A 57,276-nucleotide genomic window follows, 5' to 3' on the forward strand; every position below is an offset into this window, starting at 1 on the left:
AGGCCATGAGGGTGTCGCCCGGCTTGAGCTGCGGGATGAAGTGGGTTTCCTGGGGCGGGTCGCTCTCGGTGCCCAGGCAGCCCATGAGAATGTTGGACTGCGGGTGCACGGCGGCCTCCTCTTCGGTCAGTTCCCCGCGGTTGACCAGGGTCTGCACATAGGAATGGTCCAGGGTGCGGCGCACGATCTGGTTGGCGTGGAAGTGGTAGATGCGCGAATCGCCGGCATGGATCCAGTGGCAGTCGCCGGACGGGTTGATCAGGAAGGCCGCCAGGGTGCTGTGTGGTTCCTGTTCAGCGGAGATGGCGGTCAGCTTGATGACGATGTGCGCCTCTTGCACCATCTGGGACAATATGGCGGCGGCATCATCGGTCTCGGGGGCGTAGCGCTCGAACAGCTGCTTGGCGGTCAGCATGACCTGGTCGGAGGCCTTGCGCCCGCCGCTGCGCCCGCCCATGCCGTCGGCCACCACGGCCAGCATGCAGCCGATGTGACGCGGGTGGGTGAAAACCGCCACCTGGTCCTGCTGGTATTCGCGATCGCCCTTGTGGATGCCGGTCGCTGCAGTGAGTCGGTAGCCTTTGCTCATGGTTTTGTTTCCGCTGGGTCCCCTGGATCCGGCCCGCGAGGGCTGGATGAAAGTCGTATTATCAAAGCATAAGCCATGGACGGGTTGACAAGTATTCCCGCTTTGGCCGTTTTCCTACCGGGGCCTGATTTTTTGGATTCCAATCTGCATTCGCCGCAGCGCCGCCTGATCGAGCTGCGCATGGAGCACGCCGACCTCGACGCCCTGCTGGACCGCATGAGCCATGCCCCCGAGATCGACGAGCTGATGATGCGGCGTCTCAAGAAGCGGCGCCTTGCCCTGCGCGACGAGATCGCCCGCCTCGAACATCAGCTCACGCCCGATGAACCTGCTTGACGCCGTGCGCGCGGCCTTCGCGCCCGAGGGCGTGCTGGCGCGCACCGTGGACGAATTCCACCCCCGCAGCGGCCAGACCGACATGGCCCTGGCCGTGGCCGAGGCCATCGCCGAGCGCAGCGTGCTGGTGGCCGAGGCCGGCACCGGCGTGGGCAAGACCTACGCCTACCTGGTGCCGGCCCTGCTCAGCGGCGAACGTGTGCTGCTGTCCACCGCCACCAAGACCCTGCAAGACCAGCTCTACAGCCGCGATCTGCCGCGCCTGACCGAGGCCCTGGGCCTGCCCCTGCGCACGGCCCTGCTCAAGGGGCGTGGCAGCTACCTCTGCCTGCACCGCATGGAAGGGGCCCGGCAGGAAGGCGCCGTGGCCGCGCCGCAGGCCGCCTATGCCCTGGCCCGCGTGGAGCGCTGGGCCCAGCAGACGCGCAGCGGCGACCTGTCCGAGCTGCCGGGCCTGGACGAGCGCTCGCCGGTGATCCCGCTGGTGACTTCCACCCGCGACAACTGCCTGGGCAGCAACTGCCCGCGCTACCGCGACTGCCATGTGAACCTGGCGCGGCGCGAGGCCCTGGCGGCCGACGTGGTGGTGATCAACCACCACCTGTTCTTCGCCGACCTCGCGGTACGCGAATCGGGCATGGCCGAGCTGTTGCCCAGCGCGAGCACGGTGATCTTCGACGAGGCGCACACCCTCAACGAGACCGGCGTGCAGTTCCTGGGCCGCCAGCTCTCCACCGCCCAGGTGCTGGACTTCTGCCGCGACCTGCTGGCCTGCGGCCTGCAGCAGGCGCGGGGCCTGGCCGACTGGCAGCAGCTGACCGGGGCGGTGGAGCGTGCCGCGCGTGACCTGCGCCTGTGCGCCGGCCGGGCGCCGGCCGGCGGCAGCCGCCATGCCTGGGACGGCACCGCGCCCGAGCGCATCGACACGGATGCCTGGGGCCTGGCCCTCGCGGCGCTGCAGCGCGCTTGCGGCGAGGCGCGCGCAGCGCTGGAGCACATGGACGAACTGGGGCCGGACTTCATGCGCCTGGCCGAGCGGGCCCGGGCCCTGGCGGCCTTGGCTGAATTCTTCCAGGCCGAGCGCGCGCCCGAGGCGGTGCGCTGGCTGGAGGTGTCGCAACAACTGCGTCTGGTGGAGTCGCCGCTGGACATTGCCGAAGCAGTGCAGACGCGGCTGCTGGCGCCGCGCGAAGGCGAGACGGCCAACCGCAGCTGGATCTTCACCTCGGCCACGCTGGGCGACGACGATCGCCTGAGCTGGTTCACCGAACCCTGTGGCCTGGGCGAGGCCCGCGTGCTGCGCGTGGACAGCCCCTTCGACTACGCGCGCCAGGCCGCCGTCTATGTGCCGCGCCAGCTGTCCAAGCCCAACGATGCGCGCCACAGCGAGGAGGTGGCGGCCCTGGTGGCGCGCCTGGCCCCGGTGCTGGGCGGGCGCACCCTGGTGCTGACCACCACGCTGCGCGCGCTGCGCAGCATCAGCGAACGCCTGCCGCAGCTGCTGCCGACCGAGAGCAATCTGCAGGTGCTGAGCCAGGGGCAAAGACCGAAGCGCGAGTTGCTGGACCGTTTTCGCGAGGGGGTGCTGCCCGGCCAGCCCGGTTGTGTGCTGGTGGCCTCGGCCTCCTTCTGGGAGGGCGTGGACATCCCCGGTGAGGCGCTGCAACTGGTGGTGATCGACAAGCTGCCTTTTCCGCCGCCGGGCGACCCGCTGGTGCAGGCACGCAGCCGTCGCCTGGAAGCGGCCGGACGCAGCCCCTTCAACGACTACCACGTGCCGGAGGCCGCGGTGGCGCTCAAGCAGGGGGCGGGGCGGCTGATCCGGCGCATTTCTGACCAGGGCCTGCTGCTGATCTGCGACACGCGCCTGGCCAGCATGGGGTATGGCCGCCGGCTGATGGCGGCGCTGCCGCCGATGCGGCGGCTGGCCAGTGAGGCCGAACTCGATCAGCGCTTGCTGGAGCTCACCACAGCTTCCACCACGGACCCTGTCTGACCGTGGTGGTGGTGTCCTCGATGCCGCTGCCACCGACATAGCGGCTCTGCGGGAAGTTGGTCTGCAGCACACGGCGTGCGTCGTCGCGCAGCTGGGGCAGTTGCAAGGCGTCGTAGGACTGCACGAGGATGTAGAGGGCCTCTTCCAGCGCCGGTGCATCGCGGTAGTCGCTGATGGCCTGCTGGGCGCGGTTGATGGCCGCCAGGTAGGCGCCGCGGCTGTGGTAGTAACGCGCCACGTGAACTTCGTACTTGGCCAGCGAGTTGACGATGTGGGTCATGCGCGCGCGCGCGTCGGGCGCGTAGCGCGAGTCGGGGAAACGGGTGACGAGTTCCTTGAAGGAGGCGAAGGACTCCTTGGCGGCCTGCTGGTCGCGTTCGGCCAGGTCCTGGCGCGTCAGCGACGAGAACAGGCCCAGGTTCTCGTTGAAGTTCACCACGCCCTTGAAGTAGAGCGCATAGTCCAGTGCAGGGCTGGCCGGGTGCAGGCGCATGAAACGGTCCAGCGTCGCGATGGCCTGGGCCGGTTCCTCGTTCTTGAAGTGGGCGTAGGCCTTTTCGAGCTGGGCCTGTTGCGCCAGCGGCGTGCCGGCGGCGCGGCCTTCGAGTTTTTCGAAGAGCCCGATGGCCTTGCTGTACTGGAGGTTGAAGGCTTCCTCGCGTGCTTCCACGAGGATCTCTTCGGGCGTCATCTTGGCGGTCGGATCGACCGGCTTGGTGGAGCAGCCGGCCAGCAGCGCAGCGGCGGCCAGGAGCAGGACGGAGACGACCGATAATTTGGCGCTGGGCATCAGAGGCTTACTCGTTGAAACATCAAGAATCAATTATATCGACCGACCCCGTGAGCGAGGACTTTGACGAGGCGGCCGAAGGGGCTTCCGAGGTCGAGCTGCGGCCCTGGGCCATCGGGGTGGACCAGCATGGTTTGCGCCTGGACCGTGCCCTGAGCGAGCTGGTGCCCGAGTTCTCGCGCAGTTATCTGCAGCAGCTGATCGAGGCCGGCGCCGTGACCCAGGGCGGGCTGATCCTGCGCAAGCCGGCGCACAAGGTGCGCGCGGGGGAGCAGGGCCAGATCGAATTGCGCCCCACGCCCCAGAGCCAGGCCTTCCTGCCCGAGGCCATGGCGCTGGACATCGTGCACGAGGACGAGCACCTGCTGGTGCTCAACAAACCGGCCGGCCTGGTGGTGCACCCGGCGCCGGGGAACTGGCGCGGCACCCTGCTCAACGGTCTGCTGGCGCACGACGCCCGGGCCGCGCAGCTGCCGCGCGCGGGCATCGTGCACCGCCTGGACAAGGACACCAGCGGCCTGATGGTGGTGGCGCGCACGCGCGCCGCCATGGACGCGCTGGTCAAGCTGATCGCGGAGCGCTCGGTCAGACGCCAGTACCTGGCCCTGGCCCACCAGCCCTGGAGCGGCCCGGCGCGGCGCGAGGTGGAAGCCGCCATCGGGCGCGACCCGCGCAACCGCCTGCGCATGGCCGTGGTGGACCTGCTGCGCCAGTCGGGCAAGCCGGCCAAGACCACCTTCGAGCTCCTGCACAACACCGAGCAGGGCTGCTGGCTGCGCTGCACCCTGCACACCGGGCGCACGCACCAGATCCGCGTGCATGCCGCGTCGATCGGCCATCCCCTGCTGGCCGACACCCTGTACGGCGGGGCGCCGGCGGCCGGCCTGTCGCGCCAGGCCCTGCACGCCTGGCGCCTGGCTTTTACCCACCCCGTCAGCGGGCGTGAACTGGTCTTCCAGGCCCTGCCGCCCGAGGATTTCCGCCAGGGTCTGGTGGCCTGGGGCGTGGGCTACAATGCCCGGCAGGACGTTCTGTGAAGAACGTGCCCCGGCCCCGCCCGTTGGCGGGTGCCCATGGTCCGGGATCGTGATGATCCGCAGGCCGATTCTCCTAAAGACCCCTCTCATCCTGCCTCGGACCGAGGCACAGCCCGGATTCGAAGAGACATGAATACGACGGAAGCCAAGCGTATCCTGGAAACAGCGCTGATCTGCGCGCAGCAGCCGCTGCAGGTGCGCGACATGCGTGTGCTGTTCGACGACAGCCTGGGTGTGGACACGATCAAGCAATTGCTTGAAGAATTGCAGCAGGAATGGACCGGACGCGGCGTCGAGCTGGTCTGTGTGGCCACCGGCTGGCGTTTCCAGAGCCGCCCCGAGATGCGCGAGTACCTGGACCGCCTGCACCCCGAGAAACCGCCGCGGTATTCGCGCGCCACGCTCGAAACCCTGGCCATCATTGCCTACCGCCAGCCGGTCACGCGCGGCGACATGGAAGACATCCGCGGCGTCACCATCAGCTCGCTGATCATCAAGCAGCTGGAAGACCGCGGCTGGATCGAGGTCATCGGCCACCGCGAGGCCCCGGGCCGCCCGGGCCTCTACGCCACCACAAAGCATTTCCTGGACGACCTGGGCCTGGCCTCGCTGGATCAGCTGCCGCTCATGGACGGCCCGGCCCAGCAGGCGGGTCTGCTGGAGGTTCTCAACGAATTGCCCCTGTCCCCCGAGGGCGATACGCCCGAGCTGCCCTTGGCCGAGCCCCTTGCCGAGTCGGGCAGCGACACCCCCTTTGCCCTGACCGGAAGTCAACCATGACCGAACCGACGCCTGGCGTGACGCCGCCCAAGCCCGACAGCGACGCACAAGCGCCTGTGCCGGTCCAACTGGTCGAGGCTATCGATCCAGACGAGGACGACGAAGGCGATGAGTTCGCCAAGCCGGCAGCGCGCAAACCCCATCAGCCGCCCCAGGCGGTCGATTTTGCGGCCGTGGTCTCCGGTGAATTCGATGCCGAGGAAGAGGCGCCCGAGGCCGATGTGTCCGCCAAGCGCGTGCTGGCGCCACAGGCCGAAACCCCCAAGCTGCACAAGGTGCTGGCCCAGGCCGGCATGGGTTCGCGCCTGGAGATGGAGCAGCTCATCATGGAGGGGCGCATCTCGGTCAACAACGAGCCGGCCCACATCGGCCAGCGCATCCAGTTCGGTGACCAGATCAAGGTCAATGGCAAAGCCATCCGGGTGCGCATCGACCCGCCGCCGCCGCGTGTCATCGCCTATCACAAGCCGGTGGGCGAGGTCGTCACGCACGACGACCCGCAGAATCGGCCCACGGTCTTCCGCAAGCTGCCCAAGCTGCACCAGGGCAAGTGGCAGTCGGTCGGCCGCCTGGACCTCAACACCGAGGGCCTGCTGCTGTTCACCAGCTCCGGCGACCTGGCCAACAAGCTCATGCACCCGCGTTTCGGCCTGGAGCGCGAGTACGCGGTGCGTGTGCTGGGCGCGCTGAGCAGCGAGGAAAAGAAGCGCCTGCTCGAGGGCGTGCAGCTCGAGGACGGCACGGCCCAGTTCGGCAGCATCGAAGAGGGCGGTGGCGAAGGCAGCAACTGCTGGTACCGCGTGACGATTTCCGAAGGCCGCAACCGCGAGGTGCGCCGCATGCTCGAAGCCGTGGGTCACGCCGTGAGCCGCCTGATCCGCATCCGTTACGGCGCCATGGTGCTGCCGCGCGGCTTGAAGCGTGGCGCCTGGATGGAGCTGGACGAGGGCGATATCCGAGGCCTCATGCGTGCGGCCGAGCGCCGCCCGGGCGGCGGCGCCGAAAGCGCCACGGGGGAGGGCGGCGAACGCCCTCCGGCCCAGGGCAAACCCGCGGGCGGGCGCAACCGGCGCCGTGGCGGCGGTGCGCAGGGGCCGGGACCGCGTGGCTCCGGCGGCCCGATGGGCGACAAGTCCGGCGGCCCGCGCAAGAGCGGCGGCCAGGGCCAGCAACAGGGGCGCAACAAGGACCGCAATCCGCGCCAGGGCGGCGGTGACGGTCAGCCCGATCCGATGAAAACCTCCTTCGGTTACATCGGCGCCGACAGTTTCACGCGCCAGCGTCAGGAGCCGCGCCGCGGCAATGGGGGCGGTGGTGGCAACGGTGGACCGCGTCGCGGCGGCCGTGGCGGCGGGCGCTGAAAGCGTTCGACCGGCGTGCCCAGGCCGGGGCGGATCGCCTCGGTACCCAGAGTGTCACTGACACCGGTTAAAATACCGGGCTTTGCCCATGGTGGGGCAGAAACCCATTTCATAAACAGACCCAGGAACTCACATGGCCATCCAGCGCACCTTCTCCATCATCAAGCCCGACGCCGTTGCCAAGAACGTCATCGGCCAGATCTACGCCCGTTTCGAAGGCGCCGGCCTGAAGGTCATCGCCGCCCGCATGGCCCATCTGTCGCGCGCCGAAGCCGAGGCCTTCTACGCCGTGCACAAGGCCCGCCCCTTCTTCAAGGACCTGGTCGAGTTCATGATCTCCGGCCCCGTGATGCTCCAGGTGCTCGAAGGCGAAAACGCCATCCTGAAGAACCGTGACCTGATGGGCGCCACCGATCCCAAGAAGGCCGACAAGGGCACCATCCGCGCGGACTTCGCCGACAGCATCGACGCCAATGCCGTGCACGGCTCCGACGCCCCCGAAACCGCCGCCGTGGAGATTGCCTTCTTCTTCGCCGGCATGAACATCCACAGCCGCTGAAAGGCGGATGTCACGATGTTATGACGGCCAACCTGCTCGACTTCGACCTCGACGGTTTGGCCGCCTTTTGCGAGCGGCTGGGTGAAAAACGCTTTCGCGCCACCCAGCTGTTCCGCTGGATCCACCAGAAGGGCGCCTCCAGCTTCGACCAGATGAGCGATCTGGCCAAGTCCCTGCGCGAGAAGCTCGCCACCACGGCGCGCATCCAGGGCCTGGAGGTCATCTCCCAGCAGATCTCCGCCGACGGCACCATCAAGTGGCTGTTCAACGTCGGTGACGGCAACGCCGTCGAATCCGTTTTTATCCCCGAGGACGATCGCGGCACTTTGTGCGTGTCCTCCCAGGCCGGCTGCGCCGTGGGCTGCCGTTTCTGCTCCACGGGCCACCAGGGCTTCAGCCGCAACCTGAGCGCCGGCGAGATCGTCGCCCAGCTCTGGTTCGCCGAGCACTTCCTGCGCCAGCACCTGAATCGCGGTGACCGCGTCATCACCAATGTGGTCATGATGGGCATGGGCGAGCCGCTGCAGAACTACAACGAGCTGATCCCCGCGCTGCGCGTGATGCTGGACGACCACGGCTACGGCCTGTCGCGCCGCCGCCTCACGGTCTCCACCTCGGGCGTCGTGCCCATGATGGACCGCCTGGCGCAGGACTGTCCGGTGGCGCTGGCCGTCTCGCTGCACGCGCCCAACGACGAGTTGCGCGACAACCTGGTGCCGCTGAACCGCAAGTACCCCATCGCCGAGCTGCTGGAGACCTGCGACCGCTACCTGGCCCATGCCCCGCGCGACTTCATCACCTTCGAGTACTGCATGCTCGACGGCGTGAACGACCAGCCCGAACACGCGCGTCAGCTGGTCGAGCTGGTGCGCCGGCACGCCACGGGCGGGGTCTGGTGCAAGTTCAACCTCATTCCCTTCAATCCCTTCCCGGCCTCCGGGCTCAAGCGCTCGCCGGCTGAACGCGTCCAGGCCTTCGCCAAGATCCTGCTGGATGCTGGTATCGTCACGACTGTGCGCAAGACGCGCGGCGACGACATTGACGCCGCCTGCGGCCAGCTGGCCGGCGACGTCAAGGACCGCACCGGGGTGGAGGAGCGCATGGCGCGCCAGCGCAAGCTGCTGCAACCCATGCAGTCCCTGCAAAGCCAATCCAAGGAGGTTTGAGGCATGAAAGTGACCGATGCGATGTGCGGCCCTGGCCGTCGGTGGCTGCTCGCAGCCTGCCTGGCGCTGGTCGCGCTGACCGGCCTGCCCGGCTGTGCAGGGGGGCCGGTGGCCAACCAGGACATCGTCACCGATTCCGACGAACCGGTGATCCGCAAACGCGCCCGCACCCGTCTGCAACTGGCCAGCGGTTATTTCGAGCAGGGCCAGACCACGGTGGCGCTGGACGAGGTCAAGCAGTCGCTCCTCATCGACCCCGACTTCCCCGATGCCTACAACCTGCGCGGCCTGATCTATCTGCGCCTCAATGACATGCGCCTGGCCGAAGAGAGTTTCCGCCGGGCCCTGGCCATCAGCCCGAACGATGCCAATGTGCTGCACAACTACGGCTGGATGCAGTGCCAGCAGGGCAAGTACACCGAGGCGGTGCAGACCTACACGCAGGCCCTGGCCAATCCGACCTATGGCGGCCGGGCCAAGACCTGGCTGACCAAGGGCCTGTGCCAGATGCAGGCCCGCCAGTTCAACGATGCCGAGTTCAGCCTGAACAAGTCCTACGAGCTCGATGCCGGCAACCCGGTGACGGGCTACAACCTGGCCCTGCTGCTGTACCAGCGCGGCGACGCGGCGCGTGCCCAGTTCTACATCCGGCGCATCAACAACAGCGAACTGGCCAATGCCGAGACGCTCTGGCTGGGCATCAAGGTCGAGCAGCGCATCGGCAACCGCGTGGCGCGCGATCAGCTGGTGACCCAACTGCGCGGTCGTTATCCGAGATCACGTGAACTGAGTTCTTTTGAGCGGGGAGCATTCAATGAGTGACGAGCCAGCCGGCAGCAGCGCGCCTGTGCCAGATACGCCCGTGGCCGAACCGGCCGTTGCGCCGCCGCAGACCACCGCCGGCCAGCTGCTGCGCCAGGCGCGCGAGGCTGCCAACGTGGAGCTGCCGGCGCTGGCCCTGGCCCTCAAGGTGTCGGTCAAGAAGCTGGAGACTCTGGAGGCCGACCGCCTCGATCTCCTGCCCGATGCGGTTTTCGTGCGGGCCCTGGCTTCCAGCGTCTGCCGCGCACTCAAGATCGACGCGGCGCCCGTGCTGGCCCAGTTGCCGCAGTCCAAGGTGCCGCGCCTGGATTACGACGAGCCCGGCCTGAACACGCCTTTCCATACGCCGGGTGACGTGGCCAGGACACCTTTCCTGGACCGCCTCTCGCGCCCCATGGTGCTGGCCGCGCTGGCCGTGCTGCTGGGTGCCCTGGTCCTGATCTTCTTTCCCTCCACCGAGCAGCGCGCCGAGATCGGCGCCATCGTGACCCGTGCCCCGGCGGCGGCCGAGACGGCGGAGCCGGTCCCGGCACCGGTGGTGGCAACGCCGGCCCCGGGCAAGGCCCCGGTGGCTCCAGCCGCGGTCCAGCCTGCTGCCGCAGCAGCCAAAACCAGCAAGGACCCGGAACCTGTTGCGCGTCCTGAAACGCCGCCTGCGGCCACCCCTGCGCCAGCTGTCGCCGTTTCGCCCGAGGTGCTGGCCGTGCGCAAACGGCTGGCGAGCTCGGGTGTCGTGATCTTCAAGACCAGCGGGCCTTCCTGGATCGAGGTGACCGACGGCAAGGGCGCCATCCAGCTCAGCCGCCTGGTGGAGCCCGGTGAGCCTGTGGGTGCTTCCGGTCCGCTGCCGCTGACCGTGACCATCGGCCGCGCCGACGTGACCGAGGTGCTGGTGCGCGGCAAGCCTTTCCCGCTGGACGAGGTGACCCGCGGCGGCGTGGCCCGATTCGAGGTGAAATAGTGCAGCAAGCAGCGGGTGCCATCGATCAAGCTGCGCCGCGTGCGCGGCGTACACGCCAGGCCCGGGTGGTCTGGGGCGACAACGTCGTGACCGTGGGCGGCGACGCGCCCGTGCGTGTGCAGTCCATGACCAACACCGACACGGTGGACGTCATCGGCACCGCCATCCAGGTCAAGGAACTGGCCCAGGCCGGCTCCGAACTGGTGCGCATCACGGTCAACACGCCCGAGGCGGCCCAGGCCGTGCCGCACATCCGCGAGCAGCTCGACCGCATGGGCATCGCCGTGCCCCTGGTCGGCGACTTCCATTACAACGGTCACACCCTGCTGAGCCAGTACCCGGCCTGCGCCGAGACCCTGTCCAAGTACCGCATCAACCCCGGCAACGTGGGCAAGGGTGACAAACGCGACCGCCAGTTCGGCCAGATGATAGCGGCCGCGCTCAAGTGGAGCAAGCCCGTGCGCATCGGTGTGAACTGGGGCAGCCTGGACCAGGAACTGCTGGCCGGCCTCATGGACGAGAACAGCCGCCGCGCCCGACCCTGGGACGCCAAGGCCGTGATGTACGAGGCGCTCATCACCTCCGCCATCGATTCCGCGCGTTTCGCGCAGGAGCTGGGCATGCCGGCCGAGCAGATCCTGCTGTCCTGCAAGGTCTCTGGCGTGCAGGACCTGATCTCCGTCTACCGCGAGCTTGCCCGGCGTTGCGACTACCCCCTGCACCTGGGCCTGACCGAGGCCGGCATGGCCACCAAGGGCACGGTGGCCTCGGCCACGGCCCTGTCCATCCTGCTGCAGGAAGGCATAGGTGACACCATCCGTGTCTCGCTGACGCCGCAGCCGGGCGAGTCGCGCACGCAGGAGGTGGTGATCGCCAACGAGATCCTGCAGGCCCTGGGCCTGCGCATCTTCGTGCCCAGCGTCACGGCCTGCCCGGGTTGCGGGCGCACCACCAGCACCACCTTCCAGGAACTGGCCAAGCAGATCGACGACTTCCTGCGGATGCAGATGCCCGTCTGGCGCAAGCAGTACCCGGGGGTCGAGGCACTCAAGGTGGCCGTCATGGGCTGCATCGTCAACGGCCCGGGCGAGAGCAAACACGCCGACATCGGCATCAGCCTGCCGGGCACCGGCGAAGCGCCGGCCGCGCCGGTCTTCATCGACGGTGAGAAGCGCCTGACGCTGCGCGGCGAGGGCATCGCCCAGGAATTCCAGAAGATCGTCGAAGACTACATCGCCCGGCGCTTCGGCGGTCATGGCGAAATGACGGCGGCTGCGCCGGCCATGACGGAATGACCGCGCATTTTCTCCAACCTTCATTTCGTCATTGAAGCGCGTCAGCGCGAAATCATTTCGTCATCCATGGCTGAAAAACTGAACGCCGTCAAAGGCATGAACGACATCCTGCCACCGGATTCGGCGCGCTGGGAGTGGTTCGAGGAACAGGTGCGCGCGCTGATGGCGCGTTTTGCCTACCGCAACATCCGCACCCCCATCGTCGAGCCCACGCCGCTGTTCGTGCGCGGCCTGGGCGAGGTGACCGACATCGTCGAGAAAGAGATGTACTCCTTCGAGGACCGGCTCAACGGCGAGCAGCTCACCCTGCGCCCCGAGTGCACGGCCGGTGTGGTGCGCGCCGTGGTCGAGCACAACCTGCTCTACGAAGGTGGCAAGCGCCTGTACTACATGGGCCCCATGTTCCGCCACGAGCGCCCGCAGCGCGGCCGTTACCGCCAGTTCCACCAGATCGGCGCCGAGGCCCTGGGTTTTGCCGGCGCCGAAGTCGATGCCGAGATGATCCTGCTGGCCGATGCGCTGTGGAAGGTGCTGGGCCTGAGCGATGTGCGCCTGGAGCTCAACAGCCTGGGCCAGCCCGAGGAGCGCAAGCAACACCGCGCGGCGCTGATCCAGTATTTCGAACAGCACGCCGAGCAGCTCGACGAGGACGCGAAGCGCCGCCTGCACAGCAACCCGCTGCGCATCCTGGACACCAAGAACCCGGCCATGCAGGCCATGGCTGAAGCGGCGCCCAAGCTGATCGACTTCCTGGGGGAGGCCTCGCTGGCCCACTTCCAGCAGGTGCGTGCCATCCTGGACGCCAGTGGCGTGGCCTACACCATCAACCCGCGCCTGGTGCGCGGCATGGACTACTACAACCTCACGGTCTTCGAGTTCATCACCACGCGCCTGGGCTCGCAGGGCACCATCTGCGGCGGTGGCCGTTACGACTACCTGATCGAGCAGATCGGCGGCAAGCCCTCACCCGCCGTGGGCTGGGCCCTGGGGGTGGAGCGCGTGCTGGAGCTGCTGAAAGAGCAGGGCGCCGAGTCGCCCTTGCCCGTGCCAGATGCCTACGCCATCCTTCCGGATGCCGCGGGATTGCCCCAGGTCATGCCCGTGCTGCAGGCCCTGCGTGCCGCCGGCCTCAAGGTGCAGATGCATGCGGGTTCGGGCGAAGGCATGGGCAGCATGAAGTCGCAATTCAAGAGGGCCGACGCCAGCGGCGCGTCCTACGCGCTGATCTTCGGCGCCGACGAGCTCGCACGTGGCGAAGTCACCGTCAAGGCCTTGCGCGACGGTGCGGGCGTGCAGACCAGCCATCCCCTGGCGCAGGCGGCCGACTGGGCCCCCCGCCTACAATCCCGCACTTGATCTCCGCACCTGATCTGAAGAAAGCACATGGCACACCTCGACCTCGAAGAACAAGAGCAGCTTGACCAGCTCAAGCAATTCTGGAAACAGTACGGCGGCCTCATCAGCTGGGGCCTGATCATGCTGCTGGCGGTCTACGCCGGCTGGAACGGCTGGCAGTACTGGCAGCGCAAGCAGGCCGTGCAGGCCACGGCCCTCTACGAAGAGGTGGAGCGCATCGCCGCCAGCGGCGACGCCACGCGCCTGGACCGCGCCCTGGCCGACATGAAAGACAAGTTCGCCGGCACCGCGCAGGCGCAACAGGCTGCGCTGCTGACCGCCGCCGTGCATGCTTCGGCCGGCCGCAACGACGCGGCCCGTGCCGCCCTCTCCTGGGTGGCCGAAGCTTCGGGGGACGAAGGCTACAAGGCCGTGGCGCGCCTGCGCCTGGCCGGCCTGCTGCTCGACGCCAAGTCCTACGACGAGGCCCTCAAGCAACTCTCCGGCAGTTTCCCGGCCGAGTTCGCCGCGCTGGCGGCCGACCGCCGTGGCGACGTCTACCTGGCCCAGGGCAAAAAGACCGAGGCCGCTGCCGAATACCAGAAGGCCTGGGCCGGCCTGGAGGCCGGCAGCAGCTACCGCAATGTGGTCGACGTCAAGCTGGCGTCCCTGGGCCTGGCGCCTGCTGCGTCCGGGGAGAAGAAGTGATCCTGTCCCGTCCGCTCCTGCTGCGCGCCTGGCGTGGCGCAGGGGCCCTGGCCCTGACGGCCTTGCTGCTGGCCTGTTCCAGCGCACCGAACCGCCCCGAGCCGGCGCCGTTGCCGCCCGATCCCAAGCTGCTGGGCATGCGCCAGGTCTGGAGCCTCGAGATCGACAAGGTCGAGTTTCCGCTGGTGCTGCAGGTGGCGGGCAACACGGTGGGCGTGGCGTCCAGCGCAGGCCAGGTCAGCCTGCTCGATGGCCGTACCGGTGAAGTGCAGTGGCGGGCCGAGGTGGGCACGCCGCTGAACGCCGGTGTCGGGCATGACGGCCGCATGGCGGCGGTGGTGACGACGGAAAACGAACTGGTGGCCCTGCAGGAGGGGCGCGAACTCTGGCGCCAACGCCTCAATGCGCCGTCCTACACCGCGCCGCTGGTGGCCGGCGCCCGTGTTTTTGTGCTGGGCGCGGACCGCAGCGTCTCCGCCTATGACGGCCAGAGCGGCCGGCGCCTGTGGCACCAGACGCGCAGCGGCGAAGCCCTGGTGCTGCGCCAGCCTGGCGTGCTGATCCCCGTGGACGACACCCTGGTGGTGGGCCTCGCGGGCCGCCTCGCGGGCCTGAACCCGCTCAACGGCACTCCGCGCTGGGAAGTGCCCATCGCCACGCCGCGCGGCACCAATGACGTGGAACGTCTGGTCGATCTGGTGGCCGGTGTGGCGCGCCAGGGTTCGGTGGTCTGCACGCGCGCCTTCCAGGCGGCGCTGGGCTGCGTCGATGCGGCGCGTGGCGCGCTGGTCTGGAGCAAACCGGCGGCCGGCGCTTCCGGCCTGAGCGGGGACGCCTCCCTCTTGCTGGGCGTGGAATTCGACGGCACCGTGGTGGCCTGGCGGCCCAAGGACGGTGAACGCGCCTGGAGCACGAACCAGCTGCGTTACCGCAAGCTGAGCTCGCCACTGCTGCTGGGGCCGGCCCTGGTGGTCGGTGACGACGCCGGCCGTCTGCACTTCCTCGCGCGCCAGGATGGCGCCCTGCAGACCCGTATCGAGACCGACGGCACCCCCATCGCCGCCACGCCGGTGCTGGTGGGCAGCACCGTGGTCGTGGTCACGCGCGCCGGCCGTGTGCTGGGCCTGCGCCCTGAATAATCCAGAAAGCCCGCCATGAAACCCGTCCTGGCCCTGGTGGGCCGCCCCAATGTCGGCAAATCCACGCTGTTCAACCGGCTGACCAAAACACGCGACGCCATCGTGGCCGACTTCGCCGGCCTCACGCGCGACCGCCACTACGGCAACGGCAAGCAGGGCAAGCACGAGTACATCGTCATCGACACCGGCGGTTTCGAGCCCACGGCCGAGGACGGCATCTACAAGGAGATGGCCAAGCAGACACGCCAGGCCGTGGCCGAGGCCGACGTGGTGATCTTCGTGGTCGATGCGCGCGGCGGCCTGTCGGCGCAGGACCATGACATTGCGAACTACCTGCGTCGGCAGGGCTTGCCCTGCGTGCTGGTCGCCAACAAGGCCGAGGGCATGACCGATGGCACCCGGCTGGCCGAGTTCTACGAACTGGGCCTGGGCGAGGTGTACCCGGTGTCGGCCGCGCACGGGCAGGGCATACGCTCGCTGGTCGATCTGGCGCTGGCGCCGCTGAACCTGTCCGACGAGGAAGAGGCCGAAGAGGAAGAGACGCCCGGCGTCATCAAGCTGGCCGTGGCCGGCCGCCCCAACGTGGGCAAATCGACGCTGATCAACACCTGGCTGGGCGAGGAGCGCCTGGTGGCCTTCGACCTGCCGGGCACCACGCGCGACGCGATCAGCGTGCCTTTCGAGCGCAATGGCCAGAAGTTCGAGCTGATCGACACCGCCGGCCTGCGCCGCAAGGGCAAGGTCTTCGAGGCGATCGAGAAGTTCTCCGTGGTCAAGACCCTGCAGGCCATCGAGTCGGCCAACGTCGTGCTGCTGCTGCTTGACGCCACCCAGGGCGTGACCGACCAGGACGCCCACATCGCCGGCTACATCCTGGAGAGCGGGCGCGCCGTGGTGCTGGCCGTCAACAAGTGGGATGCGACGGACGACTACCAGCGCCAGACCCTGCAGCGTTCCATCGAGACAAGGCTGGCCTTCCTGAAGTTCGCCAATATGCACTTCATCTCGGCCAAGAAGCGCCAGGGCCTGGGTCCGCTGTGGACCTCCGTCGCCCAGGCCTACAAGGCCGCCGCCTGCAAGATGTCCACCCCGGTGCTCACGCGCCTGCTGCAGCAGGCCGTGCAATTCCAGAGCCCCCAGCGCGCCGGCATGTTCCGCCCCAAGATGCGTTATGCGCACCAGGGCGGCATGAACCCGCCGGTGATCGTGATCCACGGCAACTCGCTGGAACACGTGCCGGATTCCTACAAGCGTTTCCTCGAAGGCTGGTTCCGCAAGGAGTTCGACCTGGTGGGCACGCCCATGCGCATCGAGTTCAAGACCTCGAGCAATCCCTACGCCGACAAGGAAGACAGCTAATCAGAGCTGAGAGTCCGGACGCTTTACCGGGGGTTAACCCCGCTTGTCAAGCGGGCACCAGGCTGCTGTGGTATGGTGACGACTTCCTTACTACTCTTTTGAACACGGAGAATATCGTGAGCAATAACAAAGGTCAGCTTCTGCAAGACCCCTTCCTCAACGCCCTGCGCCGCGAGCATGTGCCGGTCTCCATCTACCTGGTCAACGGCATCAAGCTGCAGGGCCAGATCGAATCCTTCGATCAGTACGTGGTCCTGCTGCGCAACACCGTGACCCAGATGGTCTACAAGCACGCCATCTCGACCATCGTCCCCGGCCGCGCGGTGAATTTCGCAGTCGGCGCCGAAGGCGACGCCCCCAGCGCCACCTGAGGCCGGAGGCGGCTGCGAGGCCGGTGCCCCCACATTGTTTCCTTTCCGGCAGCTTCCTCTTTGACCGCATTGTCAGATCAGACCCGAGCGGCGACCATCCTGGTCGGGGTCGACTTCGGTCTGCCGCATTTCGACGGCGAACTCGAGGAACTCGGCCTGCTGGCCGAGACCGCCGGCCTGCAGCCGGTGGGCCGTGTCACCTGCAAGCGCAAGGCGCCCGACGCGGCGCTGTTCGTTGGCAGTGGCAAGGCCGAGGAGATCAAGCTGCTGGCCCAGCAGCTCGGCGCCAGCGAAATCCTCTTCGACCAGAGCCTGAGCCCGGCCCAGCAGCGCAATCTGGAGCGCACGCTGGAGCTGCCGGTCAACGACCGCACCCTGCTGATCCTGGAAATCTTCGCCCAGCGCGCGCGCAGCCATGAGGGCAAGCTGCAGGTCGAACTGGCCCGCCTGCAGTACCTGAGCACCCGTCTGGTGCGGCGCTGGTCCCACCTGGAGCGCCAGACCGGCGGCGCCGGCGTGCGCGGCGGCCCGGGTGAAAAGCAGATCGAGTTGGACCGCCGCATGATCGCCGAGTCCATCAAGCGCACCAAGGAGCGCCTGCACAAGGTCAAGCGCCAGCGCCAGACCCAGCGCCGCCAGCGCGAGCGGCGCGATGCGTTCAATATTTCCCTGGTCGGTTACACCAACGCCGGCAAGTCCACGCTCTTCAATGCCCTGGTCAAGGCGCGCGCCTATGCGGCCGACCAGCTGTTTGCCACGCTGGACACCACCACCCGCCAGCTTTATCTGGGCGAGGCGGGACGTTCCGTATCCCTGTCCGACACCGTGGGTTTCATCCGCGACCTGCCGCACGGCCTGATCGACGCCTTCCAGGCCACGCTGCAGGAGGCGGTGGATGCCGATCTGCTGCTGCACGTGGTCGATGCCGCCAACCCGAATTTCCCCGAGCAGATCGCCGAGGTGCAGCGCGTGCTGGCCGAGATCGGGGCCGAGCACATCCCGCAGGTGCTGGTCTTCAACAAGCTCGACGCCCTGGGGCCGGAGCGCCGGCCCGCAAGGGTGCAGGACAGTTACGAGCTCGACGGCCAGGCCGTTGCACGCATCTTCGTCAGTGCCCATGACGGGGAGGGCCTGCCCGCGCTGCGGCAACTGTTGGCCCGGCGCGTCATGGCCAGCCTTCCCGAGGCCCCTGAAACGGCCGAAATCGCGGCCGATTTCCCGGACAATCACGCAAGCCCATTCTGATTGGGCACAATGCCGGAAAAGCAGAGACCCACAAGAGACCATCGAATGAAACTTCACGCAAGAGCCTTCCGCTGGGCCAGTCCGCTGAGCTGGCCAGGCCGCCTGCGCGGCATGTTCAACCTGAACGACCCGCGCTGGGGCCGGGGTGAGGACAAGCCCTCCGAGGCCAAGCCCGAACCGGGGCGTCCCGAGTCCGAGGCGCCTCCTCCGCAGGGCAACGGCCGTGGCGCGCGTCCCGGCAACACCCAGGGCCCGCCCGATCTGGACGAACTCTGGCGCGATTTCAACCGCAAGCTTTCCGGCCTGTTCGGCGGCGGGCGTGGCGGTGGTGGCAACAGTGGCGGCAAACAGCCCGACATGAAGGGCGCGAGCTTCGGCATCGGCCTGATCCTGGCCATCGTGGCCCTGATCTGGCTGGGCACGGGTTTTTTCATCGTGCAGGAAGGCCAGCAGGCCGTCATCACCCAGTTCGGCAAGTACAAGTCCACCGTGGGTGCCGGTTTCAACTGGCGCCTGCCGTACCCGATCCAGCGCCATGAACTGATTTTCGTGACGCAGATCCGCTCGGTCGATGTCGGGCGCGACGTGGTCATCAAGGCCACCGGCCTGCGCGAGTCGGCCATGCTGACCGCGGACGAGAACATCGTCGAGATCAAGTTCGCCGTGCAGTACCGCCTGAACGACGCACGCGCCTACCTGTTCGAGAGTCGCGACCCGGCCAGCGCCGTGGTGCAGGCCGCCGAGACCGCGGTGCGCGAGGTGGTGGGCAAGATGAAGATGGACTCGGCCCTGTCCGAGGAGCGTGACCAGATTGCCCCGCGCGTGCGCAAGCTCATGCAGGACATCCTGGACCGCTACAAGGTCGGCATCGAGGTGGTGGGCATCAACCTGCAGCAGGGTGGTGTGCGTCCGCCCGAGCAGGTGCAGGCCGCCTTCGACGACGTGCTCAAGGCCGGCCAGGAGCGCGAGCGCCTCAAGAACGAGGCCCAGGCCTATGCCAACGACGTGGTGCCGCGCGCCATCGGTACCGCCTCGCGCCTGAAGGAGGAGGCCGAAGGTTACAAGTCGCGCATCGTGGCCCAGGCCCAGGGTGACGGGCAGCGCTTCCGCTCGGTGCTGGCCGAGTACCAGAAGGCGCCGCAGGTCACACGCGACCGCCTTTACCTCGAATCCATGCAGCAGATCTACAGCAATGTGACCAAGGTGCTGGTGGATTCCAAGCAGGGCTCCAACCTGCTGTACCTGCCGCTGGACAAGATCATGCAGCTGGGCGGTGATGAGGCTGCCGCACCCCTCATGCAGGGCCCGGCGCCCACGGCCGTGCCGCCGCAGACGACGCCGTCTTCGGCCGCCGACGCGCGCTCGCGCCAGAACCTGCGTTCGCGTGAACGTGAAGTCCGATAGGAGACCCAGAACATGAACCGTATCGGCCTCATCCTTTCCTCCCTGCTGGTGGTGCTGGCACTGGCCAGCTCCATGCTCTTCGTGGTCGACCAGCGCCAGTTCGGCGTGGTCTACGCCCTGGGCCAGATCAAGGAGGTCATCACCGAGCCCGGCCTCAACGTCAAGCTGCCGCCGCCTTTCCAGAACGTCACCTACATCGACAAGCGCCTGCTCACGCTGGACAGCCCCGACAACGAGCCCATGCTGACGGCGGAGAAGCAGCGCGTGGTGATCGATTGGTACGTGCGCTGGCGCATCAGCGATCCCACCGAGTACATCCGCAACGTGGGCCTGAACGAGGCCGCCGGCACCAGCCAGCTCAACCGTGTGGTGCGCAACGCCTTCCAGGAAGAGATCAACAAGCGCACTGTCAAGGAGCTGCTCTCGCTCAAGCGCGAGGCGCTGATGAACGACGTCAAGGACGAGGTTCTGGCGGCGGTTCGAGGGGAGAAGCCCTGGGGCATCGACGTGGTGGACGTGCGCATCACGCGCGTGGATTACGTGGAGTCCATCACCGAGTCGGTCTACGGCCGCATGACGGCCGAGCGCAAGCGCGTGGCCAACGAGCTGCGTTCCACCGGCGCGGCCGAGGGCGAGAAGATCCGCGCCGACGCCGACCGCCAGCGCGAGGTGACGGTGGCCAACGCCTACCGCGACGCGCAGAAGATCAAGGGCCAGGGCGACGCCGAGGCCGCGCGCGTCTACGCCGAGGCCTTCGGCCGCGACCCCGGCTTTGCCCAGTTCTACCGCAGCCTGGAGGCCTACAAGGCCAGCTTCGCCAGCAAGAACGACGTGATGGTGCTCGATCCCAGCGGCTCGGAGTTCTTCAAGGTCTTCCGCGGCCAGGGCGCGGCGCCCAAGAAATAAAGCGTGAGCAGTGACGCCTTCTGGCTGGCGATGGCCCTCGTTCTGGTGATCGAGGGCCTTTTTCCTTTCGTCTCCCCCGGCGGCTGGCGCCGCATGTTCAGCCAGATCCTGAGCCTGAGCGACGGCCAGATCCGATTTTTCGGTCTCTGCAGCATCCTGGCCGGCGTGCTGGGGCTGCTCTGGCTGCAATTCTGAAAACGCGTCTGATTTTTACCGGTCGTAACACCGGTAAAATCACGTTTTTAACAGCCCCCCTTTCCCATGTCCGCCTGGCTCCTGCCGGATCACATTGCCGATGTCCTGCCTTCCGAGGCCCGTCACATCGAGGAACTGCGCCGCGACCTGCTCGACATGGCGCGCTGCTACGGCTATGAACTCGTCATGCCGCCGCTGCTGGAGCACCTCGAGTCGCTGCTGACCGGCACCGGCCAGGCGCTCAAGCTGCAGACCTTCACCCTGGTGGACCAGCTCTCGGGCCGTGCCATGGGCCTGCGCCCCGACACCACGCCCCAGGTCGCCCGTATCGACGCCCACCTGCTCAACCGCCGCGGCGTGGCCCGCCTGTGCTACTGCGGCCCGGTGGTGCACACGCGCCCGGCCAGCCCGCACGCCACGCGCGAGCCCCTGCAGTTCGGCGCCGAGATCTACGGCCACGCCGGCCTGGAGGCCGACCTGGAAGCCCTGCTACTGGCGCTGGACTGTCTGAAGGCGAGCAAGCTCAAGTCCTACACCCTGGATATGGCCGATGTACGCATCGTCAGCGCCCTGCTGCAGGGCGTGTCGATCGATGCCGACACCCTGGCCCAGCTGCAGGCCGCGCTGGCCGCCAAGGACGTTCCCAGCCTGACCCAGCTCACACGCGACTTTCCCGCCGCCTCGCGCCAGGGCCTGCTGGCCCTGCCGCGCCTTTACGGTGACGTGGCCGTGCTGGCCGAGGCCGAGAAGGTGCTGCCGGCCCTGCCCGCAGTGCGCGAAGCCCTGGCCAGCCTCCAGTGGCTGGCCAGTCACCTCGAAGGCACGACCCTGGGTTTCGACCTGGCCGATCTGCGTGGTTATGCCTACTACAGCGGCGTGCGTTTTGCCGTCTACGCCGAAGGCGCGAGCGACGCCCTGCTGCGCGGCGGCCGTTACGACGAGGTGGGCGCCGTGTTCGGGCGCAAGCGTCCGGCCGTGGGTTTCAGCCTGGACCTCAAGACCCTGGTGGGCGCCGTGCCGGCCCGCTCCCTGCGCGCGGCCATCCGCGCGCCCTGGGGCGAAGCGGCCTCCCTGCGTGCGGCCATCGCCCGCCTGCGCCAGCAGGGCGAGACCGTGGTCTGCGTGCTGCCCGGGCACGGGAGCGAGATCGACGAATTCCATTGCGACCGCGAGCTGACCGAAGTGTCGGGTCAGTGGGTCGTCAGCGCCGTCTGAGCGCTTTCCTTCCATTCAAGCGCTTCTTCGAGTACATCTGAAATGAACACAACCAAAGGTCGTAACGTCGTCGTCGTGGGCACCCAGTGGGGCGACGAAGGCAAGGGCAAGCTGGTCGACTGGCTCACCGAGTTCTCCCAGGGCGTGGTGCGTTTCCAGGGCGGCCACAACGCCGGCCATACGCTGGTCATCAATGGCGTCAAGACCGCGCTGCACCTGATCCCCAGCGGCATCATGCGCCCCGGCGTCAAGTGCTACATCGGCAACGGCGTGGTGCTGTCGGCAGCCAAGCTCTTCGAGGAAATCGAAGGCCTGGAGAAGGCCGGCGTCGAGGTGCGTTCGCGCCTGCGCATCAGCGAAGCCTGCCCGCTGATCCTCCCTTTCCACGTGGCGCTGGACGTGGCGCGTGAAGCCGCACGCGAGCAGGGCGGCTCCGAGAAGATCGGCACCACCGGCCGCGGCATCGGCCCGGCCTACGAGGACAAGATCGCCCGCCGCGCCCTGCGCGTGCAGGACCTCAAGTACCCCGAGCGCTTCGCCGCCAAGCTGCGCGAGCTGCTGGCCCTGCACAACCATGTGCTGGGCACCTTCCTGGGCTCGAAGAAGTTCACCTTCGGCGATGCGCTCAAGCCCTATATGAAGGACGGCGAAGTCCAGTTCGATCCGGTGTATGCCGAAGCGATGCGCCATGCCGAGCTGCTCAGGCCCATGATGGCCGACGTCTCGCGCGAGCTCAACGACGCCAACTGCAGCGGCGCCAACCTGCTGTTCGAAGGCGCGCAGGGCACCCTGCTCGACGTGGACCACGGCACCTACCCCTATGTCACCTCCAGCAACTGCGTGGCCGGCAATGCCGCCGCCGGCGCCGGCGTGGGTCCGGGCCTGCTGCACTACATCCTGGGCATCACCAAGGCCTACTGCACGCGTGTGGGTGGCGGACCCTTCCCCACCGAGCTGGACTGGGAAACCCCCGGTACGCCGGGTTACCACATGAGCACCGTGGGCGCCGAGAAGGGCGTGACCACCGGCCGCTCGCGCCGCTGCGGCTGGTTCGACGCCGCGCTGCTCAAGCGTTCGGCCCAGGTCAACGGCCTGACCGGCATGTGCCTGACCAAGCTGGACGTGCTCGACGGCTTGAAGGAGTTGCAGCTGTGCACCGGCTACGAGCTCGATGGCGAGACCATCGACATCCTGCCCATGGGCGCCGACGAGATCGCGCGCTGCAAGCCCATCTACGAGACCCTGCCCGGCTGGACCGAGAGCACCGTGGGTGTCACGAAGTACGACAAGCTGCCGATCAATGCGCGCCTGTACCTGCAGCGCATCGAGCAGGTCACCGGTGTGCCGATCCACATCATCTCGACCAGCCCGGACCGCGATCACACGATCATGATGCGCCACCCCTACGTCGCATAAAACTTGTGAATAAATCTACTGCGCTTGCCCGTCGCCGCGTTGGGCGGTGCTCGTCATCCTCACGGACGTCAAGTACGTTCCGGTGGCTGCGCTCCGTCCGCCTTGCGCTCGGGCCGCTCGCTACGATTTCTTCACAAGTTTCACACCCCTGACAAATCAAGAGGAACAATCGGATGTTGACGGAAGATGGCAAGCACCTGTACGTGAGCTACGGCGAGTACCACAACCTGGTCGAGAAGCTGGCCATCAAGATCCACCAGTCGAACTGGGCGTTCGACACCATCCTGTGTCTGGCGCGTGGCGGCATGCGCCCCGGCGACATCCTCTCGCGCATCTTCGAGAAGCCCCTGGCCATCATGTCCACCAGTTCCTACCGGGCCAATGCCGGCACCGAGCAGGGCCACCTGGACATCGCCAAGTACATCACCACGCCCCAGGGCGAGATCGCCGGCCGTGTGCTGCTGGTGGACGACCTGGCCGATTCCGGCCACACCCTGCAGGCCGTGGTGCGCATGCTGCGCGACAACTACCCACCCATCACCGATCTGCGCACGGCCGTGATCTGGACCAAGGGCGTGTCGACCTTCCAGCCGGATTATTCGGTGGATTACCTGCCCACCAACCCCTGGATCCACCAGCCTTTTGAGGTCTACGACCGCATGCACATCGCCGATGTGCTGGCGAAGTGGCAGGTGTGACCCCCAGGCTCCGTTCCCTTTGGTCACTAACCGCCGAGGGGCCTAGTCCAGAGGCCTAGGCTCTTCGACCTGTCCATGTCTGCGCAGGCAGGCCTGGAGCCGCAGGTCTCAGCCCCTTGAAAGGGGGCGCACCCAGCGGCCCGGCAAAGCCGGTTCCGCGGGTGCCCGCGAATAAGTCATCTCGGTCCTACATCGCGCTATGCTCTGCGGACCATGAGCGACAAACGCACCGGTCTCATCCATCACCCCTACGTTCCCCCTGAGGGCTTTGCCGCACCGCAGCCCGGCGTGTTCAAAGCCTCGACCGTCTTTTTCCCCAATGTGGCCGCCATGCGCAGCCGCGAGTGGAAGGACAAGACCGGCTACACCTATGGCCTGCATGGCACACCCACCAGCTACCTGCTGGAGGAGCGCCTGTGTGCGCTTGAAGGCGGCGCCCAGTGCCTGCTGGCGCCCAGCGGCCTGGCCGCCATCGCCACCGTGGCCCTCTCGCTGCTGCAAAGCGGCGACGAGGTGCTGATCCCCGACAACGCCTACGGCCCCAACAAGACCCTGGCCCAGGGTGAGCTGAAAGACTGGGGCATCACGCACCAGTACTACGACCCGCTGGACCCGCAGGATCTGGCGCGGCGCATCGGCCCGAAAACAAAACTGGTCTGGCTCGAAGCCGCCGGCTCGGTCACGCTGGAGTTTCCGGACCTGCGCGAGCAGTTGCGTGTCTGCCGCCAGGCCGGCGTGCTCAGCGCGCTGGACAACACCTGGGGCGCCGGTCTGGCCTTCAACGCCTTTGACCTGGGTCGGGGGCTGGGCGTGGACCTCACGATCCAGGCCCTCACCAAATACCCCAGTGGCGGCGGCGACGTGCTCATGGGCTCCATCGTCACGCGCGACCCCGGCCTGCACATCCGCCTCAAGCTCACCCATATGCGCCTGGGCCTGGGCGTGGGCATGAACGACGTGGAGGCCGTCTTGCGCTCGCTGCCCAGCCTGGCCCTGCGCTACCGGGAACACGACCGTACGGCGCGGGCCTTGGCGGCCTGGTGCCAGGGCTGTGCTGAGTTCGCCCAGGTCCTGCATCCGGCGCTGCCGGATTCGCCGGGCCATGCCGCCTGGAAGACCTTGTGTGGCGCGGAGGAGGGCCGGGCGGCCGGCCTGTTCAGCGTGGTCTTCGACGCGCGTTACCGCCCCGCGCAGGTGGACGCCTTCTGCGACGCGCTGCGCCTCTTCAAGCTGGGTTACAGCTGGGGCGGGCCCATCAGCCTGGCCGTACCCTACGATCTGGACAGCATGCGCCAGCCCCGGCCGGCCCATCTGGCGCCGGGCACGCTGGTGCGCTTCTCCACGGGGCTCGAAGCGGCCGCCGATCTGCAGGCCGACCTGGCGCAGGCCCTGCTCGCGCTGCGCTGAGATGCCTGCGGTCCCGGGTTTTCCTGACTAGCCGGGCCGCGCCACCCTGGCTAGCCTTGTCTTCCATGAGCCAGACCCCCATGCCCGGCGCGGGCAAGGAGCTTCCCGTCAACCCGAATCCCTATGTGCCGCCGCCCCCGGTGGGGCCCCGGCGCGAGATCGTGGCCCTGGGCTTTGCCGACCCCTTTCGCTGGCTGGCCCGCGGCTGGCAGGACATGCGGGCCGAGCTGGGCATCGCGCTGTTCTACGGCCTGTGCTTCTGGGGCATGGCCCTGACCCTGGGCGCGGTGTTCCGCCATCTGCCCGAATACACCATGTCCCTGCTCTCGGGCTGCCTGCTGGTCGGTCCCTTCCTGGCCCTGGGCCTGTACGAGGTGAGCCGGCGGCGCGAGCGGGGCCTGGCACCCGACCTCGGCAGCTCCCTGACCTGCTGGGACGCGCGCATCGGCTGCATGGGCCTGCTGGTGCTGGTCCTCGTCGTGCTGGAGCTGCTCTGGGGGCGCGCCTCGCTGGTGGTGTTCGCGGTCTTCTTCAACACCGGCATGCCGTCCACGGCGGGTGTGCTGCAGGCCATCTTCAACCCCGAGAACTGGGAGTTCGTTGCGGCCTACCTGGTGGTGGGTGGCGCCTTTGCCGGCCTGGTCTTCGCCAGCTCGGTGGTTTCCATCCCCATGATCCTGGACCGCGACACCGATGCCATCTCGGCCGCGCTGACCAGCCTGCAGGTCTTCTTCGGCAACCTGCCGGTGCTGCTGCTCTGGGGCGCGCTCATCACGTCCCTGGTGGCGCTGGCCTTCATCCCCTGGGGCCTGGGGCTGCTGCTCGTCGGCCCCTGGCTGGGGCACGCCAGCTGGCACGCCTATCGGGGCTCGGTGCGCTGGCTCGATGGATGACGCGCTGTGCGCATGACTTCGTCGCTACGCGACATCAATGACAGCGCCGCAGGCGCCATGATTCAAGTCATGCGGGCGTAGCCCGCGTCATCGATGCACCTTCGCGAGGTCATGCGTGCCAGAATGGCGGCCATGTCCGACGCCTTTCTCGAATGCCATCAACTGGTCAAACGCTACGGCGAGGCCACGGTCGTCGATGACCTGAGTTTCGCCATCCACCCCGGCGAATGCCTGGGCGTCATCGGGCCCAACGGCGCCGGCAAGACCACCACCCTGCGCATGTGCCTGGGCCTGAGCAGGCCTGACAGCGGCCATGTGCAAGCCTTCGGCCTGCGCATGCCGCAGGATGCCCATGCCATCAAGGCCCAGGTGGGCGTGGTGACCCAGTTCGATTCCCTCGACCCCGATTTCAGCTGCGCCGAGAACCTGCTGGTCTTCGGCCGTTATTTCGGCCTGAAGTCCGAGCACATCCGCTCGCGCATCCCCGGTCTGCTGGAGTTCGCCGCGCTTTCGCACAAGGCCGACGCCAAACCCGGCCAGCTCTCGGGTGGCATGCGTCGCCGGCTCAGCCTGGCCCGTGCGCTGGTGAACGACCCGCGCCTGCTGCTGCTGGACGAGCCCACCACCGGCCTGGACCCGCAGGCCCGCCACCTGATGTGGGAGCGCCTGCAACAGCTGCTGCAGCAGGGCAAGTCCATCCTGCTCACCACCCACTTCATGGACGAGGCCGAGCGCCTGTGCGACCGTCTGCTGGTCATCGACCACGGCCGCAAGATCGCCGATGGCACGCCGCGGGACTTGATCGCCCGGCACCTGGAGCCCGACGTGGTCGAGGTCTATGGCGCCAATCTCAACGATCAGGCCCAGGCCCTGAGCACAGGCCCTCTGCGCGCCCTGGCCAGCCGGGTCGAGGTCAGCGGCGAGACGGTGTTTTTCTATACAAAAGATGCCGCGCCCCTGATGCAGGCCCTGGCGCACGAGCACACGCTGCGCAGCCTTCATCGGCCCGCGAACCTGGAGGACCTGTTCCTTAAAATGACCGGTCGCCAGATCCGGGAGGAAGCCTAGAGATGTTGCACACCCCCAGGCTGCGCGCACTGCGTGTCGCTCCATGCCCGGCACCTTCGCCAGAGGCTCAGGCTCTTTGGCCTGTCCGAGCCTGTGCAGGCAGGCTCGGAGCCGCAGGCCTCAGCCCCTTGCAGGGGGCAACGCCTGTGGCCCGGCAAAGCCGGTTCCACGGCGTTCCACGGTTGGGCCGCTTCGTGCATGCACGTGTCGTTCAAGAGTGGAGTGGCTGGCATGAATAACATGATGCGATGGTGGCCCGTCTTCCTGCGCAACCTGCTGGTCTGGCGCAAGCTCGCCATTCCCAGCCTGGTGGGCAATATCGCCGAGCCGCTGATGTGGCTGGTGGCCTTCGGCTACGGCCTGGGCGCGCTGGTGGGCAGCGTGCCCCTGGGCGAGGCCCAGGTGCCCTACATCCTCTTCCTGGCCAGCGGCTCGATCTGCATGAGCGCCATGAACTCGGCCACCTTCGAAGCCCTGTACTCGGCCTTCTCGCGCATGCACGTGCAGAAGACCTGGGACAGCATCATGAATGCGCCCATCGCCCTGCGTGACGTGCTGCTGGCCGAGATGCTGTGGGCGGCCTTCAAGTCCTCGTTCACGGTCACCGCCATCCTGGGCGTGATGCTGGCGCTGGACATCAGCCGCAGCCCCATGCTGATCCTGGCCTGGCCCATCCTGCTGCTGGTGGGCATCGTCTTCAGCTGCCTGGCGCTGATCTTCAACGCCCTGGCCAAGGGCTACGACTTCTTCACCTACTACTTCACGCTTTTCCTCACGCCCATGATGTTCCTCGGCGGCGTGTTTTTCCCGCGCGACAACCTGCCGCCCCTGCTCCAGCACGTCTCGGCCTGGCTGCCGCTGACCCAGGCCGTGGAGCTGGTGCGCCCGCTTTTCATGGGGCAGTGGCCTGCCGATGTGCTGCTGCATCTGGGCGTGCTGGCGCTCTACGCGCTGGTGGCCTGGTCCATCGCCCTGGCGCTCACGAAACGACGTTTCCGCGGTTGAACGCCAAATTTGCCGCCCGGGCCATGGAGCAAAGGGCCGTGAACTGCTAGAGTGGCCCCATACGACTGGAAGGAAGAAGAACGTGGTCACACCCAATTACGGATATGAAAAGCGCCAGAAAGAGCTGGCCAAGAAGCGCAAGAAGGAAGAAAAGCTCAAGGAAAAGGCGCAGCGCAAGCTGGGCGGCCCGGTGGGCGAGGACGGCGTGCCTGAAGAGGGGGGCGACACGCCCACGACGGATGCCTCCGCGACCGGGGACACCCCGCAGCCATGAAGCGGCTGGCCGTCATGGCAGGGCTGCTGATCCTGCTCTGCGGCTGTGCAGCGCCGGTCAGCCCGCCTGTGGCCGGACAGCCAAATGAGACCGTAGCGGGTACCGCGGCCGATGTGACCGGCAAGGTGGGCAGCCTGGCCAAGGACTCCGGCGCCAGCCTGGTGCAGAAAGCCAGCCAGCCGCTGAGCGACCTCAATCTGCTGGAGAACCGCATTCCCCCCGTGCTGACGGCCGCCGCCCAAAAGGGCGCTTATGCCGTGCCCGCCGATGTTTCCTGTGCGGCCTTGCGGACCGAGCTGGAGGAACTGGACACCGCCCTGGGGCCCGACATCGATGCCCCCGCGGTCCCCGGGACCGATCCGAACCTGGTGGTGCAGGCCGTAGGTTATGTGGGCCAGAAGGCCGTGGACACGGTGTCGACGACAGTGAACACGATGCTCGATGGCGTGCTGCCTTTGCGCAGCTGGGTGCGCAAGCTCAGCGGGGCCGAGCGCTATTCCAGCGAGGTGGCCGCGGCGATTTCAGCGGGCCGGATCCGGCGGCCCTTTCTCAAGGGCTGGGTCCGTGCCACCGCTTGTGAGCTGCCGTCGGTCCCGAGCCCGGCGAAAACGCCGCCCTGAATCCGGGCGGGCCCTGAGGTTTCAGGCCCCGCCGGCCACCAGTTCCTGCGCCAGGGCCTGCATGGCCCGCATGGAGCGGTCCTGCGGCTGGATGTCCCGCGCCTGCTCGAACTGCCTGAAGTTGCGCGCCATGGACTGCCGGTAGACCGGGTCATAGTGGCTCAGCAGCAGGTCACGCACCACGTTCTGGGTCTGGCCGCTGCGCACCTGGGCTTTCCATTCCTCGACGACCTTCTTGCTCTTGAGTTCGATCAGCGCGTCCAGGCGTTCGCAGAAGGCCTCGCCGTCCCGGACGAAGAAATCGTAGTCTTCCAGCAGCAGGGCCACACGCTCCTCGTCGGGCAGCACCAGGTTCAGGCAGGGGGCGGCGCGCATGGCCTCGATCAGCGCGCCGGGCACGGCCACGTTGCCGACCTTCTTGCTTTCGCTCTCCACGTAGACCGGCCGCGCCGGGTCGAAACGGCGCAGCGCGTCCCAGATGCGGGTGTCGAATGCCTTCTGTGTGGGCTGGGCCACGCCGGGTATCGCGCCCAGCACCGAGCTGCGGTGGTTGGCCAGGGCTTCCAGGTCCAGCACCTGGGCGCCGGTGGCGGCCAGGGCCTGCAGCAGGCGTGTCTTGCCCGAGCCCGTGGTGCCGCAGACCACGCGCCAGTCGTACAGGGGGGCCAGGCGCGGGATGTCGGCCAGCAGGGCCGCGCGGAAGGCCTTGTAGCCGCCTTCGATGAGGGTCACGCGAAAGCCGATCTCGCTGAGGATCAGGCTCAGCGAGCCGCTGCGCTTGCCGCCGCGCCAGCAGTAGGTCAGGGGTTTCCAGTTCCTGGGCTTGTCGATCACTTCCCGTTCGATATGGGCCGCGATATTGCGCGCGGCCCGGGCCGCGCCGCGCTTCTTGGCTTCGAAGGCGTTGACCTGCTTGTAGAGCGTGCCGATGTCGTGCCGTTCCTGGTTGTCCAGCGTGGGCCAGTTCATGGCGCCGGGCAGATGGTCTTCGGCGTATTCGTTTTCGCTGCGCGCATCGATCACGGTGTCGAAGCTGTCGAGTTGGCGCAGGGCTTCTTCTGCCGCAATGGGAAAGAGGGGCATCAGAGGAGTTTCTTGAGTTCGGGCCAGACGTTGTCCAGCATCATGGGCTGGGCCTCGGCCGTGGGGTGGATGCGGTCGGGCTGGAATAGGCGCAAGGCCTGTGGGCCGTCGGCCACGCCTTTGAGGAAAAAGGGCAGCAGCGCGACCTTCTCGCTGCGCGCCACCTGCTGGTAGAGGCCGGCGAAGCGGCGGCCGTAGTCCGCGCCGTAGTTGGGCGGCATCTGCATGCCCAGCAGCAGCACGCGGGCCCCGGCTTTTTTGGATTGCTGTGCCATCCATTCCAGGTTGGCGCGCGTGGCGTCCAGGGCCAGGCCGCGCAGCGCATCGTTGCCGCCGAGTTCGATGATCACGTGCGTGGGCTGGTGCTGGGCCAGCAGGGCGGCCAGGCGCGCGCGGCCGCCGAAGGTGGTCTCGCCGCTGATGCTGGCGTTGACCACGCGCACGGCCTGTTTTTCACCGGCCAGGCGCTGCTCGAGCAGGGCCACCCAGCCGCTGCCACGCGGCAGGCCGTATTCGGCGCTCAGCGAATCACCGAGCACCAGCACCGTGCGCGGTGTGGCGGCCTGGGATAACCCCAGAAAACCGCCTAGCAGGGCGGCCGCGATACAGTAGCGCCGCAAGAAAGAAAAACCCATGTCCGAACCCATCATTTCCGTGGAGCATGTGCTCAAGTCGGTCACCGACTCGACCGGCACGCTCGACATTTTGCGCGATATCCACTTCAGCGTCCCGCCGCACCAGACCCTGGCCATCGTGGGGGCCTCGGGTTCGGGCAAGAGCACCCTGCTGTCCATCATGGCCGGCCTGGACACGCCCAGCAGCGGCACCGTGCGCCTGGACGGTCAGGACCTGTTCGCGCTGGACGAAGACCGGCGCGCCGCCCTGCGCGCTCAGAAGCTGGGTTTTGTGTTCCAGAGCTTCCAGCTGCTGGGCCACCTGACCGCGCTGGAAAACGTCATGCTCCCGCTGGAGCTGGCCGGCCGCAAGGACGCGCGCAAGGCCGCCACCGAGATGCTGGGCCGCGTAGGGCTGGGCCAGCGCCTGGGCCATTACCCCAAGGTGCTCAGCGGCGGCGAACAGCAGCGTGTGGCCTTGGCGCGGGCCTTCGTGGTGCAGCCGGCCGTGCTGCTGGCCGACGAGCCTACAGGCAGCCTGGACTACGCGACGGGCGAGACCGTGATGGAACTCATGTTCACACTGAACCGCGAGCAGGGCACGACCCTGGTGCTGGTGACGCATGACACGGGGATAGCGCAGCGCTGCGAGCGGAGGATCACGATCGAGGCGGGTAGGGCGAGCGGGTGATCTCGGCTGACGTGCCAGATCGGGAAAGCCCGGTTTGCCGGGCTCTTTCATGCATCAGCCGTTCGAAGCTGGTGTGAACAGGCCCTGGTACTGCTGTGACCCGGAAATAACTTGCACTCGATGAGGCTGCGCTGAACGGGTTCGTTCGCGCTGAGCCCTTCGACTGGGCTCGGGACCGGCCTGTCGAAACGCTCTCTTTGCAGATCAGCAACTTGCGCAGGACGTCGACAAGCTCAGTCCGAACGTTGGGACTTGCGCTGTATGACGGAAAGCCCTGCGCCTGCCCGTCTACGCAAGGGCAGTTCGGATTCGTGCCAATACACGGTTTCTGTGACTGTCGCAATCGCTGCGGCAGATTGTTGTTGACGAATAACTTAATAATAAGTATGCTTATTATTAAGTCGCTGAATGGGGCGTGAACGGTAGCCGCCCAGGCAGGTGAACAACGAGGAGAAGATCAATGCAGTTTTATCTCGATGGCGTCCGCGGACGCGATCCCTATACCGCCGAGCCTTCCGCATACGCCCAGGCGCATCCGCACGGAGAGGCGGCGCCCACGGAGGTCGACGTGCTCATCGTGGGTTGCGGGCCGGCGGGCTTGACGCTGGCCGCGCAGCTGTCAGCCTTTGCGGGCATCCGCACGGCCATCGTGGAGCAGAAGGAGGGGCCCCTGCACCTGGGTCAGGCCGACGGCATTGCCTGCCGCACCATGGAGATGTTCCAGGCCTTTGACTTTGTGGAGCGTGTGCTCCAAGAGGCCTGCTGGATCAACGAGGTGACCTTCTGGAAGCCGGACGAGCAGCAGCCTGCGAACATCGTGCGCCATGGCCGGGTCCAGGACACGGAGGACGGCTTGTCGGAGTTTCCGCACGTGGTGTTGAACCAGGCGCGCGTGCACGACTTTTACCTGGACTTCATGCGCAAGTCGCCCAGCCGGCTGGAGCCGCATTACGCGCGCAAGCTGCTGGACGTGAAGGTGAGTGAAAAGCAGGATGGGCGGGGCGGGGACTACCCGGTGACGGTGACGCTGGAGCGCACGGACGCCGCCCACGCGGGCCAGGTGGAGACGGTGCGGGCGCGTTATGTGGTGGGTTGCGACGGCGCGCGCAGTGCGGTGCGCAAGTCCATCGGCCGCGAGCTGGTGGGCGACGCCGCCAACCAGGCCTGGGGGGTGATGGACATCCTGCCGCTGACGGATTTCCCGGACATCCGCCACAAGGTGGCCATCCAGTCGTCCCATGGCGGCAACATCATCATCATCCCACGCGAGGGCGGCCACCTGGTGCGCCTCTATGTGGAGATGGACAAGCTGGGCGAGGACGAGCGCGTGGCCCAGCGCAGGATCACGGCGGATCAGCTCATCGCCGCGGCGCAGCGTATCTTCCATCCCTACAAGCTGGACGTGAAAGAGGTGGCCTGGTGGTCGGTGTACGAGATCGGCCACCGCATCTGCGACAAGTACGACGATGTGCCCACCGAGCAGATGGGCAGCCGCCTGCCGCACGTTTTCATCGCGGGCGACGCCTGCCACACCCACAGCCCCAAGGCGGGCCAGGGCATGAACTTCTCCATGCAGGACAGCTTCAACCTGGGCTGGAAGCTGGCGGCCGTGCTGCGGGGCTTGAGCCCGCCTTCGCTGCTGCACAGCTACAGCGCGGAGCGGCAGGAGATGGGGCAGATGCTGATCGATTTCGACCGCGAGTGGGCCAAGATCATCAGCGACAAACCGGCGACCGATGGTGGGAAGGGCGGCCGGGGCGGCGTGGACCCCAAGGCCATGCAGAAGTATTTCGAGCGGCACCTGCGCTTCACGGCCGGCATGGGCGTGCAGTACAAGCCTTCGCTGATCTGCGGCGGCGCCAGGCACCAGGCCCTGGCCACCGGCTTCGAGGTGGGCACGCGGTTCCACTCGGCGCCGGTGCTGCGCGTGAGCGACGCCCGGCCCTTTCACCTGGGCCACGCGCACAAGGCCGACGGCCGCTGGCGCCTCTATGCCTTTGCCGGCGGGCAGGATCTGTCCAAGCCGAAGGGCGGTCTGCTGGGCCTGTGCAGGTTCCTGCAGGAGTCGCCTGATTCGCCGGTGCGCCAGTTCACCCGCCCGGGCCAGGACCCGGACGCCGTGTTCGACCTGCGCGCGGTCTTCCAGCAGCGCCACACCGAGATCGCCATCGAGCAGCTGCCGGCCATCCTGCTGCCGCAAAAAGGCCGCTACGGCCTGCGCGACTACGAAAAGGTCTTCAGCCCCGACCCCAGGGGCGAGGACATCTACGACCTGCGCGGCGTGAACCGCGAGCAGGGTGCGCTGGTCGTGGTGCGGCCGGACCAGTACATCGCCCTGGTGCTGCCGCTGGACGCGCACCAGGCGCTGGCGGACTTTTTTGCGGGGTTCATGTTGGCGAACTGAGGGGGCGGGCGCTGCTGCGCGCCGTGCCATGCGAATCAGCCCGGGCAGCTGCACGGCGATCTGGCCGATGGCCCTGAAGGTGTCAGGGCATTCAGCCGCGCGGCCGCACCATGTCTTCGGCCCGCACCCAGCGGTCGAAGTCCGCCGCGCTCACATGGCCCAGGGCCAGCGCCGCCTCGCGCAGGGTGCCGCCGTCCTGGTGCGCGCGCTTGGCGATCTGCGCGGCGCGGTCGTAGCCTATGTGCGGGGCCAGCGCCGTCACCAGCATCAATGAACGGTCCAGCAGCTCCTGGATGCGTTCGCGCCGGGCCTCGATGCCGCGCACGCAAAACGCGTCGAAGCTGGCCATGCCGTCGGCCAGCAGGCGGATGCTCTGCTGCAGGTTGTGCGCGATCAGCGGCTTGTAGACGTTGAGCTCGAAATTCCCCGAAGCACCGCCCAGGGTGACGGCCACGTCATTGCCCATGACCTGGCAGCACAGCATGGTGAGCGCCTCGCACTGGGTGGGGTTCACCTTGCCCGGCATGATGGAACTGCCCGGCTCGTTCTCGGGGATGCTGATCTCGCCCAGGCCCGAGCGCGGGCCCGAAGCCAGCCAGCGCACGTCGTTGGCGATCTTCATCAGCGCCACCGCCAGTGTCTTGAGCGCGCCGTGCGCCGCCACCAGCGCATCGTGTGCGGCCAGGGCCGCGAACTTGTTGGGGGCGCTCACAAAGGGCAGCCGGGACGTGCGCGCCAGCTCGGCCGCCACGCGCTCGCCGAACTCGGGGTGCGTGTTCAGGCCCGTGCCCACGGCGGTGCCGCCGATGGCCAGGGGGTAGAGCGAGGCCAGGCTGGCGTGGATCACCCTGTCGGCATGGTCCAGCTGTGCCGCATAGCCCGAGAACTCGTCGCCCAGGGTCAGCGGTGTGGCGTCCTGCAGGTGGGTGCGGCCGATCTTCACGATGCCGGCAAAGGCCGCGCGCTTGGCGTCCAGCGTGGCGCGCAGGCGCGCCAGCGCCGGCAGCAGCGCCTGCGCCATACCCTGGACCGCCGCCAGGTGCATGGCCGTGGGAAACACGTCGTTGGAGGACTGGCCCAGGTTCACGTCGTCATTGGGGTGCACCAGACGGCCGCTGCCGCGCGCACCGCCCATGAGCTCCGAGGCGCGGTTGGCCAGCACCTCGTTCATGTTCATATTGCTCTGCGTGCCCGAGCCCGTCTGCCAGACCGAGAGCGGGAACTCGGCCTCGTGCCGGCCGTCCAGCACCTCTTCGGCCGCGGTGCCGATGGCGAGGGCCTTGTCCGCGGGCAGCAGCCCCAGCGCCAGGTTCACGCGCGCGCAGGCCAGCTTGACCATGGCCAGCGCCTGCATGATCTCCTGCGGCATGTACTCGCTGGAGATGGCGAAGAAGGCCAGCGAGCGCTGGGTCTGCGCGCCCCAGAGCCGCTCGGCGGGCACCTCGATGGGGCCGAAGCTGTCGTGTTCGGTGCGCGTGGCGGGCGTGGGGGCGGAGGTGGGGGCGGAGGTGGGCACGGTGAGGCTCCCTTGGGGCGGTGGGTCATTACACACCCGCCATTGTGTGAAGCGCAATATGCGGGTTCAATACAGCCAGTGCCGCCGTCCCGGACGGGCGCGGCCGGAAAGGAAGCCCACCATGTCACCCCATTACCACCAGTTCTGCGAGCTGTTCGAGCAGCTGGGTCTGCCCAGCGATGTGAAAGGCATCGCCGCCTTCATCCAGAGCCATACGCCCCTGAACCCCGCCACCCGGCTGGAAGACGCCGGCTTCTGGACGCCCGCGCAGGCCGCGCTGCTGCGCGAGCATCTTCAGGCCGACGCGGACTGGTCCGCCGTGGTGGACCAGCTCAACCTGGCCCTGCGCGAACCTCCGCGCTGACATCACCCCCGGTTTTCCTGGCGGCTCCGCTCCCCAGTTTGTGGGATGGACAAGGGCCGCCGCTTCACTACCATCCACTCCATGGCCTGTTGACCGTCGGAAGCAGAGGGGCTCCGGCGGGTTTCCGCGGACAGGCTGCCAAGTGGGCAGGAGCCGCCAGCAGCAACAGCCTGCTGGCGCTCTGCAAGGTGGCATCGCTGCGCAGCGGTGCCACCCTGATGCAAACCCTCATGACTCTGGTTCTCGTTGGGTGGCCTTGCACTCGTGGGCTGGGCTGCCTGCTCTGTTCCTGCCACGAGCATCAAGGGAGATCACCATGCCTGATATCGATATTTCCATCACGGGAAACCGTTTTGCCGACATCATCTTCAGATACCCCTGTACGCAGAAGATACTGATGGTCACCGACGGCAGCCTGAGCTTCGGCGCCGACGGCTTCGGCCTGTCGGAGTTCGTCGGCATCGTCCGAGCGGCGGGGCACAACGTCACCGCCGCGCACCGCAGCGGCAGCGGCCCGAACCTGACCATTGCCGGCGCCTACAACTTCGCCACCGCCACACCCGCCGTCACCACGGCCAACTACGACCAGATCTGGCTCTTCGGTTTCAGCACATCGCCGCTGACCGCCGCGGAGCAGACCAGGATCGCCCAGTTCATGGCGGCTGGCGGCGGCGTGTTCGCCACCGGTGACCACGAAACCATAGGCGCGGGCATGGGCAGCAACCTGCCGCGCGTGCGCAGCATGCGCAACTGGGCCACCATCCCCATGGTCAATCCCAGCCGGCACGACACCGTGATCGACCCCGGGGCCGACGGCGTCAAACAGTTCAACGACCAGGCCGACGCCACACCGCAGCGCATCTACCCGGTGTTCTTCTCCAACGGCGGCCCCGACAACGTGGCCGGTAGCTGGAGCGTGCACCCCGTGCTGCGCCACAGCTCCGGCGCGGTGGACAACCTGCCCGATCATCCGCACGAGAGCGAATGCCTGGCGCCTGCGCCGGTGGCTGGCAGTTTTGCCGGCATCGAGGAATGGCCGGCACCCGTGAGCGGCGGTGCGCGCGTCGGGGCACAGATCGCTGCCGTGTCGGTCTCGGCCGGGCGTTTCATCGTGGACACCCTCAAGCCGCCGGTGCGGCCGCGCTGCTTCGGCGCCATCTCGGCCTATGACGGCGACCCTGCCCGGGTCGGCCGTGTGGTGTGCGACGCCACCTGGCACCACTTCGTCAACATCAACCTCAACGGCGCGGGCGCCGGCAACGACCCCACCACGGGCCTGCCGCGCACCGGCCTGTACGCGGCGGGCACGCCCACGCCCGAGTACATGAAGATCCGGGCCTATTACCTCAACACCGTGCGCTGGCTCGCGCCCATCGGCCGGCGAACCTGCTGGCCCTTCGTCATCGCCACGCTGGCGCGCTTCGACTTCGAGATGCAGGAGTTCCGCCTGCCGTTGCCGCACCCCTGCCCCTGGGACCCGCTCATGCGCATCGGCCTGCTGGCCGAGGAGATCGTCAACCGCCAGTGGGGGCCGGGCACCCTGGCCGACGTGGTGGACGACATGCTCACCACCAGCGAGGCCGCGCCCGCGCTGGCGCAGTTGCTCAAAGGTCAGCAGGCGCCACAAGGCGCCGGGCAGGACAAGCGCTCCGATCCCTCCCTGCTGCCCTTGCAGGATTTGCGCCGTGTCATCCTGGGCGCCGTGGTCAATGCCATCGCGCACAAGCTGCCCGAAGACGACGAAAAACTCGCGGCCGTCCTCAAGCGCAGCAACGACAAGCTGGTGCGTGAACTGGTGCTCGAAGGCGTGGGTGCTGCCCGGCAGGCGATGGACGAGCACCTGCAGCAGGCGCTCAAGCAGACAGCGGCCCTGGTCAAGGCCATCCAGCAGAAAAAATAGGCCCTCAGGCCGGGGCTGCTGAACGCAGTGGCCCCTGAAGGTTGACACAGCGGGGCCATGGCGCCCCGCTGTGTTCTGACGGCCCGGCACGTGCCGGAATGCCCCTACGCCGCGTGCGCCTCGGGTCCGCCTCTAAGATGCCCGCTGCCTCACGGTCCATCCGGGCCACCCCTTTCTTCCGGAGTTTTTCATGACCATTTCCATGTACCAGGCCAGCGTGCCGCGTTTCGTCAACATCCTGGGCAACCTCAGCGCCATCCTGGACAAGACCCAGGCCCATGCGGAAGCGAAAAAGCTCGACGAGCTGGTGCTGACCGGTTTTCGCCTCTACCCCGACATGCTGCCCATGGCCCGCCAGATCATGATCGCCACCGACACCGCCAAGGGCCTGGCCGCGCGCCTGGCCGGCGTGGACATCCCCGTGTACGAAGACACGGAGAAGACGATTCCCGAACTCAAGGCCCGCATCGCCAAGACCATCGCCTACCTGCAGAGCTTCAAGCCCGCGCAGATCGACGGTACCGAAGACAAGGAAATCGTCATCAAGCGCGGCGACAAGGAAACCCGCTACACCGGCATGCAGTTCATGCTGGGCCACGCCGTGCCCAACTTCTACTTCCACGTCACCACCACCTACGCCATCCTGCGCCACAACGGGGTGGAGATCGGCAAACGCGACTATCTGGGCAATCCCTGAAACGTCTGAGTGATCCAAAACAGAACGGGGCCATGAGGCCCCGTTCTGTTTGATGTCTGCTGCGTCTTTTCACTGTGCCGGCTGCAGCATGCCCTTGACGCGGATGGTCTGCGCCGCCTCCGCGCTGGTGAGGGTGGCCAGGAAAAACTGCGCGCTTCAGAACATCACATGCCGCTGTAATTCGGCCCCCCGCCGCCCTCAGGCGTGACCCAGACGATGTTCTGCGTCGGATCCTTGATGTCGCAGGTCTTGCAGTGCACGCAGTTCTGCGCGTTGATCTGCAGGCGGTCGCTGTTGTCGGCGTTCTTCACGAATTCGTAGACGCCGGCCGGGCAGTAGCGGCTCTCGGGGCCCGCGTATTGGGCCAGGTTGATGCTCACGGGCACGCTGGCGTCCTTGAGCGTCAGGTGGGCGGGCTGGTCTTCGGCGTGGTTGGTGTTGCTGATGAAGACGCTGCTCAGGCGGTCGAAGGTGAGTTTGCCGTCCGGCTTGGGGTAGCTGATGGGTCGGCAATCGGCGGCGGGTTTGAGCTTGGCGTGATCGGGAATCGCATTGTGGAGGGTCCACGGCGGGCTCTTGATGCCGATCCTGGGCAGCAGCCAGTTTTCGATGCCGGCCATCAGCGCGCCAATGAGGTTGCCCTTCTTGAACCACTGCTTGAAGTTGCGCGAGCGCTTGAGCTCGGTGTGCAGCCAGCTCTGTTCGAACGCGGCGGGGTAGGCGGCGAGTTCATCGTGCCGGCGGCCGGCGCCGATGGCCTCGTCAATCGCTTCGGCGGCCAGCATGCCGGTCTTGATGGCGGCGTGGCTGCCTTTGATGCGGCTGGCGTTCAGGTAACCCGCGTCACAGCCCACGAGGGCGCCGCCCGGGAACACGGTCTTGGGCAGGCTCAGCAGGCCGCCGGCCGTGATGGCGCGCGCGCCGTAGCCGATGCGCTTGCCGCCTTCGATGTGCTTGCGGATGGCGGGGTGGGTCTTCCAGCGCTGCATTTCCTCGAAGGGGCTGAGCCAGGGGTTCTGGTAGTCCAGGCCGGTGACAAAACCCAGGGTGACCCTGTTGCCTTCGGCGTGGTAGAGGAAGCCGCCGCCGTAGGTGCTGTTGTCCATGGGCCAGCCGGCGGTGTGGACCACACGGCCGGGCTGGGCCTGGGCGGCGGGCACTTCCCACAGTTCCTTGACGCCGATGGCGTAGCTCTGCGGATCCCGTCCCGCGTCGAGCTTGTACCTGGCGATGAGCTGCTTGCCCAGGTGACCGCGCGCGCCTTCGGCGAAGACGGTGTACCTGGCGTGCAGTTCCATGCCGAGCTGGAAGCTGTCGGTGGGCTCGCCGTCCTTGCCGATGCCCATATTGCCCGTGGCCACGCCCTTGACGGAGCCGTCCTCGTTGTAGAGCACTTCGGCGGCCGTGAAGCCGGGGAAGATCTCCACGCCCAGGGCCTCGGCCTGTTCGCCCAGCCATTTGGTGACCAGGCCCAGGCTGATGACGTAATTGCCTTCGTTGTGGAAGCAGTCGGGCACGAAGACGTTGGGGGTGCGGCGGGCAGAGGTCTCGGACAGGAAGAGCACATCGTCGCCGGTGACGGGCTGGTTCAGCGGGGCGCCCAGTTCCTTCCAGTTGGGGAAGAGTTCGGTGAGGGCGATGGGGTCCATGACGGCGCCCGAGAGGATGTGGGCGCCGGGTTCTCCGCCTTTTTCCAGCACGACGACGGAGACGTCTTTGCCTTTTTCCGCAGCGAGCTGCTTCAAGCGGATGGCGGTGGACAGGCCGCCGGGACCGCCGCCGACGACGACCACGTCGTATTCCATGGCTTCGCGGGGGCCGAACTGGGCGAGGATTTCTTCGTGGGTCATGGCGGCTGCTTTCTGCTGGGGAAGTCGCTTGATAATGCAGGCGGGATGGTTGGCGTAATCGATTGCCCGGCCTGTCGGATGTGCGACTGATTTTAGTCCTGTTTGAGGACAAAATAGAACGATCGTTCTATTTTGTCCCGTGTTCAAAGAAAGGGCCTGTCATGGCTTACAGCATCGATCTTTCCGGCCGCGTGGCCTTCGTCACCGGCGCCTCGGGCGGCCTGGGCGCGCAGTTCGCCCGCACCCTCTCCAAGGCCGGCGCGGCCGTGGTGCTGGCCGCGCGTCGCATGGAAAAGCTCAAGGACCTGCGCGCGCAGATCGAGGGCGAGGGCGGCGACGCCCATGTGGTGGAGCTGGACGTGACGGACCTGGGTTCCATCCGCGCGGCGGTGGCGCGGGCCGAGACCGAGGTGGGTTCGATCGACATCCTGATCAACAACTCGGGCGTGAGCACCACGCAGCGCATCGTGGACGTGACGGAGGAAGATTACGACTTTGTCCTGGACACCAACACCAAGGGCGCCTTTTTCGTGGCGCAGGAAGTGGGCAAGCGCATGCTGGCGCGCGCCAAGGGCGCGGCGCCAGGCACCTACACGGGCGGGCGCATCGTCAACATCGCCTCCATGGCCGGGCTCAAGGTGCTGCCGCAGATCGGCATCTACTGCATGAGCAAGGCCGCCGTGGTGCACATGACACGCGCCATGGCGCTGGAGTGGGGCAAGTTCGGCATCAACGTCAACGCGCTGTGCCCGGGTTACATCGACACCGAGATCAACCACCACCACTGGCAGACCGAGCAGGGGCAAAAGCTCATCGCCATGCTGCCGCGCAAGCGCGTGGGCCAGGCGGCCGATCTGGACAGCGTGCTGGTGATGCTCTGCGCCAACGAGAGCCATTTCATCAATGGTGCCGTGATCCAGGCCGACGACGGTTTCGCGACCTGAGCCCTTATCTGCCCTTGAGCGCGGCCTCGTAGGACTTCTTGAGGTCGCTGTATTCCTCGCAGGGCAGGAAACAGAGCCTGTTCAGCGCGTCCAGGTGTTCCTTGGCCTTGTCGAGCTGGCCGAGCTGGATGTAGGCCTCACCGATGTACTCGTGCGCCCCGCGGTGCCTGGGGTTCAGGGCCAGGGCCTTGTTGTAGGCGGCCAGCGATTCGTCGTAGCGCTTGAGGTGGCGGTAGCTGTAGCCCAGCAGATTGAAGCTGTCGGCGTTTTGGGGGTTGGTGCGGGTGTAGGTGGCGAGCAGCTCCACGGCGGCCGGCCAGTCCTTTTTCTCGATCAGCGTACGGGCCTGTCTCAGGTCGTCGGAGGCGGGGGGGCCGGGGCCGATGTCGGCCGCCTGGGCCAGCGGGTCGCCCAGCAGCAAGACGGCGAGGGCGAAGGCAGAGGGTGCGAGGCGCATGGGGCGGCTCCTGCCAGACGGCGGCGGGATGGCCGCGAATCGGGTCCGGGCCGCAAAGCATAGACCTCTGGCCGCGCGATTTCAAGCGGCGCTACTGCAGCATGAAGGTCTGGTATTCCAGGGCTTCGAGCTTGCGGTTGAGGATCCACAGGCCCAGCAGCACCGTGAGCAGCATGGCGAAGGCGAAGCCGTAGCCGAACCACTGGGCGCCAAGCCGCAGGGAGATGGCCGTGAAGATGATGTTGAACAGCGGCAGCAGGGCTGTGAGCAGCAGCACGGCGCGGCGCTGGTCCAGGTAGAACAGCACGTTCAGGATGCCCAGCATGACCACCTGCAGGGCCGCACCGACCACATCGATGTAGAGCAGTTGCAGGTAGAGCGTGGAGATGCCCAGGAAACGCAGGATGGATTCGCCCAGCACCAGGGTGATGAGCACGGCGATGGCCTGGATCTTGGCAATGTCGAACAGGCCGCGGCGCACGTAATAGACCATGTGGTTGCGCATGCGCTCGATGTAGTCCAGCGTGGCGCCTTCGCGCACAGCGTCGTAGAACTTGATGTAGTACTCGACAAAGTCGGTTTCGATGCGCACCAGGAACACGGCCATGCCGGGGATGACCGAGAGGTAGGCCAGAAAGATCGGGATGTCGTAGATCACCGAGGCATGCAGCGGCCCGATCACGGCCTGGCCCGTGTCGGGGTGGTACCAGAACATGATCTTGTCGACCCAGGCGCCCAGGTTGAACAGCAGGCCCGAGGCCATGAGGCTGCGGTACATGGCGCCGGGTTTCCAGATGTCGAAGGCGATGAAACGGTCGGAGTGGTAGTTGCGGTAGATCAGCCCGACCATGCCCATGAGCAGCAGCACGTGGCCGGCGACGAAGCCCAGGAGCAGGCCTTCGAGGCCGACCACGTAGCGCAGCAGCAGGGCCAGCACGATGGTGGCGCCGTAGCCCAGGAAGAAGATGAGCACGATGGCGCGGTAATGCTTCATGCCCGTGAGGAAGACCGTGGCGATCCAGATCGCCGTCATGACCGACAGGCCCATGACAAACAGCAGGCGGTAGAGCACGCTCTGCTCCGGGAACAGGAAGGCCACGGCGGGCAGGGCCAGCACCACGCTCAGGCTCATGGACAGCAGAATCAGGCCGTTGAAGTTGGGCATGATGGCCGCGTCGTTCCTGGCGAAGATCTGGTCGGCCACGTAGCGTGTGAAGGAGAGCTGGACCAGGCCCGTGAGGATGAGCGAGATCAGGAAGAGGTAGGTCACCGTGACCTGGAACTGGCTGATCGAGGCGCGCGCGTCGATGGCGCTCAGGCTGAACACGCCGATGAGCAGGATGCCGACGATGGACAGCACCCAGGGGCCGGAGCTGATGATGCCGGCGTAGGCATAGGCCTGCAGCAGACCGCCGTAGGTCTGCTTCTTGAGCAGCTTGCGCAGTTCGAAGCCTATGCCTGCCATTGGAAGTTCTTTTCGTAGAGTTCGCGGTAGTGGCCGAACATGATGTCCTGCGAGTAATAGGCCTCGACGCGGCGGATCGCGGCTTCGCTGGTGCGTTGCCAGAGCGCGTGGTCGCTCAGCAGTTCGACGCAGGCGTCGGCCAGGGCCTCGGGGTCGGCGATGCGCACCACCCGGCCCGAGGCGCCGATGGCCTCGTCCGCGCCGGGCAGGCCGTAGACCAGCTGCTGGCAGGAGCCCACGTCGGTGGACACGGTGGGCACGCCCGCGGCATAGCCTTCGAGGATCACGAGGGGCAGCGCCTCGCTGATGGAGCTCAGCACGACCAGGCCCACCTGGGGCAGCAGCTCGGTGAGTTTCTGGAAGCCGAGGAACCTGACCTTGCCCTTCAGACCGAGCTGGGCCACGAGGTCGTGGCATTCGCGTGCGTATTCGGGGGATTCGTCCTCGGGGCCGGCGATCCAGCCCTCGGCTTCGGGCATGCGGTTGACCACGCCGCGCATGGCGCGGATGAAGGTCTTGATGTCCTTGATGGGCACCACACGGCCGATCAGGCAGAGCACGGGCGGTACGGCCACGGGGCGCTGCGTGCGCAGCGGCGCGAAACGCGCCACGTCGATGCCGTTGGGCACGTTGCAGGTGCGTTCCTCGGGCGCGCCGTCGACCAGCTGGCGCTGGCGGTTGGCCTCGTACAGCGCGACGATGTCGTCGGCCGACTGGTAGGTGAGGTAACCCAGGTGTTCGAAGAAGCGGATCCAGAGCTGGCGGAAGTAGCTCAGACGCGAGGGATCGTGCTCGAACACGCTGCGGTTGTCCTTGAGCCACTGCGCCTGGTAGAGGTCGATCTTGCGTTCCTTCACGTAGATACCGTGTTCGCTGAGCATGAAGGGGCGCGGGTTGCGGTGCTTCAGCAGCAGGCCCAGGATGCCCGCGTAGCCTGTGGAGATGGCGTGGTAGATGCGGGCCTTGGGCGCGCGTTCGGCCACCTCGCGCATGCGCCAGAAGGGGGTGTGGATGTTGCGGATGGTCCAGAAGTAGTCGACGAAGGACGGGTCCGAGCTGCGCTGGCGGTAGCTTTTCTTGATGTAGTCCCAGGACTCGCGGCTGTGGAGGAAGACCTCGTGGCTCAGCCGGCCGCCGGGCGCGGCCTCGTCCAGCAGGTGCGAGAAGTGGCGCAGGCAGCCAGGGTGGCGGATGTCGCTGTAGAGCTGTTCGTGCATCTGTTCCACCTCGCGCATGACACCGGGCTGAGCCTGCACCGGCATCACGGGCGGGGCTTCGCGCGCGTCGTAGAGATAGCTCACGTCCAGGTGCACGAGGTTGTCGGGCAGCGGGTAGCGCATGGGGCCGTAGTCCTCGGGGCGTGAGCCGAGGAAGATGGCGCCGAAGCGCAGCTCGGGAAAGCCGCGGATGATCTGGTTGACCCAGCTCGACACGCCACCGGCCACATAGGGGAAGGTGCCCTCGAGCAGCAGCAGGACGTCGACTTCCGCGGCGCGGCGCGCGGCGGGCTCAGAGGTGGGGGAGGAAGTGGCGGTCACTGAGTTTGCTCACGGTTTCACGTCCGGTCCAGAGGTTGACCACGGCGGTGGTGCGGACGGCGGTGTTGAGATCGACCAGCCCTCCGAGATGGAGGCGGACTTCGTCGTAACGATGCTGGATGAAGGCGATCTCGGCCAGGTAGGGCAGCACCGAGGTCGCGGGCAGGCCCTGCAGCAGCGCGCTGCGGAAGACGTCTTCGGCGGCCGCCCAGTCGTCCTGGGCCAGCAGGATGCGGCCCTGCAGCATCCGCAGGCCCGGGCTGGGTTCGATGCCGGTGGCGAGCGCGCCTTCGAGGTGTTCACGCGCCTGGCGCAGGATGTGGCGGCGCAGCTCGCCCTGGGCCAGGCAGGCGTAGACCAGTTCCCAGTGCAGTTCGGCCAGGTGGTGCAGGCAGTCGTAGCGCTGCCCGGGGCTGATCCCGGCGTCGAGCTGGGCGCGTTCGCGCTGGATGTTCTGCGAGATGCGTTTTTCTTCGCTGTCGAGCATGCCGAAGGCGAGCAGTCGGACGTCGTCCGTGCTGTCGCCCAGCAGGTTCTCGAGGATGGGATTGGCCACGCGCCCGGGAACGGCCTGCAGCGTGAGCAGCGCCTGCATGCGGATATTGCCCGGCACCTCGGTCCCCAGCCGCGAGCGGATGGCCACCTGGCTGCTGCGCACGGCGTCGTTCCCCTGCACGTCGTATTCGGGCAGTGCGATCGCAGTGGGCTGGGCCTGGCGCGCCTGTTGCCGCGCCTGCTTCAGGGAGATACGCGTGATCACCAGCACGCACAGAGGCCCCGCGACCGGGGCGATGAACGCGAAATTGAAGAGCAGCAGCAGCACGGGCCCGCGCGGGCGGCGCAGATGTTCGGGCATGCCATGCAGGCAGGCGATGGCCACGACGAGGGCGGCCATGGTGTGCAGGCACAGCAGGGCCACGAGGACGGGCAGGCTGGTCGATTCCGCCAGCGGCGCCAGCAGCTGTTCCACGCTGTCGGGCAGGACGGCCCAGGGCAGGTAGGTCGTGGTGCTGTTCATGCCGGCGGCGTGCCCAGGGCCTGGATCAGGGCGTCCAGAGGTTCTTCGCTGGCGAAATCGATGGGGCGCAGTTGCACGCCCAGTGTTTCGAGGCCGCCATGGAAGTGCAGGTCCAGCCACTGTTCGATGCGCTGGATGAAACCCGCCATGGCGGCCGGGCTGGCCAGCGGCATGAGCACGGCGATGACCGAAGTGTTGCCCACCTCGGTCTGCCAGTAGACGTCGAGCCCGCGTTTGATGCGCAGGAATTCGGTGACGATGGTCCGGCGCAGTCCGCCCTCAAAACGCATGACGAGGATCTGGCTGGCCATGCCGCTTCGGCCCTGCAGGCTGCGCATGCGGGCGAACTCCTCGGCGAACAGCGCCGGCAGGCCGGGCAGGCGCTGCTGCACGGCCTGCACCTCGGGGCCGCTGCGCACGCAGTCGGCGTAGTAGCCGAGGATGACCGAGAGCATCTGCAGGTTCTCGACGTTGAGCGCGACAAAGGGCATGCGGGTGACGGCCAGCACGCCGATGGGCTGGCCGCTCGCTGCCATCAAGGGCGCGACCACAAGCTGCCGGGTCTCGCGGCTCAGGCTGGTGTCCGCGCTTGCGATATGAGCCAGCTCGCGCTGCTGCAGCGCGAGTCGCAGCAGCGCGTCGTCGGCCCGCAGCGTTTCGGGATCACCCAGGTGCCGGATGGCCGCCTCCAGACGGGGCTCGCCATGGTCGGTGTCGATGGCGTAGAGCGTCGCGGCCTCGATGTTGACGTACTGCGCCAGCAGGTGCAGCAATTCGCCGGCCCCGGGCCAGTCTTTGCCGACCGGATCGCCCGCGGGCGCGGTCGAGGCGAGCTGGCGCAGCCGCACCAGCGCGTCGCGCAGCGAGTTGGGGCGCGCGAGCATTTCGTGCTCGAGCCGGTCGTGCGAAAGGTTGAGCAGCAGGTGACGTTTGGTGATGCGCGAGAGCCGCTCGGCCAGGTAGACGTTGGTCTCGTCCAGGCGTGCGGCGCGGTCGCGCCAGACATCGCTGAACTCGCCGCACAGCAGCACCAGCAGGGCGCCGGGGAAGAAGTATTCGAGCCCGAACACATCGGGCAGGCGCATGAGGCGGTCGGCGATGAACCCGCTCAGGACCAGGGGCACGCAGGCCAGCAGGCCGGGCATGACGCCGTAGCGCAGCGCCACCAGCGTGGGCGCGAACCAGATCCAGGGAAAGAGCGCGCGCGTGAGCATCGGGTCCTGCGGCGCGAACAACCAGGCCAGGCTGCAGGCCAGCGCGGGGATCAGCAGGATCTCGATCCACTGGGCGCGCGGGCCCAGCAGTTCGGGGATGAGCTGGCGCCCCCGCGCGATGCGGTGGCGCAGGGAACTCAGCAGGGAGATCGGGGACGTGGGCGAGGGCATCGTGCGGCAGCGCTTCCTGGGGCCGATGTGGTGAGATCAGGAGCCGCGCCGTACGGCGTCCTGCGGCGCGGCGGCGCCCGTCGATTCGACGAGTTTGAGGCCCCCGACCAGTTGGCCGACCAGCTTGAGCGCCACCGAGGATACGCCCTCGCGCAGCCAGCCGCTGCGCGAGCCCGAGGCGCTCCAGACCACGCGGCCGCTGCCCAGGTCGATCACGCGCAGGGTCAGGCCGACGACCGGGTCGCCGTCCAGGCCCACCTTGTAGCGCCATTCTTCGACGCTGCCCGTGATGGCGTAGCGCGCGCCCTGGGCGCGGGCCCATTGCAGGGCCTCCTCGGCCTGCTTGCGCTCGGCCGGCTCGAACAGGCTGTCGCGCGCCAGGGTGGCCGGGTAGCGCTGCAGCTCCTGCACGCCGCGCGCGCGCAGGTGGTGTTCGACCAGCGCTTCGGCCGACAGGGCGGCCTGCGGGGTCTCGGTGTTGTTGGCGATGGGCAGCAGGACCCAGGAGGCCTTGCTGTCGAGCGTGGGGTCCCCCACGATGGAACTGGTGCCCGCGCAGCCGGACAGCAGCGCGGCAAGCAGACCCAGCCACAGGAGACGGTGCAGTTTCATGGTTTTCATGGTCATGGCTTCTAGAAATAAAGTCGGTAACGGAGGGAAATCGTGCGCGTGGAGGATCCGCCCGGGATGTTGCCTGCACTGGCCCGCCATTGCAATGCCAGCTGGTCGGCGCCGATCACCGCGCCGGCCAGGCCCAGCGCGCTCTCGTAGCCTGTGCCGACGACGGAGTTGTTGAGCAGACAGACGTCGGCATAGGGCCGCCAGGCGCGGCTGTAGCCGTTCTGCAGGCTCTGTCCGCCCAGGTTGTCGCCGCCGCTCAGGCAGGCGCCCAGGGTGGCGCTGTCCTGCGGGATGAAGTAGCCGACCGGATCGAGCGTGCCCGCGGTGATGGCGTCCTGCAGGCCGGTGGAGAGGCGCGACAGGGTGGCCGCCGAGAGGCTGCCGTCGCGTGTGTAGCTCTGGTTCTGCCAGTACAGGCGCAGGCGCCAGTCCGGGTATTCGCTGCGCAGGCGGTAGCCGGCTTCGAGGTGGGTGGCCAGGCCGCGGCTGAGGTAGTCGTCGTACTGGGTGTAGAAGCGGCTTTGCCGTCCGCTGGCGCGCAGATAGAGGGCGCGGTCGAGCCCGTAGGTCGCGCCGGCCGAGAGGCTGTCCGCGTAACCGGCGGTGCGCAGCGGCAGGCTGTTGAGCGCCTCGCCCTTGGACACGGCTTCGAACTCGTAGCTGAGGCGGGGTGTCCAGCGGCCGTAGTGCTGCAGGCGCAGGCCCTGCACATCGGCCATGGCCGCGCGGTGGGTCAGCGCGAGGCGGGTTTCCTGCTGCAGGGTCTTCCAGCGCAGCTCGGCGTTGTTCAGCCGGTCGCTGTCGGACAGCAGGCTGCCCAGGTCCGTGTCGGAGGTGCTTTGCCGGATCTGCGTCCAGCCCAGCAGCAGCTGCAGGCGCGCGTTGAGCGTGAGCCGCGCGCCGAACTCCACACCCTGGCGCTTGACCAGGTCGAAGTCGTCGCTGAAGACGCGGGTCTCCACGTAATGCGCCTGCCCGACGGCGTTCTGGCGGAAACGGTCGTGCAGGATCTCGTCCTCGTCCTCGCGCGCCATGTCCAGGAAGGCGGTGCTCAGGGCCAGCGAGCTGCGGCCTGTCATCAAGGCCGACTCCACGCGGCTGGCCGAGGGCAGGGGGCGGTCGGGCGTATCGAGCAGGGCCTCGACGGCCACACGGTCGTTGCGCATCAGGGCGATCTGGTTGGCCGTGGGCGCGGGCAGGGGACGACCCAGGCGCAGATAACGCTCCCAGGCCCAGCGGCGTGCGCTTTCGGGCTGTTCGCGCGCCAGCGTCCAGGCCAGGACCAGTTCGTCGCCGGCCTGGCGGTCCGCAGCGGGCTCCAGGCCGCGCAGTTCTTCCAGGGTCTGGCGCATGAAGCGCAGGCTGGGGTCGCCCGGATGCTGGCGCAGCCAGGATTGCAGCCAGAGCCGGAACTCGGGTCGCTGCTTCCAGGTCTGCGCATCGGCCTGGGCCTTGCGCAGGGTTTCCATGCGCTGCCAGGCCTGCTGGCGCATGCGCAGGGCCTGGGCATGGCGCTGCTGCTGTTCGAGCACGTCGGCGTAAGCGGAGAGCAGCAGCGGATCATCGGGCGTGCGGGTCAGGGCCTTGCGGTACCAGGCGCCAGACCGGCGGGCCTGGCCGAGCAGCTGGTGGCCGGCCGCATAGGCGGGCCAGAGCAGAGCCGTGCCACGGGCCTGTTCGTCGTAACGCGTGAGCATCTGGCGCAGCTCGCGCTGCCAGCCGGCGTCGATGAGGAACCACAACAGGGTCAGCACGGTGCCTTCGTCGCGTGGCCCGAGCTGCAGCGCCTTGCGCAGATCGGACCAGGCGGCCGCGGGCTGCTGCTGCCGCTGACGGTACTGTGCGCGGCCGAGCAGGAAAGCGATCTGCCCTTCCGCCCGGGTGCGGGCCCGCTCGTCGAGGCTGTCGTAAATGCGCCCCTGGGCCCGGAGATCGCCAAGATTGGCATAGATCTCGAGGGCCTGCTGCAAATGGTCCAGGCTGTCAAAGCGCTGCCAGGCCTGCAAAGCCAGTTCGGCAGCGTGGCGCGGCTGCTGCGGACGGACGAGATAGATCAGGCGCGTCCAGTCGCCGAGCCCGGACTGGCGGGCTCCGATGCCCAGTGTGTAGGCCTGCGTCGCCGTCGGGTAGTCACCCGCTTCCCAGGCCACCTGGCCCAGCAGGCGCCAGAACTCCTGCTCCTGCGGGGGCACACGTGCTGCGTTCGCGCGCATCAGGGTGAGCGCGTCCTCGATGCGGTCGCGACGCAGATGGAGGAAGGTGGCGTGCAGCAGGGCTTCGGTGGACAGAGGCTCGCCTCGCACGCGCTCCTGGTACAAGGCCAGCGCGCGCTGGTCATCGCCCGCGTTCTCCGCCAGTCGGGCCGCATGTTCGAGCAGCCGGAGCGGGCCGTGCGCTCGGTACTGTTCCTCGAAAAAGACCGAGCCGCGCAGGGGCTCGGAGGAGTTTTCGAATTGCCAGTAGATGTCGTCCCACTGGGCCGGCGTGAGACGGCCGCGGCGCGCCAGCCAGGTCCACAGCGGCAGCGCGTCGGAGGGTTTGTCCAGTGAGGGCGCCAGGCGTGTCAGGGCGGCCAGCGTGGCGTCCGAGTGGTCTCCCATCTCGAACAGGGCACGCCACTGTTCGGCTGCGACGTCGGTGTAACCCAGCCACTCGGCGACCTGCGCGAGCCGGCGGCGCCAGTCCCTGTCCCGCGGCAGGGACAACACGGCCTTGCGTGCGACGCGCATGGCATCTTCCAGCCGGCCTGTGCCGATGAAGACCTGGTAGGCCAGCGTGTAATCGGCAGCGTCGAAGCGGCGCAGCGGAACCCCGGCCGCGTCGGCGGGCGGGGCTGACGGTGGCGCGGTGCTCTGCGCCTGCGCCAGGCCGGCGCCCAGGCAGAACAGGGGCGACAGGACGTAGCGGAACCGTTTCATCGCGCGGCATTCTCCCGCGAGGGATCTCGGTACACCAGCAGCCGTGCGTAGTACGCGGCGCGTTCGGGCTGGCCGCAGGCCAGTGCCAGCCGCACCATGTAGCGCACGGTCGCGAGGTCGGTGGCGAGCGATCCGATCCGTTCTTCGGCCGTCTGCAGGGCCAGGGCATGGAAGCCGCCGGCGAGCAGCGCGTCGAGGCCGAGCTGGAAACGCCGGCGAGCCTGGGCCCGGTCGGTGCTCGCCGTCTGCGCGAGCAGGAAGAAGCGGGACGCCAGCCGGTATTCCTGGCGGGCCTGCGCCTTGTGGCCCAGGTCTTCGAGCGCATCGGCCGAGAGGGTCTCCAGCAGGGGCAGCAGCAGGCGCTCGCCCAGCGCCGGCAGGTCGAGCCGGAAGGCCAGCGAGGCATAACCCTGGGCCAGTGCCGCCGGCAGCGGCGTGTCCGGAAGATCGTTCAGGGCCTCCTGCAGCCGTGCGCGCAGCGCCGCGCGCACGGCTGGGGTGGGGTCTTCGCGCAGCTGTCCTTCAAAGGCCTTGATCTGCAGCTCGCGTGCGAGCTGGCGCTGGCGCGGGTCGCTGCTGCGGGTGTAGTCGCGCACCAGGCTCTCGAGCCCGCGCGGCTCCATGTCCTGCACGTGGTGGCGGGTCAGCAACAGCTTGGCGTCGGCGTTGCGGGTGTCGGCGCGCAGGAGGTTCTGCACATAGGACAGCGAGAGCTCGTCCAGCGGCTCCTGGTCGTACAGGCGCTGCACCAGGGCACGGCGCGGGTAGACGAGATAGAACAGGGTCAGCACCACGAGCACGATGAGCAGCAACTGCCAGCCGCTGGTCAGGTGCTCACGGGGAATGTCCCCGTCAACGCTGGCATATCGCTTCGAGCGGGCGGGCAGCATGGGCTGGCAGGGCGTAGTGGAACAGGGCGGCCTGGCGGCGCACGGGTTGCAGCTCGCGGCCCGCCACGCTTACGCGGCAGGCACCGGCATCGGCCAGGGTGAATTCAAGCGGAACCTGGCCGGCGAGTGTCCAGCGGCGCACGCCGCCATCGACGGTATAGGCGCTGATGCGCGCATTGGCCGACACGAGCCGGGGCACCTCTTCGCTGCGCGTGGCCGTCACCAGTTCGGCCGCGGCATCGCTCAGGTGGACGTAACGACCTTCGGCGCCATCACGGTAGCCGGCCACGGCACGGCTGCGCGCAAGGTCGGGCGGGCCCAGGGCCGCGGGCAGACGCAGGGTGCGCAGGTTGGCTGCGCCGCGGATGCGCCAGCCCTCGGCTGTGCGCGCCACGACCAGATGCTGGAAGTCCAGCACCTTGCGCGCGTAGTCGGCCGCATGCACGGGCGTGGTCTCCTGGCCCTGCGCATAGGCCATGATGCGGTCGAAGGACTGCATGCCGGCGCGTTTGGTCAGCAGGTAGGTGTGGAAGTAGAGATTGATGGGTTTGAGTCGGCGTGGCTTCTCGGTGAATTCGTAGGTCTCGATGACGCGGTCGAAGCCGTAATAGGGGCCGCGCCAGTTGTTGGTGTAGACGTTCTCGTTCTGGTTGGGGGCAAAGACCTGGTAGCCGCGCCCGCGAGGCAGGCCCAGGCCTTCGACCCGCGCGACCGTGGGGTAGCTGCGGGTGGCGACCGTGTCGCCGCCATTCATGTTGAGCAGGCCGATGCGCTGCGTCCATTCCACGGCGTCGGCGCCGGGCACGCAGTCCCCGGTCCACAGGAACATCTCCACCTTCTTGCCTGGCGGCGCCAGGCGGCTTTCGATGTAGCGCACCGAGCCTTCGATCTCGCGCTGCAGGTCGAAGCGGTAACCGGGCACTTTGAGGTGGTAAGTCTCTTCCCCCTCGTCCTGGCCGGCCTGCGCGCTGGCCTGTGACCAGTTGAAGGGGTGGGTGTAGCTGTGCGAGGCGATGGCCACGTGGGGGGCGCTGAAGATCTCGCGTGCCGCCTTTTCCGCCTGCGCCGACAGATTCGGGTACAGGCCCAGGGGCGAGAGCTCGGCCTCGATGACCGAGAGGGTCATGGGCAGGGGGTAGCGCCGCACCACGCGGTCGCGCAGCTCCTCGCCGGCCAGCCGCTTGCCCGGGAGTTCGCTGCGGCTCACGAAACCGTCGCCGTCCATGTGAATCAGCAGCATGCGCCGGCCGCTCTCGGTGGTCACGTCGGGCACGGGCATGTCGGGCAGGCGCAGGCTGCGGCGGAAGAACTCGAAGGGATTGATGACCCAGCGGTTGCCGCCGTCGTCGCCCGGCAGCGTGGTGACCGAATAGGGATCGATCACATAGCCCCCCCACGAGGTCAACGCGGCCGCCACCTGATGCGCCTGGCCCCGGCGCAGCGTCAGCAGCGGCGTGCCATTTTCCAGCTTCAGCGCAAAAAAGCCATCGGCCGGAGGCCGCACGCGGCTCTCGAAGCCCAGCATGGCATCCTGCCGTTCGATCTCCACGGGAGACAGATCGACGGACGAGGCGCCGGGCGCGAGCCCCAGCCGGGTTGCCAGGGGACTGCCGAACAAGAAGCCGATCTGGTTGACGAAACTCAGCGGAATGCCATCATTTTTCTGCTGTTCGAGCCAGGCCAGCAGGCGTTCACGTTCGGCCGATCCCGGTGTATGCCCCAGCCAGATCACCACGCCCGCATAACGCCCCGCCAGGGGCACGCCCGGCAGGTGTGAAGAATCGACGAACTCCGGCACATAGCCCAGATGCTGCAAAGGCATGGACGCAAAGACCACCGGATTACTGCGGCGCAAATCGAATTCATTGGCCACCGGGCTGTGCACCACCAGCACCTTGCGCGCCATGACCTCGACCGAGCTCACACCCAGTGTGTCGAGCGCGGGGGTGGCCACCCAGGGCACGAACCCCAGGGCCCGGATGGCACGCGCCGTTTCGCGTGCGAGTTCGCGCTGGGCGGGCGGCACGTAGTCGATGGCGATGGCCGGGAGGCGGTAGCGCTCCCGCACCTCGCGCAGGCGCGTCAGCAGCCAGGCCCGGTCGGCTTCGGGCACGGTCACATAGCTCTTGCTGGCGGTGTCGTAACGACGGAACAGGGACTCGGCGGCGACAGCATCGACCCATTCGTGGGTCTGCGGCAGGATCTCGAAGCCGCGGTTGTAGACAAAGCGGATGCCCGGGTAGCGCCGCACGAGTTCGCGGATCACGGCCACCATGCCGGCTTCCTGCACCGCGCGATCCTCGGCCGTGCGCGCGAAGAGCTGGTAGGAATCGAGCGTGTCCACAAAAAAGGTCCGCAGGCCGCGCTGCCACAGCGGGCCCACGACCTGTTCGGCGAAAAAGGCCGGCCAGGCGGGCTGGCTCTGGTCGATCAGCCGGCTGCCCCAGGCGCTGTTCTCGCCGCGCAACCACGCGCCCGGCAGGCGTTCGGCATAGGCGCGTGTGGGTTGGACTTCGCCCAGCGAGACATAGGCGGCCAGGCGCGTGCGGCCGAGATCGGGCAGCGCTCCGGCCGGCAGATGGTCAGGCTCGACGATGGCCAGGTCGAAGGCCCTGAGTTCATCCCAGGGCGCTTGTGCGCCGTAATGGAAGGCCACCGAGGTGAGTGGCGAGGGGGCGGGGAGGGACGGCTGTGCAGCCGCCAGGCCAGGTGCGAGACTGAGGAGCAGACTAAATAGGTATCGGATCGCCATCAATGTTTCGCGAAGCCCGGTCTGGTTTATGCCGGACTCGGATGCAGGGGGTGTCCTTCTGAGCGAGAGGACATGGAAAGGGTTCCCTGGTGTGACAGGATGTAAGTTTACTTCCGTGCTGAGGAGTCTTCCAGTGCATAGTTCACGCATGCGGCAGGAGATTACCTCCCAAAGATGAAGGGTCTTAATCTCCGATCCGCGCGCTGAACGTCATGTCATGCTGCGGGGGCTGCTCATGCTTGAGCGTTCCGGTAACCCTCGGGATTGCCCTGCTGCCAGCGCCAGCTGTCGACGCACATGTCATCAAGGTCTCGCTGGGGATGCCAGTCGAGCAGGCGCGCGGCGAGCTCCGGTGAGGCATAGGAGGAGGCCACATCCCCCGGTCGGCGCGCCGCGAACTGGTAGGGCACGGCCCGGCCACTGGCCTTCTCGAAGGCCCGAACCAGTTCCAGCACGCTGTAGCCTTGGCCGGTGCCCAGGTTGAAGGCCGTGCAACCGGCCTGCCGGTCGAGGTAGGCCAGGGCCTTGACGTGACCGATGGCGAGGTCGACGACGTGGATGAAGTCGCGCACCCCCGTGCCGTCCGGGGTGGGGTAGTCCTGGCCCCAGACCTGCAGCCTGTCGCGCCGGCCCGCGGCCACCTGGCTCACATAGGGCATGAGGTTGTTGGGGATGCCCTGCGGGTCTTCGCCGATGCGGCCGCTGGCGTGTGCGCCGATGGGATTGAAGTAACGCAGGATGCCGATGCGCCAGGCCTCGTCACTGCGGTGCAGGTCGCGCAGCATGTCCTCGATCATCAGCTTGGTGCGGCCGTAGGGATTGGTGGCCGACAGGGGATGGTCTTCGGTCAGGGGCAGGCGCACCGGGTCGCCGTAGACGGTGGCGGAGGAGCTGAACACCAGCTTGCGCACCCGGGCCCCGCCCATGGCCTCCAGCAGGCGGACCGTGCCGACCACATTGTTGTCGTAGTAGTGCAGGGGCTGGGCCACGGATTCGCCGACGGCCTTGAGCCCGGCAAAATGGATCACCGCATCGGCCTGGCTGCTTCGCAGGGCGGCCGTCAGGGCCGCCTTGTCGCGTAGGTCGCCCTGCACCAGATGCACCGCACGGCCGGTGATCTGCTCCACGCGCCGGATGGACTCCGGGTTGCTGTTGGAAAAATTGTCGTAGACCGTGACCTCATGGCCTGCCTGCAGCAGTTCGATGCAGGTGTGGCTGCCGATGTAGCCCGCGCCGCCGGTGACGAAGATCATGTGCAAATTCCAGGATTGAGAACAGGGCCTGATTCTAGGAGTGGCCAATGGATGCGCTGCCGAATTTCTTCACGAATTCTTCGGGATTCGCGTTCCCGGGGCACGCGACCCATCACGTCAACGATACCCTGCACCTTCGAAAGCCAGGGGGCGACGAAACCCGATATCACGAGGGCGCCCCCGGCAGGGGCCGTTCACCGATCTGGTCCGCCAGCACGGGCCGGCCATAGAGATAGCCCTGGTGGATCTCGCAGCCGCTGGCCACGAGCAGGTCCCGCTGGGCCGTGGTTTCCACCCCTTCGGCGATCACCCGCAGTCCCAGGCTGGTGGCCAGGGAGATGATGGCCTTGACGATGGCGCGGTCGTCCGCATCGTCGACGATGTCGCGCACAAAACTCTGGTCGATCTTGATCTGGTCCAGCGGCAGGCGCTTGAGGTAGGTCAGCGAGGAGTAGCCGGTGCCGAAGTCGTCGATGGAAAAACCGACGCCCATGGCCTTGAGGGATTGCATGGTCTGGATCACCTTCTCCACATCGTCCAGCAACAGACTCTCGGTCAACTCCAGCACCAGGCCGGCCGCCCTGGCCCCGCTGCGCTGCAGGGTCGTGCGGACCTGGTCGATGAAATCGGGCTGACGGAACTGGCGGGCGCTGATGTTGACCGACACATGCAGCTTGCGCAGGGCCGGGTCGCGGGCCCAGGCCGCGAGCTGCTGGCAGGCGGTTTCCAGCACCCAGCGGCCGATGGGCACAATCAGCCCGCAGGCCTCGGCAAAGGGGATGAAGGTCATGGGCGACACCATCGCCAGACCGGGTGGATGCCAGCGCAGCAGGGCTTCGACGCCCACGAGGCGCTGGTCGGCATCCACTTGAGGCTGGTAGTTGAGGGCAAACTCACCATGGCTCAGTGCGCGGCGCAAGCCAGCCTCCATTTCAACCCGCACGTCGACCGCCTGCTGCATCGCCAGGTTGTAGAAGCGGATCGCGTTGCGCCCCGCTTCCTTGGCCTGGTAGAGCGAAAGATCGGCCTGCTTGAGCAGCGTGTCGCCCCCTTCGCCTTGGCCGCAAAACAGTGTCACCCCCATGCTGGGCGTGATGAAGTACACCTCGCCCTTGAGGGTGATGGGCTGGCACAGGGTGCTGCGCAGCTTTTCCGCGATGGCCTCTGCCGTGATCGCCGCGGCCATCTTGTCCTCGTTGAGCCCTTCGAACAGCACCACGAACTCATCGCCGCCGAGTCTGGCGGCCGAGTCTGTTTCGCGCAGGGTGGTGCGCAGACGGCGCGCGATCTCGATGAGGAGCTGGTCTCCCACATCGTGGCCGCGCGTGTCATTGACCGTCTTGAAGTGGTCCAGGTCCAGCAGCAGCACGGCGCCGAACTGGCGGTTGCGCGTGCTGGCGATCAGGGCCTGCTGCAGGCGGTCCAGCAGCAATCGCCGGTTGGGCAGGCCGGTCAGGGGGTCGTAGAACGCGAGCTCCAGGATCTTGCGCTCGGCTTCCCTGGGCTCGCGGATGTCGGAGAAGGTTCCCAGATAGTGGGTGATGTGACCGTGGCCGTTCTTGACCCCCGAGATCGACAGCCACTCGGGATAGATGCCGCCGTCCTTGCGCCGGTTCCATATCTCGCCCTCCCAATGGCCTTCGCGCATGATCGCCTCCCACAGGGTGCGGTAGAAGGTGGCATCGTGCCGCCCCGAACGCAGAAAGGAAGCGGTCTTGCCGATCGCTTCCTCGGCGCCGTAGCCGGTCACCTCGCTGAAGGCCTGGTTGACCTGCAGGATGATGCCGCGCTGGTCCGTCACGATCATGCCGTCGCGCGACTGGAAGGCCACGGCCGCGATGCGCATCTGTTCCTCGGTGCGCTTGCGCTCGGTGATGTCCTCGGACATCAGGATGATGCCGCCCACCGTGCCGTGCGTATCGAGCCAGGGGCGGACTTCCCACTTGGTCCAGATCACCGAGCCGTC

At 67.4% G+C, this 57,276-nt stretch carries 51 protein-coding genes (2 of these 51 cut by a window edge); 34 read left to right on the forward strand and 17 right to left on the reverse strand.

The annotated features are described in order from the left end of the window. Positions 1-589 carry the 5' portion of a PP2C family protein-serine/threonine phosphatase gene (locus ACYVH8_RS01905; RefSeq protein WP_460487185.1) on the reverse strand. The gene continues 182 nt to the left of window position 1, outside the view, so the window shows 589 of its 771 coding nt (coding positions 1-589); the start codon lies at positions 587-589; its stop codon lies off the left edge, out of view. A gap of 132 nt (positions 590-721) precedes the next feature. On the opposite strand from ACYVH8_RS01905, the gene ACYVH8_RS01910 reads away from it, so the two are divergent. Further along, positions 722-925, forward strand: coding sequence for a YdcH family protein (locus tag ACYVH8_RS01910; RefSeq protein WP_460487186.1), 204 nt, complete (start codon positions 722-724; stop codon positions 923-925). Then, on the forward strand, positions 912-2,921 hold the full coding sequence (locus ACYVH8_RS01915) for an ATP-dependent DNA helicase (protein WP_460487187.1): 2,010 nt from the start codon (positions 912-914) through the stop codon (positions 2,919-2,921). The genes ACYVH8_RS01910 and ACYVH8_RS01915 overlap by 14 nt, the downstream gene beginning before the upstream one ends. Here the strand turns inward: ACYVH8_RS01915 and ACYVH8_RS01920 are convergent. Continuing rightward, positions 2,890-3,711: an outer membrane protein assembly factor BamD gene (locus ACYVH8_RS01920; protein ID WP_460487188.1), complete on the reverse strand. Its 822-nt coding sequence runs from the start codon at positions 3,709-3,711 to the stop codon at positions 2,890-2,892. The genes ACYVH8_RS01915 and ACYVH8_RS01920 overlap by 32 nt on opposite strands. Before the next feature lie 14 nt (positions 3,712-3,725). On the opposite strand from ACYVH8_RS01920, the gene ACYVH8_RS01925 reads away from it, so the two are divergent. The 26 genes from ACYVH8_RS01925 to ACYVH8_RS02050 all read left to right on the forward strand — a co-directional run bounded on the left by ACYVH8_RS01925 (position 3,726) and on the right by ACYVH8_RS02050 (position 28,950). Continuing rightward, positions 3,726-4,748, forward strand: coding sequence for an RluA family pseudouridine synthase (locus ACYVH8_RS01925; protein WP_460487189.1), 1,023 nt, complete (start codon positions 3,726-3,728; stop codon positions 4,746-4,748). 129 nt (positions 4,749-4,877) lie between these two features. Then, the gene (gene scpB / locus ACYVH8_RS01930) at positions 4,878-5,528 is read left to right on the forward strand and encodes an SMC-Scp complex subunit ScpB (RefSeq protein WP_460487190.1); all 651 of its coding nucleotides are present in this window, start codon (positions 4,878-4,880) and stop codon (positions 5,526-5,528) included. Next, positions 5,525-6,889: a pseudouridine synthase gene (locus ACYVH8_RS01935; protein WP_460487191.1), complete on the forward strand. Its 1,365-nt coding sequence runs from the start codon at positions 5,525-5,527 to the stop codon at positions 6,887-6,889. The genes scpB and ACYVH8_RS01935 overlap by 4 nt, the downstream gene beginning before the upstream one ends. A 133-nt stretch (positions 6,890-7,022) precedes the next feature. Beyond that, positions 7,023-7,448, forward strand: a complete 426-nt coding sequence (gene ndk / locus ACYVH8_RS01940; protein ID WP_460487192.1) for a nucleoside-diphosphate kinase — start codon at positions 7,023-7,025, stop codon at positions 7,446-7,448. 20 nt (positions 7,449-7,468) lie between these two features. Beyond that, the gene (gene rlmN, locus ACYVH8_RS01945) at positions 7,469-8,614 is read left to right on the forward strand and encodes a dual-specificity RNA methyltransferase RlmN (protein ID WP_460487193.1); all 1,146 of its coding nucleotides are present in this window, start codon (positions 7,469-7,471) and stop codon (positions 8,612-8,614) included. A gap of 3 nt (positions 8,615-8,617) precedes the next feature. After that, positions 8,618-9,436 (forward strand): type IV pilus biogenesis/stability protein PilW, encoded by an 819-nt coding sequence (pilW, locus tag ACYVH8_RS01950; protein ID WP_460487194.1) that lies wholly within the window; start codon positions 8,618-8,620, stop codon positions 9,434-9,436. Further along, complete coding sequence (locus tag ACYVH8_RS01955) at positions 9,429-10,397, forward strand: helix-turn-helix domain-containing protein (protein WP_460487195.1); 969 nt, start codon at positions 9,429-9,431, stop codon at positions 10,395-10,397. The genes pilW and ACYVH8_RS01955 overlap by 8 nt, the downstream gene beginning before the upstream one ends. Then, the gene (ispG, locus tag ACYVH8_RS01960) at positions 10,397-11,692 is read left to right on the forward strand and encodes a flavodoxin-dependent (E)-4-hydroxy-3-methylbut-2-enyl-diphosphate synthase (RefSeq protein ID WP_460487196.1); all 1,296 of its coding nucleotides are present in this window, start codon (positions 10,397-10,399) and stop codon (positions 11,690-11,692) included. Before ACYVH8_RS01955 ends, ispG begins: the two co-directional genes overlap by 1 nt. Positions 11,693-11,758: 66 nt before the next feature. After that, positions 11,759-13,048: a histidine--tRNA ligase gene (gene hisS / locus ACYVH8_RS01965; RefSeq protein ID WP_460487197.1), complete on the forward strand. Its 1,290-nt coding sequence runs from the start codon at positions 11,759-11,761 to the stop codon at positions 13,046-13,048. Between the two features lie 27 nt (positions 13,049-13,075). Continuing rightward, positions 13,076-13,735, forward strand: coding sequence for a YfgM family protein (locus ACYVH8_RS01970; RefSeq protein WP_460487198.1), 660 nt, complete (start codon positions 13,076-13,078; stop codon positions 13,733-13,735). Further along, on the forward strand, positions 13,732-14,874 hold the full coding sequence (gene bamB, locus ACYVH8_RS01975; RefSeq protein WP_460487199.1) for an outer membrane protein assembly factor BamB: 1,143 nt from the start codon (positions 13,732-13,734) through the stop codon (positions 14,872-14,874). Before ACYVH8_RS01970 ends, bamB begins: the two co-directional genes overlap by 4 nt. Positions 14,875-14,889: 15 nt before the next feature. Further along, a complete protein-coding gene (der, locus tag ACYVH8_RS01980; RefSeq protein WP_460487200.1) occupies positions 14,890-16,233 on the forward strand; it encodes a ribosome biogenesis GTPase Der in 1,344 nt (447 codons plus the stop codon). A 116-nt stretch (positions 16,234-16,349) separates the two neighbouring features. Then, positions 16,350-16,604 carry an RNA chaperone Hfq gene (hfq, locus tag ACYVH8_RS01985; RefSeq protein WP_460487201.1) on the forward strand — a complete coding sequence of 85 codons (255 nt, stop codon included), beginning with the start codon at positions 16,350-16,352 and terminating at the stop codon, positions 16,602-16,604. Positions 16,605-16,664: 60 nt separating this feature from the next. Next, positions 16,665-17,849, forward strand: a complete 1,185-nt coding sequence (gene hflX, locus ACYVH8_RS01990; protein ID WP_460487202.1) for a GTPase HflX — start codon at positions 16,665-16,667, stop codon at positions 17,847-17,849. A gap of 45 nt (positions 17,850-17,894) precedes the next feature. After that, positions 17,895-19,253, forward strand: coding sequence for an FtsH protease activity modulator HflK (gene hflK, locus ACYVH8_RS01995; RefSeq protein WP_460487203.1), 1,359 nt, complete (start codon positions 17,895-17,897; stop codon positions 19,251-19,253). Between the two features lie 12 nt (positions 19,254-19,265). Next, complete coding sequence (gene hflC / locus ACYVH8_RS02000; RefSeq protein WP_460487204.1) at positions 19,266-20,159, forward strand: protease modulator HflC; 894 nt, start codon at positions 19,266-19,268, stop codon at positions 20,157-20,159. 3 nt (positions 20,160-20,162) lie between these two features. Then, the gene (locus tag ACYVH8_RS02005) at positions 20,163-20,354 is read left to right on the forward strand and encodes a DUF2065 domain-containing protein (RefSeq protein ID WP_460487205.1); all 192 of its coding nucleotides are present in this window, start codon (positions 20,163-20,165) and stop codon (positions 20,352-20,354) included. A 66-nt stretch (positions 20,355-20,420) separates the two neighbouring features. Beyond that, a complete protein-coding gene (locus ACYVH8_RS02010) occupies positions 20,421-21,569 on the forward strand; it encodes an ATP phosphoribosyltransferase regulatory subunit (RefSeq protein WP_460487206.1) in 1,149 nt (382 codons plus the stop codon). A 42-nt stretch (positions 21,570-21,611) separates the two neighbouring features. Continuing rightward, a complete protein-coding gene (locus ACYVH8_RS02015; protein ID WP_460487207.1) occupies positions 21,612-22,985 on the forward strand; it encodes an adenylosuccinate synthase in 1,374 nt (457 codons plus the stop codon). Between the two features lie 173 nt (positions 22,986-23,158). Next, positions 23,159-23,683 carry a phosphoribosyltransferase gene (locus ACYVH8_RS02020; protein WP_460487208.1) on the forward strand — a complete coding sequence of 175 codons (525 nt, stop codon included), beginning with the start codon at positions 23,159-23,161 and terminating at the stop codon, positions 23,681-23,683. A gap of 213 nt (positions 23,684-23,896) precedes the next feature. Then, positions 23,897-25,090 (forward strand): PLP-dependent transferase, encoded by a 1,194-nt coding sequence (locus ACYVH8_RS02025; protein WP_460487209.1) that lies wholly within the window; start codon positions 23,897-23,899, stop codon positions 25,088-25,090. A gap of 65 nt (positions 25,091-25,155) precedes the next feature. Continuing rightward, complete coding sequence (locus ACYVH8_RS02030; RefSeq protein ID WP_460487210.1) at positions 25,156-25,983, forward strand: DUF2189 domain-containing protein; 828 nt, start codon at positions 25,156-25,158, stop codon at positions 25,981-25,983. 132 nt (positions 25,984-26,115) lie between these two features. Further along, positions 26,116-27,051 carry an ATP-binding cassette domain-containing protein gene (locus ACYVH8_RS02035; protein ID WP_460487211.1) on the forward strand — a complete coding sequence of 312 codons (936 nt, stop codon included), beginning with the start codon at positions 26,116-26,118 and terminating at the stop codon, positions 27,049-27,051. Positions 27,052-27,282: 231 nt separating this feature from the next. Beyond that, positions 27,283-28,056, forward strand: coding sequence for an ABC transporter permease (locus ACYVH8_RS02040; RefSeq protein ID WP_460487212.1), 774 nt, complete (start codon positions 27,283-27,285; stop codon positions 28,054-28,056). Between the two features lie 82 nt (positions 28,057-28,138). Then, a complete protein-coding gene (locus ACYVH8_RS02045) occupies positions 28,139-28,330 on the forward strand; it encodes a hypothetical protein (RefSeq protein WP_460487213.1) in 192 nt (63 codons plus the stop codon). Then, positions 28,327-28,950 (forward strand): hypothetical protein, encoded by a 624-nt coding sequence (locus tag ACYVH8_RS02050; RefSeq protein ID WP_460487214.1) that lies wholly within the window; start codon positions 28,327-28,329, stop codon positions 28,948-28,950. The genes ACYVH8_RS02045 and ACYVH8_RS02050 overlap by 4 nt, the downstream gene beginning before the upstream one ends. Positions 28,951-28,971: 21 nt before the next feature. On the opposite strand, the gene mnmH is transcribed toward ACYVH8_RS02050, so the two are convergent. After that, a complete protein-coding gene (gene mnmH, locus ACYVH8_RS02055; RefSeq protein WP_460487215.1) occupies positions 28,972-30,033 on the reverse strand; it encodes a tRNA 2-selenouridine(34) synthase MnmH in 1,062 nt (353 codons plus the stop codon). Beyond that, positions 30,033-30,668 (reverse strand): arylesterase, encoded by a 636-nt coding sequence (locus ACYVH8_RS02060; RefSeq protein WP_460487216.1) that lies wholly within the window; start codon positions 30,666-30,668, stop codon positions 30,033-30,035. The genes mnmH and ACYVH8_RS02060 overlap by 1 nt, the downstream gene beginning before the upstream one ends. Between ACYVH8_RS02060 and ACYVH8_RS02065 the strand changes: the two genes are divergently transcribed. Both ACYVH8_RS02065 and ACYVH8_RS02070 read left to right on the forward strand, forming a co-directional pair. Beyond that, positions 30,667-31,338, forward strand: a complete 672-nt coding sequence (locus ACYVH8_RS02065; protein WP_460487217.1) for an ABC transporter ATP-binding protein — start codon at positions 30,667-30,669, stop codon at positions 31,336-31,338. The genes ACYVH8_RS02060 and ACYVH8_RS02065 overlap by 2 nt on opposite strands. Positions 31,339-31,798: 460 nt before the next feature. Beyond that, entirely contained in the window at positions 31,799-33,742 is a 1,944-nt protein-coding gene (locus ACYVH8_RS02070; RefSeq protein ID WP_460487218.1) for an FAD-binding monooxygenase, read from the forward strand. A gap of 91 nt (positions 33,743-33,833) precedes the next feature. On the opposite strand, the gene fumC is transcribed toward ACYVH8_RS02070, so the two are convergent. Beyond that, positions 33,834-35,258 carry a class II fumarate hydratase gene (gene fumC, locus ACYVH8_RS02075; protein ID WP_460487219.1) on the reverse strand — a complete coding sequence of 475 codons (1,425 nt, stop codon included), beginning with the start codon at positions 35,256-35,258 and terminating at the stop codon, positions 33,834-33,836. Between the two features lie 121 nt (positions 35,259-35,379). Here fumC and ACYVH8_RS02080 point away from each other — a divergent pair, with 121 nt between their 5' ends. From ACYVH8_RS02080 to ACYVH8_RS02090, 3 genes are all read left to right on the forward strand, one after another. After that, complete coding sequence (locus ACYVH8_RS02080; RefSeq protein WP_460487220.1) at positions 35,380-35,622, forward strand: DUF2789 domain-containing protein; 243 nt, start codon at positions 35,380-35,382, stop codon at positions 35,620-35,622. A gap of 316 nt (positions 35,623-35,938) precedes the next feature. Then, entirely contained in the window at positions 35,939-37,522 is a 1,584-nt protein-coding gene (locus ACYVH8_RS02085; RefSeq protein ID WP_460487221.1) for a hypothetical protein, read from the forward strand. A 190-nt stretch (positions 37,523-37,712) separates the two neighbouring features. Next, the gene (locus tag ACYVH8_RS02090) at positions 37,713-38,219 is read left to right on the forward strand and encodes a DUF1993 domain-containing protein (RefSeq protein ID WP_460487222.1); all 507 of its coding nucleotides are present in this window, start codon (positions 37,713-37,715) and stop codon (positions 38,217-38,219) included. A gap of 164 nt (positions 38,220-38,383) precedes the next feature. Here the strand turns inward: ACYVH8_RS02090 and ACYVH8_RS02095 are convergent, their stop codons facing one another. Next, positions 38,384-40,069 carry an electron transfer flavoprotein-ubiquinone oxidoreductase gene (locus ACYVH8_RS02095; RefSeq protein WP_460487223.1) on the reverse strand — a complete coding sequence of 562 codons (1,686 nt, stop codon included), beginning with the start codon at positions 40,067-40,069 and terminating at the stop codon, positions 38,384-38,386. Positions 40,070-40,230: 161 nt separating this feature from the next. On the opposite strand from ACYVH8_RS02095, the gene ACYVH8_RS02100 reads away from it, so the two are divergent. After that, the gene (locus tag ACYVH8_RS02100) at positions 40,231-41,013 is read left to right on the forward strand and encodes an SDR family oxidoreductase (protein ID WP_460487224.1); all 783 of its coding nucleotides are present in this window, start codon (positions 40,231-40,233) and stop codon (positions 41,011-41,013) included. Positions 41,014-41,017: 4 nt separating this feature from the next. Here the strand turns inward: ACYVH8_RS02100 and ACYVH8_RS02105 are convergent, their stop codons facing one another. The 11 genes from ACYVH8_RS02105 to ACYVH8_RS02155 form a co-directional block, all read right to left on the reverse strand. After that, on the reverse strand, positions 41,018-41,470 hold the full coding sequence (locus ACYVH8_RS02105; protein ID WP_460487225.1) for a tetratricopeptide repeat protein: 453 nt from the start codon (positions 41,468-41,470) through the stop codon (positions 41,018-41,020). A 91-nt stretch (positions 41,471-41,561) separates the two neighbouring features. Continuing rightward, a complete protein-coding gene (pelG, locus tag ACYVH8_RS02110; RefSeq protein ID WP_460487226.1) occupies positions 41,562-42,935 on the reverse strand; it encodes an exopolysaccharide Pel transporter PelG in 1,374 nt (457 codons plus the stop codon). Further along, positions 42,923-44,473 (reverse strand): GT4 family glycosyltransferase PelF, encoded by a 1,551-nt coding sequence (gene pelF, locus ACYVH8_RS02115; protein ID WP_460487227.1) that lies wholly within the window; start codon positions 44,471-44,473, stop codon positions 42,923-42,925. Before pelF ends, pelG begins: the two co-directional genes overlap by 13 nt. Continuing rightward, complete coding sequence (locus ACYVH8_RS02120) at positions 44,445-45,491, reverse strand: tetratricopeptide repeat protein (RefSeq protein WP_460487228.1); 1,047 nt, start codon at positions 45,489-45,491, stop codon at positions 44,445-44,447. The genes pelF and ACYVH8_RS02120 overlap by 29 nt, the downstream gene beginning before the upstream one ends. Further along, positions 45,488-46,876: a PelD GGDEF domain-containing protein gene (locus ACYVH8_RS02125; protein WP_460487229.1), complete on the reverse strand. Its 1,389-nt coding sequence runs from the start codon at positions 46,874-46,876 to the stop codon at positions 45,488-45,490. Before ACYVH8_RS02125 ends, ACYVH8_RS02120 begins: the two co-directional genes overlap by 4 nt. Positions 46,877-46,912: 36 nt before the next feature. Continuing rightward, positions 46,913-47,503: a penicillin-binding protein activator LpoB gene (locus tag ACYVH8_RS02130; protein ID WP_460487230.1), complete on the reverse strand. Its 591-nt coding sequence runs from the start codon at positions 47,501-47,503 to the stop codon at positions 46,913-46,915. A gap of 5 nt (positions 47,504-47,508) precedes the next feature. Beyond that, the gene (locus ACYVH8_RS02135) at positions 47,509-50,415 is read right to left on the reverse strand and encodes a tetratricopeptide repeat protein (RefSeq protein ID WP_460487231.1); all 2,907 of its coding nucleotides are present in this window, start codon (positions 50,413-50,415) and stop codon (positions 47,509-47,511) included. Next, on the reverse strand, positions 50,412-51,305 hold the full coding sequence (locus ACYVH8_RS02140; protein ID WP_460487232.1) for a hypothetical protein: 894 nt from the start codon (positions 51,303-51,305) through the stop codon (positions 50,412-50,414). The genes ACYVH8_RS02135 and ACYVH8_RS02140 overlap by 4 nt, the downstream gene beginning before the upstream one ends. Then, complete coding sequence (locus ACYVH8_RS02145; RefSeq protein ID WP_460487233.1) at positions 51,268-53,961, reverse strand: bifunctional glycoside hydrolase 114/ polysaccharide deacetylase family protein; 2,694 nt, start codon at positions 53,959-53,961, stop codon at positions 51,268-51,270. The genes ACYVH8_RS02140 and ACYVH8_RS02145 overlap by 38 nt, the downstream gene beginning before the upstream one ends. 329 nt (positions 53,962-54,290) lie before the next feature. Continuing rightward, on the reverse strand, positions 54,291-55,310 hold the full coding sequence (gene galE / locus ACYVH8_RS02150) for a UDP-glucose 4-epimerase GalE (protein WP_460487234.1): 1,020 nt from the start codon (positions 55,308-55,310) through the stop codon (positions 54,291-54,293). 166 nt (positions 55,311-55,476) lie between these two features. Beyond that, a protein-coding gene (locus tag ACYVH8_RS02155; RefSeq protein ID WP_460487235.1) for a putative bifunctional diguanylate cyclase/phosphodiesterase crosses the window boundary here: on the reverse strand, positions 55,477-57,276 show its 3' portion. Its footprint extends 366 nt past the window's final position; only the last 1,800 of its 2,166 coding nucleotides appear in the window; its start codon lies off the right edge, out of view; the stop codon is at positions 55,477-55,479.

This window comes from Curvibacter fontanus (assembly GCF_054780335.1).

Bases quoted from the DNA above. Each gene is read 5' to 3' on its own strand.
- ACYVH8_RS01915 (WP_460487187.1), top strand. From the start codon at position 912: ATGAACCTGCTTGACGCCGTGCGCGCGGCCTTCGCGCCCGAGGGCGTG.
- ACYVH8_RS01920 (WP_460487188.1), bottom strand. From the start codon at position 3,711: ATGCCCAGCGCCAAATTATCGGTCGTCTCCGTCCTGCTCCTGGCCGCC.
- scpB (WP_460487190.1), top strand. From the start codon at position 4,878: ATGAATACGACGGAAGCCAAGCGTATCCTGGAAACAGCGCTGATCTGC.
- ACYVH8_RS01935 (WP_460487191.1), top strand. From the start codon at position 5,525: ATGACCGAACCGACGCCTGGCGTGACGCCGCCCAAGCCCGACAGCGAC.
- ndk (WP_460487192.1), top strand. From the start codon at position 7,023: ATGGCCATCCAGCGCACCTTCTCCATCATCAAGCCCGACGCCGTTGCC.
- rlmN (WP_460487193.1), top strand. From the start codon at position 7,469: ATGACGGCCAACCTGCTCGACTTCGACCTCGACGGTTTGGCCGCCTTT.
- pilW (WP_460487194.1), top strand. From the start codon at position 8,618: ATGAAAGTGACCGATGCGATGTGCGGCCCTGGCCGTCGGTGGCTGCTC.
- ACYVH8_RS01955 (WP_460487195.1), top strand. From the start codon at position 9,429: ATGAGTGACGAGCCAGCCGGCAGCAGCGCGCCTGTGCCAGATACGCCC.
- hisS (WP_460487197.1), top strand. From the start codon at position 11,759: ATGGCTGAAAAACTGAACGCCGTCAAAGGCATGAACGACATCCTGCCA.
- ACYVH8_RS01970 (WP_460487198.1), top strand. From the start codon at position 13,076: ATGGCACACCTCGACCTCGAAGAACAAGAGCAGCTTGACCAGCTCAAG.
- der (WP_460487200.1), top strand. From the start codon at position 14,890: ATGAAACCCGTCCTGGCCCTGGTGGGCCGCCCCAATGTCGGCAAATCC.
- hflK (WP_460487203.1), top strand. From the start codon at position 17,895: ATGAAACTTCACGCAAGAGCCTTCCGCTGGGCCAGTCCGCTGAGCTGG.
- hflC (WP_460487204.1), top strand. From the start codon at position 19,266: ATGAACCGTATCGGCCTCATCCTTTCCTCCCTGCTGGTGGTGCTGGCA.
- ACYVH8_RS02010 (WP_460487206.1), top strand. From the start codon at position 20,421: ATGTCCGCCTGGCTCCTGCCGGATCACATTGCCGATGTCCTGCCTTCC.
- ACYVH8_RS02015 (WP_460487207.1), top strand. From the start codon at position 21,612: ATGAACACAACCAAAGGTCGTAACGTCGTCGTCGTGGGCACCCAGTGG.
- ACYVH8_RS02020 (WP_460487208.1), top strand. From the start codon at position 23,159: ATGTTGACGGAAGATGGCAAGCACCTGTACGTGAGCTACGGCGAGTAC.
- ACYVH8_RS02025 (WP_460487209.1), top strand. From the start codon at position 23,897: ATGAGCGACAAACGCACCGGTCTCATCCATCACCCCTACGTTCCCCCT.
- ACYVH8_RS02030 (WP_460487210.1), top strand. From the start codon at position 25,156: ATGAGCCAGACCCCCATGCCCGGCGCGGGCAAGGAGCTTCCCGTCAAC.
- ACYVH8_RS02035 (WP_460487211.1), top strand. From the start codon at position 26,116: ATGTCCGACGCCTTTCTCGAATGCCATCAACTGGTCAAACGCTACGGC.
- ACYVH8_RS02040 (WP_460487212.1), top strand. From the start codon at position 27,283: ATGAATAACATGATGCGATGGTGGCCCGTCTTCCTGCGCAACCTGCTG.
- ACYVH8_RS02050 (WP_460487214.1), top strand. From the start codon at position 28,327: ATGAAGCGGCTGGCCGTCATGGCAGGGCTGCTGATCCTGCTCTGCGGC.
- mnmH (WP_460487215.1), bottom strand. From the start codon at position 30,033: ATGCCCCTCTTTCCCATTGCGGCAGAAGAAGCCCTGCGCCAACTCGAC.
- ACYVH8_RS02065 (WP_460487217.1), top strand. From the start codon at position 30,667: ATGTCCGAACCCATCATTTCCGTGGAGCATGTGCTCAAGTCGGTCACC.
- ACYVH8_RS02060 (WP_460487216.1), bottom strand. From the start codon at position 30,668: ATGGGTTTTTCTTTCTTGCGGCGCTACTGTATCGCGGCCGCCCTGCTA.
- ACYVH8_RS02070 (WP_460487218.1), top strand. From the start codon at position 31,799: ATGCAGTTTTATCTCGATGGCGTCCGCGGACGCGATCCCTATACCGCC.
- ACYVH8_RS02080 (WP_460487220.1), top strand. From the start codon at position 35,380: ATGTCACCCCATTACCACCAGTTCTGCGAGCTGTTCGAGCAGCTGGGT.
- ACYVH8_RS02085 (WP_460487221.1), top strand. From the start codon at position 35,939: ATGCCTGATATCGATATTTCCATCACGGGAAACCGTTTTGCCGACATC.
- ACYVH8_RS02090 (WP_460487222.1), top strand. From the start codon at position 37,713: ATGACCATTTCCATGTACCAGGCCAGCGTGCCGCGTTTCGTCAACATC.
- ACYVH8_RS02095 (WP_460487223.1), bottom strand. From the start codon at position 40,069: ATGACCCACGAAGAAATCCTCGCCCAGTTCGGCCCCCGCGAAGCCATG.
- ACYVH8_RS02100 (WP_460487224.1), top strand. From the start codon at position 40,231: ATGGCTTACAGCATCGATCTTTCCGGCCGCGTGGCCTTCGTCACCGGC.
- ACYVH8_RS02105 (WP_460487225.1), bottom strand. From the start codon at position 41,470: ATGCGCCTCGCACCCTCTGCCTTCGCCCTCGCCGTCTTGCTGCTGGGC.
- pelG (WP_460487226.1), bottom strand. From the start codon at position 42,935: ATGGCAGGCATAGGCTTCGAACTGCGCAAGCTGCTCAAGAAGCAGACC.
- ACYVH8_RS02120 (WP_460487228.1), bottom strand. From the start codon at position 45,491: ATGAACAGCACCACGACCTACCTGCCCTGGGCCGTCCTGCCCGACAGC.
- ACYVH8_RS02125 (WP_460487229.1), bottom strand. From the start codon at position 46,876: ATGCCCTCGCCCACGTCCCCGATCTCCCTGCTGAGTTCCCTGCGCCAC.
- ACYVH8_RS02130 (WP_460487230.1), bottom strand. From the start codon at position 47,503: ATGACCATGAAAACCATGAAACTGCACCGTCTCCTGTGGCTGGGTCTG.
- ACYVH8_RS02135 (WP_460487231.1), bottom strand. From the start codon at position 50,415: ATGAAACGGTTCCGCTACGTCCTGTCGCCCCTGTTCTGCCTGGGCGCC.
- ACYVH8_RS02140 (WP_460487232.1), bottom strand. From the start codon at position 51,305: ATGCTGCCCGCCCGCTCGAAGCGATATGCCAGCGTTGACGGGGACATT.
- galE (WP_460487234.1), bottom strand. From the start codon at position 55,310: ATGATCTTCGTCACCGGCGGCGCGGGCTACATCGGCAGCCACACCTGC.